Source organism: Streptomyces sp. NPDC001717, from assembly GCF_042892775.1.
Lineage (GTDB): Bacteria > Actinomycetota > Actinomycetes > Streptomycetales > Streptomycetaceae > Streptomyces.
This window is the reverse complement of record NZ_JBIAUK010000036.1, coordinates 1-55,030: the sequence shown is the minus strand read 5'-3', so window position 1 is coordinate 55,030 and position 55,030 is coordinate 1. Positions and strand designations below refer to the sequence as shown.

Genomic DNA, 55,030 nt, shown 5'->3' with positions numbered 1-55,030 from the left:
CGCCTCGTACTCGTTCTTCACGCTCTTCACCTCCCACTGCAGCGCACCCGGCGCGCACGTGATGAGCGGCGAGTCCGCCGGGACGGCCGCCGAGCCGCCCGAGCCGCCGGAACCACCCGAACCGCCGGAAGCGGAGGCTCCGCCCTTGCCGGCGCCCGGGTCGCCGTTCTTGCCCGAACCGCCGTCGGACCCGGAGGAGGCGCCGCCGCCCGAGGACTCCGCGCGGCCGCCCGGGGCGGTGCCGATCGCGGGTCCCGTGCCGGAGGGTCCGGGGGTGATGGCGGTGACGGTGTCGGGGCCCTTCTGGCCCTTGCCGTTCGTACTCGTCTTCCCCCCGCCGGAACTGACGGTCCATACGGCGAGGAGCGCGAGGAGCGCGACGACGGACGCCAGCACGGCCCTCCTTCGCCAGTAGATGGAGGAGGGGAGCGGCCCGACCGGATTGCGCAGAGATCCCACGAACGGAACCTTACGAGAGTTCACGGCCCGATCAGTGCCCCACATGCCGCGCAGCGGGCTCGATTTGCCGATGATCGGCCTGCGGGCGCAATCGCGGTGGGCCAAAACCGGCCAAGCGTCTGATGCCCCGTTGACCTCGTCCTCAGTACCGTCGGTCACCATGCACGGCTCGGATCTCTATCGCGACATCACCGACTTCGCCCACTCCACCCCCGCCTGGACGCAGTCGGCGTTCGTGGTCTGGACCGAGTACGGGCTCCTTCTCTTCGGCCTCCTCTTCACGACCGTCTGGTGGCGCTCGCGCGGAAGGGCGGGCGGCCCCCGCCCGGTGGCGCTCGCCGTCCTCGCGCCGCTCGCCACCGCGGTCGCGTACGTCGCGTCCGAGACCGTCAAGTCGGTCGTCGACGAGGAGCGACCCTGCCGGGCCGTCGCCGGGGCCGCGGCTGCGCTCGTCGCCTGCCCCGCGCCCGGAGACTGGTCCTTCCCGAGCAACCACGCCGCCATCGCGGGCGCCGCCGCCGTCGCGCTGGCCCTCGCCGTGCCCCGGCTGGCGCTCCTGACCGTGCCGCTCGCGCTGCTGATGGCCTTCTCCCGCGTCTACGTCGGCGTGCACTACCCGCACGACGTGGCGGCCGGCCTGCTGCTGGGCGGCTCCCTGGCCGCCGTCCTCGTCCTCGCGCTCACCGGCCCGGCCTGCGCGGTCGTCGCCGCCGTGCGGGCGAGCGGGCTGCGCCCCGCCGTCTGGTTCACCGGTCCGGGCCCGGCGTCAAAGACGGGCTAGCCCGAAACGTGCCAGGATGCCGTCTGCCATGACTGCTTCCGCTTCCGCATCCGCCGCCGCGTCCCCCGCCTCCTCGCACGCGCTGCACGACCCCGTCATCGCGTGGTTCGACGAGCACGCCCGCGACCTGCCCTGGCGCCGCCCCGAGGCCGGCCCCTGGGGGGTCATGGTCAGCGAGTTCATGCTCCAGCAGACCCCCGTCAGCCGGGTCCTGCCGGTCTACGAGCAGTGGATCGCCCGCTGGCCGCGCCCCGCCGACCTGGCCGCCGAGGCCCCCGGTGAGGCCGTACGGGCCTGGGGGCGGCTCGGCTACCCCCGCCGGGCCCTGCGCCTGCACGGCGCGGCCGTCGCGATAACGGAGCGGCACGGGGGCGACGTACCGAGCGAGCACGCGCAGCTCCTCGCGCTGCCCGGGATCGGCGAGTACACGGCGGCCGCCGTGGCCTCCTTCGCGTACGGGCAGCGGCACGCCGTGCTCGACACGAACGTGCGGCGGGTCTTCGCGCGCACCACCACCGGGATCGAGTACCCGCCGAACGCCACCACGGCCGCCGAGCGGCGCCTGGCCCGGGAGCTTCTCCCCGAGGACGAGGAGACCGCGGCCCGCTGGGCGGCGGCCTCGATGGAGCTCGGCGCGCTGGTGTGCACGGCCAAGAGCCCCGACTGCGCCCGCTGCCCGGTGGCCGGGCTGTGCGCCTGGCGGCTCGCCGGGAAGCCGGCGCACGACGGGCCGCCGCGGCGCGGGCAGACGTACGCGGGCACGGACCGGCAGGTGCGCGGCCGGCTGCTGGCCGTGCTCCGGGAGGCCGTGGGACCCGTACCGCAGTCCGTGCTCGACACGGTCTGGGACGAGCCGGTGCAGCGGGCCCGGGCGCTGGACGGGCTGGTCTCGGACGGGCTGGTGGAGCCGCTCGCGGGGTCCCTGTACCGGCTTCCCATGACGTGAGGCCGGTGCGTGGACCACTCCCGGACCGCTCCCGGACCGCTCCCGGATCCTCCGGGAGCAGTTCGGGATGGCCGGCCGATGACTGCCGGATGACTGTCGGATGACGTGGCGGCGACGGGATCCGAAGGGGCGTCAACACCCCTCGCCAACAAGGTGGTAGACGACTCAACCATTCCGCTTCCCTCGGGAAACCCCAGCTCACAGCCGCTGTTACACAACCTATGGGTGTCCGTGCGCCCACCGAGGTCTGGACCGCACAGTGCCGTGACAACCCATCCGTACCTTCGGATCCGTAAGACAGCGGGTCAACGGGTGGACGGCAGTGGAGGCGGTTGAGATGGCGCACGGCGATGTACTCGAATTCGAAGAGTACGTACGCACCCGGCAGGACGCCCTGCTGCGCAGTGCCCGGCGCCTCGTCCCGGACCCGACCGACGCGCAGGACCTCCTGCAGACCGCGCTGGTGCGCACCTACGGCCGCTGGGACGGCATCGCGGACAAGTCCCTGGCCGACGCCTACCTCCGCCGGGTCATGATCAACACCCGCACCGAGTGGTGGCGCGCCCGCAAGCTCGAAGAGGTCCCCACCGAGCAGCTGCCCGACGCCTCCGTCGAGGACGGCTCCGACCAGCGCGCCGACCGCGCGCTGCTGATGGACATCCTCAAGGTGCTCGCCCCCAAGCAGCGCAGCGTGGTCGTCCTGCGACACTGGGAGCAGATGAGCACCGAGGAGACCGCCGCCGCGCTCGGGATGTCTGCGGGTACGGTGAAGAGCACGCTGCATCGCGCGCTGGCCCGTCTCCGGCAGGAACTGGAGAGCCGAGACCTGGACATGCGCGCGCTGGAACGCGGTGACCACACCATCCGGTACGAGGGGCGTGAGCGGTGCGCGGCCTGAACGGCCAAAACAGGGGTTCGACGGGCTTGCCCGGCAGTTCTCTGGTCCTGATGTCGGCGGGGGCGATCGTCCTCGTCGGCACTGCCGTGTTCGCGGTCGGCTGCTCCACCGGGGGCACCGGTCTGCGTGACGGCGGCCCCGCCCGCAGCGAGGCCGTGGCCAAGGCCGGCACGGCGGCTCCCGCCGCGTCCACCTCGCCCAACGAGCCCGGGGCCTCCTCCGTCTCCCCCGACGTCCACGACCCCTCTTCGCCGTCCGTCGCCCCGTTCGGCCAGGCCCTGAAGAAGGTCGACCCCGTCAAGCTCCTGATGGCGGACCCCAAGGTCAGCGCCGCGGTCAAGCGGGACCTCAAGCCCTGCTCGGGCAACGAGTACCCGGTGGACGTGAGCTACGGGAAGGTCACCGGGGGCCCGGTCGCCGACCTCGTCGTCAACGTCCTGTCCTGCGCCGACGCGCTCGGCCGCGGCTCGTACGTGTACCGCCAGGACGGCGGGAAGTACGAGAATGTGTTCTCGGACGAGCAGCCACCCCTGTACGCGGAGATCGACCGGGGCGACCTGGTGGTCACCAAGCAGGTCTACGCGAAGAGCGACGCGCTCGCGTATCCGTCGGGGGAGGACGTGATCACGTACCACTGGAACGGGGAGAAGTTCACCGAGCAGGACCGGGTCCACTCGGAGTACAGCAACGTGGTCGACGGCGGGGCCCAGCCGGCCCCGGCCCTGACCCAGAAGAACTGAGGCGAGGCTTCCGCATGGCCGAGACCCATGTCCTGTTCGTCGAGGACGACGACGTCATCCGCGAGGCGACGACCCTGGCGCTGGAGCGCGACGGATTCGTGGTCACCGCCATGCCCGACGGGCTGTCCGGTCTGGAGTCCTTCCGGGCCGACCGGCCCGACATCGCCCTGCTCGACGTGATGGTCCCGGGCATGGACGGCGTGAGCCTGTGCCGCCGCATCCGGGACGAGTCCACCGTCCCCGTGATCATGCTCTCGGCGCGGGCCGACTCCATCGACGTGGTGCTGGGCCTGGAGGCGGGCGCCGACGACTACGTCACCAAGCCCTTCGACGGTTCCGTGCTCGTCGCCCGCATCCGCGCCGTGCTGCGCCGCTTCGGACACGCCGGCGGCCCGCAGAACGGCGGCTCGGGCTCCGACGGCGACGGCCCCGACGGGGAGCGCGGGGTCCTGTCCTTCGGTGACCTGGAGGTCGACACCGAAGGCATGGAGGTACGGAAGGCGGGCGCGCCGGTGGCCCTGACGCCGACCGAGATGCGACTGCTGCTGGAGTTCTCCTCCGCACCGGGCACCGTACTGTCGCGCGACCGCCTGCTGGAGCGGGTCTGGGACTACGACTGGGGCGGCGACACCCGCGTCGTCGACGTCCACGTGCAGCGGCTGCGCACCAAGATCGGGCAGGACCGGATCGAAACGGTCCGGGGCTTCGGATACAAGCTGAAGGCTTGAGTCGCCCCCTCCCGGCCTCCTCCCCGGCCCGGGCCGGGACTCCCCCCATGAGAAGACAGGCATGAGACGGTTCACCCTCCGGACGGGGATCCGCTGGAAGATCACCCTCGCCATCGCGGCCGTCGGCGCGCTCACCGCCGTCGCACTGAGCCTCGTGGTGCACAGCGCTGCCCGGGTCTCGATGCTGGAGAGCGCCCGTGAGGTGCAGCTGGACCGCGTGCAGTTCATCTCCCGCAACACCGACTCGGGCCGTCGGCCCATGATGGGCGCCAAGGTCAACGACCCGGAGCTGCCGGCGCAGTTGCGCGAGAAGGCCCGGTCGGGGCGGCGCGGCACCTTCGTGCAGGAGAACCCGCACGGGCTGCCGGAGGTGTGGGCCGCCGTACCGCTCGGGAACGGGCAGGTGCTGTCGCTGCACACGCAGTTCCGGGAGAGCGCCAACATGGTGCGCGACCTGGACCGGGCCCTGGTCATCGGCTCCCTCGCCGTGGTCATCGGCGGCTCGGCGCTCGGCGTGCTCATCGGCGGGCAGATCTCGCGCCGGCTGCGCAAGGCCGCGGCGGCCGCGCAGCGGGTGGCGCACGGGGACCCCGAAGTACGCGTACGGGACGCGGTCGGAGGCGTCGTACGCGACGAGACCGACGACCTCGCGCGGGCCGTCGACGCCATGGCCGACGCGCTCCAGCAGCGGCTGGAAGCGGAACGGCGGGTCACCGCGGACATCGCGCACGAGCTGCGCACCCCGGTGACGGGGCTGCTCACGGCAGCGGAACTGCTGCCCCCGGGGCGGCCGACCGAGCTGGTGCGGGACCGGGCGCAGGCGCTGCGCGCGCTCGTCGAGGACGTACTGGAAGTGGCCCGACTGGACAGCGCGTCCGAGCGGGCCGAGCTGCAGGACGTGGCGCTGGGCGAGTTCGTGAGCCGACGGGTGAAGGCACTGATGCCGGAGGCCTCGGTACGGGTGGTCGCGGACGAGATCGTCAGCACCGACCCGCGGCGGCTGGAGCGGATCCTGGGGAACCTGCTGGCGAACGCCGCGCGGTACGGGCAGCCGCCGATCCAGGTCGACGTGGAGGGGCGGGTGGTACGGGTCCGCGACCACGGGCCCGGCTTCCCCGAGGCCCTGCTGCGCGAGGGCCCGAGCCGCTTCCGTACGGGGTCCACGGACCGGGCGGGCGTCGGCCACGGTCTCGGGCTGACCATCGCGGAGGGCCAGGCGCGGGTCCTGGGCGCGAGGCTGACGTTCCGCAACGTGGCGGCGCCGGCGGCGTTGGCCGGCGGAGCCGGCGGGGCTGCGGGGGCGGTGGCGGTCCTGTGGCTCCCGGAACACGCCCCGACGGCCACGGGCAGCTTCCCGGTGATCCAGGTCCCGTAACCCCCACGGCGCTCCGCGCCGCGCCTCAAACGCCGGCGGGGCTGGATTTCGCCCCTGCCGTCCGCCGGCTGCGGCATTCCGCGGAGGCACCATCCAGCCTCGCCGGCCTTCGAGGCGGGTGACCTTTCCAGCCCCGCCGGCGTTTGAGGCGCGGGGTCTGGGGCGGAGCCCCAGGACGGGTCCGGGCAGAGCCCGGGGAACGGTGGAAGGGCGGGTAGGGGAGCAGCTCCGCGCAGCGGCATCCCTGCCGAGGGCGGGCCGCAGGGGGGCCGTCGGGGCCGGGCGCGCGCCGGGGGGGTGACGGAGGGCCCGGTGTCCCCGGGCCTACGTCCGTACGGGCCGGTGACTTAGCATCCCAGGCATGACCGACGGCACGAATCCTCCCAGCAATCCGCAGCCCGAGCCCACCCCGGGAAGCGGCGGCTTCGGACCCGCGCAGGGCGGCTACGGATTCCCGCCCGCCCAGCCCGGCGGTTACGGGTTCCCGCCCGCACAGCCCGGCCCGCCGATACCCGGCGGCTACGGCTACCCGAACCAGCAGCCGCCGCAGCCCGAACCGGCGGCCTTCGTCCCCGCCCCGCAGCCCGACTGGGAGGCGATGGCCGACCGCTCCGAGGCGCAGCGCTCCCGCCGCAGGATGCTGTTCGTCTCGCTCGGCGTCGTGGGCGCTCTGCTGGCGGGCGGCGCCGGTTGGTACTTCTTCGCGAGTCGGAAGGACTCCCCGGACAACGACAAGCCGCCGGTCGCCTCGGGCTCCCCCAGCCCCTCGCAGAGCGCCGCCGAGGAGAACTCGGCCACGGTGCCGAACGAGCCGACGCAGCTGCGTGACCGCGCGAACAACGGCACGCCGGTGCAACTGGCGATGAACCCGGGCGTCGAACTGGTCAAGATGGAGAACCGCAACGAGCTGCGCCTCAAGGGCGGTGCCGAATCGTTCGCCCAGGGCAACGAGCAGGCCGTGGACGTCACCAAGAGCTTCACCGTGACCACGCGCGTCTACAGCGTGACGGAGACGGGCACCCGCATGGCCATCAGCCAGGGGGACGGCGTCTCGTACTCCTTCGAGCTCGGCTTCGAAGTCGTGAGCGGCAAGAAGTCCTGGGTGTTCCGGGTGCAGACCGGTGAGAAGGGCGCGGCCTCCACCGCCCAGCAGGTGGTCGTGGAGGCGCCCGAGGCGCTGAAGAAGTGGACCCAGCTGACCGGCACGTACGACGCCGAGAAGAAGACGATCGCCCTGTACGTGAACGACAAGGCCGCGGGCCAGGCCCAGATCTCGGGGATCTGGGCGGGCCCGGGTCCGGTGCAGCTGGGCCGGACCCGGCACCACGGGATCTGGAGCGGTTCGTTCGTCGGCTCGATGGACCGCATCCGGATCTGGGACAAGGCCCTGGCCCCCGAGCAGGTGGCGGTGCTGGATTCCGGCAACCTGAACAAGCTCGGGAAGCCGAAGCACGCCTGGCTGATCTAGACGGTGACGCCGGCCTTGCGCAGGAAGGCGACCGGGTTGACGGCCGAGCCATAGTTCGGCGTGGTGCGGATCTCGAAGTGCAGGTGCGGGCCGCTGGAGTTGCCGGTGTTGCCGGACAGGGCTATCTGCTGGCCCTTGGCGACCTTCTGGCCGATCTTGACCTGGATCTTCGAGAGGTGCGCGTACTGCGAGTACGTGCTGTTGCCGTGCTTGATCACGATGGCGTTGCCGTAGGCCGGGCCGTCGCCGCCGCCGTTGGGGCCGGCCTTGACGACGGTGCCCGCCGCGGCGGCGTCGACCGGGGTGCCGGACGGGACGGCGAAGTCCTGGCCGGAGTGCTTGTGGGCCCACATGCCGCCGGCCTGGGCGAAGGTCGCGGACAGCGTGTACTTGGCGACGGGCTTCTCCCACGCGGCCTTGCCGGTCTGCGTCGTGTCGGCGAACGCGGCGGTCGTCCCGGCTCCCAGGGCCAGCACGGCGCCGAGAGCGGTGGCGGTGACGGCGGTACGGGTACGACGGGTGTTGACGCGCTTCGCGAACATGAACAGACCTCCGGGGCCGGGGACAAGGGCGGTGTCATGCCCGTCAGAGGCATGAAGTGACCCGGCACGATGAAGCGCATGCCGGGTTGGCCTCACCTTGGTAACCCGAGCTCCCGGACTTTCCCAAACACCCCTTTTACTACCTGATGTCGTAGGAGGGGTCGGGCTCTGCGGCCTGTTGACTCGGCTCCCACCTGGGACGAAGGGCTCCGGCCGACGTTCATTGGATCTACGAATACGACTAGTACGTCCGATTTGCCCTGTGCGGCTTGTCACCGGCGGGGGACCTTCGGCGGGCCGGTTCGGGACCATCGGCGGGCAACCGAAAGGGGCGGCCCCGGAACCGTTCGGTTCCGGGGCCGCCCCTGGTCACTGCTCTCGCGTTACGCGCCCTTCGACAGGTCCGGGCCGGAGCCCGTGGCCTCGATCGGGGGGAGGTCCGGCAGGGCCGACTTCTCCTCGCCGCGGAAGGTGAACTTGGCTTCCTCGCCGTCACCCTCCTTGCCGACGACCACGATGTGACCGGGGCGCAGCTCGCCGAAGAGGATCTTCTCCGACAGCACGTCCTCGATCTCGCGCTGGATCGTCCGGCGCAGCGGACGGGCACCCAGGATCGGGTCGTAGCCGCGCTTGGCGAGCAGGAGCTTGGCGTCGCCGCTCAGCTCGATGCCCATGTCGCGGTCCTTGAGGCGCTCGTCGACCTTGGCGATCATCAGGTCGACGATCTGGATGATGTCTTCCTCGGTGAGCTGGTGGAAGACGACCGTGTCGTCGACACGGTTCAGGAACTCGGGCCGGAAGTGCTGCTTGAGCTCTTCGTTGACCTTCGCCTTCATCCGCTCGTAGCCGGTCTTGGTGTCGCCCTGGGCCGCGAAGCCCAGGTTGAAGCCCTTCGAGATGTCCCGGGTACCCAGGTTGGTCGTCATGATGATGACCGTGTTCTTGAAGTCCACGACCCGGCCCTGGGAGTCGGTCAGGCGACCGTCCTCCAGGATCTGGAGAAGGGAATTGAAGATATCCGGGTGGGCCTTCTCGACCTCGTCGAAGAGGACGACGGAGAACGGCTTGCGGCGCACCTTCTCGGTGAGCTGGCCGCCCTCTTCGTAGCCCACGTAACCGGGGGGCGAACCGAAGAGACGGGAAACCGTGTGCTTCTCGCTGAACTCCGACATGTCGAGGGAGATCAGCGCGTCCTCGTCGCCGAAGAGGAATTCGGCGAGCGTCTTGGAGAGCTCGGTCTTACCGACACCGGACGGGCCGGCGAAGATGAACGAGCCACCCGGGCGCTTCGGGTCCTTCAGACCCGCACGGGTACGGCGGATGGCCTGGGAGAGCGCCTTGATGGCGTCCTTCTGGCCGATGACGCGGCGGTGGAGCTCGTCTTCCATGCGGAGCAGTCGCGAGGACTCCTCCTCGGTGAGCTTGAAGACGGGAATGCCGGTCGCGGTCGCGAGGACCTCGGCGATGAGCTCGCCGTCGACCTCGGCGACGACGTCCATGTCGCCGGCCTTCCATTCCTTCTCGCGCTTGGTCTTCGCCGCCAGCAGCTGCTTCTCCTTGTCACGGAGAGAAGCCGCCTTCTCGAAGTCCTGGGAGTCGATGGCCGACTCCTTGTCCCGGCGGACGGCCGCGATCTTCTCGTCGAACTCGCGGAGGTCCGGCGGCGCGGTCATCCGACGGATGCGCATCCGGGAGCCGGCCTCGTCGATCAGGTCGATCGCCTTGTCCGGGAGGAAGCGGTCCGAGATGTACCGGTCGGCCAGCGTCGCCGCCTGGACGAGGGCCTCGTCCGTGATGGAGACGCGGTGGTGGGCCTCGTAGCGGTCGCGCAGGCCCTTGAGGATCTCGATCGTGTGGGGGAGGGAAGGCTCCGCCACCTGGATCGGCTGGAAGCGGCGCTCGAGGGCCGCGTCCTTCTCGAGGTGCTTGCGGTACTCGTCGAGCGTCGTGGCACCGATGGTCTGGAGCTCACCACGGGCCAGCATGGGCTTGAGGATGCTGGCGGCGTCGATCGCGCCCTCGGCGGCACCCGCACCCACGAGGGTGTGGAGCTCGTCGATGAACAGGATGATGTCGCCGCGGGTGCGGATCTCCTTGAGCACCTTCTTCAGGCGCTCTTCGAAGTCACCGCGGTAGCGGGAACCGGCGACCAGGGCACCCAGGTCGAGCGTGTAGAGGTGCTTGTCCTTGAGCGTCTCGGGGACCTCGCCCTTGACGATCGCCTGGGCCAGGCCCTCGACGACGGCGGTCTTGCCGACGCCGGGCTCGCCGATGAGGACCGGGTTGTTCTTGGTCCGGCGGGACAGCACCTGCATGACCCGCTCGATCTCCTTCTCGCGCCCGATGACCGGGTCGAGCTTGGATTCGCGGGCAGCCTGGGTGAGGTTGCGGCCGAACTGGTCGAGGACCAGCGAGGTCGAGGGCGTGCCCTCGGCCGGGCCGCCGGCCGTGGCCGACTCCTTGCCGCCCCCGGTGTAACCGGAGAGCAGCTGGATGACCTGCTGCCGGACTCGGTTGAGATCGGCGCCCAGCTTCACGAGGACCTGGGCGGCGACGCCCTCGCCCTCGCGGATCAGGCCGAGCAGGATGTGCTCGGTGCCGATGTAGTTGTGGCCGAGCTGGAGGGCCTCGCGGAGCGACAGCTCCAGGACCTTCTTCGCCCGCGGGGTGAAGGGGATGTGGCCGGACGGGGCCTGCTGGCCCTGACCGATGATCTCCTCGACCTGCTGGCGAACAGCCTCGAGCGAAATCCCGAGGCTCTCCAGGGCCTTAGCGGCGACACCCTCACCCTCGTGGATCAGACCCAGAAGGATGTGCTCGGTGCCGATGTAGTTGTGGTTGAGCATCCGGGCTTCTTCCTGAGCCAGGACGACAACCCGCCGCGCGCGGTCGGTGAACCTCTCGAACATCGTTTATCGCTCCTCAGAGCGGTCGGGCAGTTCGGGGTCGGTCCCCGCCCTGTCCTTCCGCATGCTAGTCCCGCGGGGCGGGACAGCTCATTCCAACTGCCGACATCCGTCCACGGCTCACCCCCACGTCGGTGAGGAAAACCGGCTGTTAGAGCCGACTACTGCTCCAACTCGATGGTGCGAGACGATGTTCCCGCAGGCCAGGCAGATACCCGTCATGCGTGTACGCCGATGGCGAACGGAAGCCGTTCAAATCAGCGTGTCGCCCCGATCCACTAGGAATGTCTTACCCGTAAGGACTGACACTCCATGCCAGTGGCACCGGTTCCCTCAGCTAAGGGCGAACAAGCTTCCGTCCCGAATGCGGGACTCCGGCCGCGCGGATGTTTACGTTCCGCATCACGATGAGTGCGGTGCGTCACCACGACCGTAACCCAGGGCCGTTTCCGGAGTTGCTCCGGACATGGCCGCAACCTGCCCCGGACTCCGTCCGGCGGGAACCCTTCCGCACGACGTCGCGTCGACCCCGCGGCCCGTCGCCCGGGCCGTCCCCGGGCCTCGGACGCCGCCCGGGGAGGAGACGTGCGCGGACTGGTACGAGCGGGTGCTCGGGTGGACCGTCCTGGGCCCGGCGCCCGGTCGGCTCGCCACGGGGACCCGGTTCGACGTCCTGGAGCTGCCGTCCGACGCGGGAGCGGCGCTGCTGCGCAGGCCGGTCCCCACGGGTCCGGTCGCGCTGGTGGGGCGCCGGATGCACTTCCTGGTGGCCGTGGGCGGCGCGGAGGAGCTGGACGGGCTGCTCGACTGGCTGGAGTGGGGCGGGGTCGCCCTGGACCTCGTGGCCCTGGGCGCGGGTGGCCTGATCACCGCCCCGGCTCCCCCGGGGACGTCCCTCGGGAAAAGCCCTCGGGGGGCCGCCGTGTGGCTGCGACCCCCCGAGCAGGGGTGTGAGGCACTGCTGCCGGCCCTGCCCGGTCCTGGGCGGGCCACCGGGCCCGCTCCCGGGCCCGATCTCGTACGTCTGGTGGCGGCGGCGGCGACGGAATGCCACCGGGCGCGCCTTGGGCGGCGTACGACCCTACGGGAAACCGCGGGTCAGCGGTTCTCGTAGGCCTCCTTGATGTCGGCCGGGACGCGGCCGCGGTCGTTGACGTTCAGCCCCTGGGCCTTGGCCCAGGCGCGGATCTCGGCGGTGTCCGTGCCGGCCGTCGCGGCGGCGCGGGCCTTGGAACCACGGGCCGCGGTGGCCCGACCACCGGTACGGCGGCCGCCCTTGGTGTACGGGTCGAGCAGGCCGCGGAGCTTTTCAGCGTTGGCGGTGGTGAGGTCGATCTCGTAGGTCTTGCCATCCAGAGCGAACGTCACAGTCTCGTCCGCCTCGCCACCGTCGAGGTCGTCGACAAGAAGGACCTGAACCTTCTGTGCCACCGGGATTTCCTTTCATCGAAAAGCAGTACGCGGAAAGGAAACCGCTTTTGCCTGGAAAACACAAACCCCCGGGGAGAGGTTCAGGACCGCAACGAGGCGGGAAACGTGCGCGATTCGGACATAGGCCACAGGCGGGCGACGCACGGGAAAAACCACGGTGATCGATCAGAGGTGCAGAAGCATCCGACTGTTGCCCAAGGTGTTCGGCTTCACTCGTTCGAGACCCAGGAACTCGGCGACACCCTCGTCATAGGAACGAAGCAGCTCCATGTAGACATCCGTCTCGACCGGCGTCTCGCCGATCTCGACGAACCCGTGCTTGCGGAAGAAGTCCACTTCGAAGGTCAGGCAGAAAACCCGGCTCACGCCGACGTCGCGGGCCGTGCGCAACAACTGCTCCAGTACGCGATGGCCGACGCCGGCGCCCTTCAACTCGCGGTCGACGGCGAGAGTGCGCACTTCGGCGAGGTCTTCCCACATCACGTGGAGAGCGCCGCAGCCGACCACCTGAGCGTCCGAGACGCGTTCCGCGACCCAGAACTCCTGGATGTCCTCGTAAAGGACGACCGGCGCTTTGTCGAGCAGGATCCTCTGCTGCACGTACTGGTCGAGCAGGCGGCGCACCGCGCGGACATCACCGGTGCGGGCACGGCGGATCGTCACTGTTTCTGCGGGCGCGGCGGATGCGGCGGAAAACTCTCCCATGCGACGGGACGCTATCGTCCCGGCTCCTCCGGCCGCTCGCCGGAGTCCCCTTCGGCTTCGGGTGCGGCGGGGGCCGTCTCGTCGTCGTGCTGGACGATGCGCACGGCGTCACGGAGGGCTTCGCGCTGTTCCGCCGACATCATGCCGAAGAAGGCCACGAGCGCGGCGGCCGGGTTGTCGCTCGTCGACCACGCTTCGTTCATCAGTGCGGCCGAGTAGGCGGCGCGGGTGGAGACCGCCGTATATCGATAGGCGCGGCCTTCGGCTTCCCGGCGGACCCAGCCCTTCTGATGAAGATTGTCCATAACGGTCATGACCGTGGTGTAGGCGATGGACCGTTCCTGCTGGAGGTCTTCCAGTACTTCCCGAACGGTGACCGGGCGGTTCCACTGCCACACCCGCGTCATGACGGCGTCTTCGAGTTCTCCCAAGGGGCGAGGCACAACAGCACGATAGTGCGGGTTGTGTGGAATTGCCCGACCATTCGGGGAGCAACGCGCAAGAAAATCGGGCGTACGGCGGGTCGTGCCGCACGCCCGTCGCCCGGACAGGCCCTAGGGCCTGTCGTCAAACTCCCGTCTGCCCCGCGACGCCTGGCACGCGCTCTCGCCGCACCGGGCGAAAGCCAAGTACGTCCAGTACGCGGGCTTCCGCCCGGCGCACCGACAGCACGCACCAGACGCCGCGCGGCCGCCCTCCGGGCGACGACAGGAGTTTGACGACAGGCCCTAGTTCTGCTGCCGAGCGGCCTCGGCCCGGGAGATCACGGCGTCGACCGCCGCGTCCTCCTTGGCCTTGTTCGCGCCGCCCTGTGACTTCACGATCGTCCTGACGAGGGCGATGAAGAACGCGGCCATCACGACGGGGGGCACGAGCGCGGAGACGTAGTCCATGCCGACAGCGTAGCCAGTGCCGCCGGGCTAACCGACGGCGCGGTCTGCCGCCGGGGGCGGCGGGGTGGGCTTGCGGCGGGGCGGGAAGACCTCGCCGGGCGTCGGGATCGGCTTCTCGGGCCGCTGGGGCTCCTTCGGCCGGGGTTCGGGCGACGGCCGCCGGTCCTGGCCCCCGGCCAGCGCCAGCAGTCGCGTACGGGGCGCGGGGGCCGTCGAGAGCCTTCGCCGTACGGAACGCTCCGCGATGCCCTGGGCCCGGTCCAGCAGTGCGGCGGCGCGCGGGTTCGCGCGCAGGGCCCGCAGGGCGGCGAGGTCGTCGGGTACGGGCTCGTAGCCGCCCGCCAGGGCGTCCTGGAGCAGTTCCAGGTAGCCGGGGAGGCTGCCGGGCAGAGCGCCCCGGTAGCGGGCGAGGTCCTCCAGGAGGAACGCTCTGAGCCGGCACGCCTCCTGGACCGCGTCGTCCACCGACTGCGCCAGGCGCAGGCAGTCCTGGACCTCCGGGGCCGTGAGGGGGGCCGTGGAGGACTGGAGGGCGTGGGCGAGCGAGCGCCTGAGCACGAGCAGTTCGGCAGCGCTGAACGCCATGCCGCCGCGGGATCCGTAGGGCGTGGGCATGGGGCGAAGATACGCGCTAATCGGACAAAATCCCCTCAGGGCGAGGGGTGCGGCGCGGCGGTTCCCCTATCCGGATTCCTTGACCGCCCGCAGGAAATCGGCCCACGCGGCCTGCGTCGTGGCGAGCACGAGGTGGGCCGGATCTGCCCGGTCCGCGACGCGGACGAGGGAGCCGGGAGTGGCGGAGACGTAGACGCAGGCGTCTCCTTCGCCGCAGAACGAGGACTTCTGCCAGGCGCTTGGCGCGGGCTGGACGGTCATGGTGTCTCCTCCGGTCCCAGGAATTCCCATCGGAGGGACGGTAACCCCGTGGCCGGAGTTCGCCGGTCGTTTTCGCTGAATTCGGTGATTCGCGTGCCGGTTCCGGTACGGGGGGGAGCCAGGAGTGGGGGCCGGGGTGCCGCTGCGCGGAGCCGTCCCCGCCCCGCCCTTTCTCCGTTTCCCGGGGCTCCGCCTCCGGACCCCGCGCCTCGAACGCCGGAGGGGCTGGAAGGCCGCCCCCGGCCCCCCTACAGCCTCGCCGTGAAGTCCGCGACCGCGTCCGTCACGTCCGCCGCGGTCCAGGACAGGCCCTGGCCCGTGACCGTCACCTCGGTCACGGACACACCCGGCACGACCGTCGGAGACCACCGGCGGAACAGGGCCCGGCCCGTCTCCTCCGCCGTGCGCAGCCCCGTGTCCGTCAGGTGCGCCGCCTCGAAGGGCAGGCAGACCTGGAACTGGTGGGTGTGCGGGACCTCCGGGTGGACCCGGGACCAGGCGATGCCCGAGGCGGCGAGCGCCGCGCGCAGGGCGTCGGCGACCAGGCGGGCGTGGTCGACGTACGCCGGCAGCCGGGGCAGCTCGCGCTCCAGGCCCGCCAGGGCCGACAGGGCGGCGGGGAACTGGCGGAAGACGCGGCCGCCGTAGCGGTGGCGCCAGACCCTGGTCTCCTCGACGAAGTCGGCCGTGCCCGCCAGGCAGGCCCCGCTGATCCCGCCGAGGGACTTGTAGAAGGACACGTACACGGAGTCCGCCAGCGCGGCGATCTCGGGGAGCGGGCGGCCGAAGTGGACCGTGGTCTCCCAGAGCCGGGCCCCGTCGAAGTGGACCGCCGCCTCCCGCTCACGGGCGGCCTCCACCACCGCTTCCAGTTCCTCCCAGGTGGGCAGGAGGAAGCCCGCGTCGCGCAGGGGCAGCTCCAGCATGAGCGTGCCGAAGGGCTCGGGGAGGGAGGCGACCTCGGCGGCCGTGGGCGGGCGGGGCTCGGCCGTCGGGTGGACCACGCGCAGGCCGGAGACGACCGACAGCGCCTCCTCCTCCCACCGCTCCGGGTGGCTCATCGGGTGCAGGGCGACGGCCGGGTTCCCGGTGCGGCCCGCCCAGCAGCGCAGGGCGATCTGCTGGGCCATGGTGCCGGAGGGGAAGAACGCCGCGTCCTCGGTGCCGAGCAGCTCCGCGACCCGGCGTTCCAGGGAGGCGACCACCCCGTCGCCGTAGACGTCGGCCGGTTCGTCCGGGTCGTGGGGGGCCTCCGTCAGCCGCGCCAGCAGCTCGCCCAGGGTGGCCTCGCCCGGGCCGCGGGCCAGGGTGTGCTCCGCGGCGCGCCAGGCGGCCACCAGCCGGCGCTCGTACGCCGTTTCCTCGCTCTGATCGGTCATGGCCCCGATCATCGCCGACCGGGCGGCGGGTCCCCCGGGGGCCGGTGCCGGGCGGCGTGAGGCGGTGAAGCTTTCCGGTCAGGGCACTAGCATGGCGGCGTATCGTCCGGTACCCCCCGCGGACTGGAACGGAAGGCCCTCCCCGCGTGAATCCATCACAGCAGCCGCGCCCCGCACGGCTCGCCGTCGGCGTCGTCGGAGCCGGCCGGGTCGGCCCCGCGCTGGCCCGTGCGCTCCAGCAGGCCGGGCACCGGCCCGTCGCGGTGTCCGGAGTCTCCGACGCGTCCGTGCGCCGGGCCGCCCGGATGCTGCCCGACGTGCCGCTCGTAGCGCCCGCGCAGGTGCTGGAGTCGGCCGACCTGGTCCTGCTCACCGTGCCCGACGACGCGCTGCCGGGCCTCGTGCAGGGGCTGGCGGAGACCGGCGCGGTCCGGCCCGGGCAGCTCCTGGTGCACACCTCCGGCCGGTACGGGACCTCCGTGCTCGACCCGGCCCGCCGGGCGGGGGCGCTGCCCTTGGCCCTGCACCCCGCGATGACCTTCACCGGCACCGAGGTCGACGTGCAGCGCCTGGCCGGCTGCTCCTTCGGCGTCACCGCCCCCGAGGAGCTGCGGCTCGCGGCCGAGGCGCTGGTCATCGAGATGGGCGGGGAGCCCGAGTGGATCGCGGAGGAGAACCGTCCGCTCTACCACGCGGCCCTGGCCCTGGGGGCGAACCACCTGGTCACCCTGGTCGCCCAGTCGATGGAGCTGTTGGCCAAGGCCGGGGTCGAGCACCCCGACCGGATGCTCGGCCCGCTGCTCGGCGCGGCCCTGGACAACGCCCTGCGTTCCGGTGACGCCGCCCTGACCGGGCCGGTCGCCCGCGGTGACGCCGGTACGGTCGCCGCGCACGTCTCGGAGCTGCGCAGGCACGCCCCGGGCACGGTCGCCGGGTACCTGGCGATGGCCCGTACGACCGCGGACCGGGCCCTCGCGCACGGTCTGCTGAAGCCCGAACTCGCCGAGGACCTGCTCGGCGTGCTCGCCGACGCCGAGCCGGAAGGGGACAGCGCCTCATGAGCGAACTGCTGCTCGACACCGCCGAGGAGCTGCGGAAGCTCCCGCGGAACGGCCGCCGGGCCGTGGTGATGACCATGGGCGCCCTGCACGAGGGACACGCCACCCTGATCCGCTCGGCGCGCGAGCTGGCCGGGCCGCAGGGGCAGGTCGTCGTCACCGTCTTCGTCAATCCCCTGCAGTTCGGGGCGAACGAGGACCTGGACCGCTACCCCCGCACCCTCGACGCCGACCTCGCCATCGCCGAAGAGGCGGGCGCCGACGCGGTGTTCGCGCCGGCCGTCGACGAGGTGTACCCGGGTGGCGACCCGCAGGTGCGGATCAGCGCCGGTCCGATGGGCGGGCGCCTCGAAGGGAGCACCCGTCCGGGGCACTTCGACGGGATGCTGACCGTCGTCGCCAAGCTGCTCCACCTGACCGCCCCGGACCTGGCGCTCTTCGGCCAGAAGGACGCGCAGCAACTGGCGCTGATCCGGCGGATGGTGACGGACCTGAACTTCCCCGTGGAGGTGGTCGGCGTGCCGACCGTCCGCGAGGAGGACGGGCTCGCGCTGTCGTCCCGCAACCGCTACCTCTCCCCCGTCGAGCGGCACACCGCCCTGGCCCTGTCGCGCGCCCTGTTCGCGGGGCAGGACCGGCTCGCGGCGCAGGCGGCGCTGCGGGCCCGCGCCGAGGCCGCCCCGGCCAGCGACGAGCGGGCCACGGCCCTGGCCCGACTGGGCGAGATCCGCGCCTCCGCCGACGCGCACGCCGTCTCGGCGGCGGGCGGCGGGCTGCCGGACGCGGTACGGGCCGCCGCGCGGCACGTGCTGGAGGAGGCGGGCCGTCACGAGCCTCCCCTCGTACTGGACTACCTGGCCCTGGTGGATCCGCGGGACTTCACCGACGTCGGGCCCGAGTTCACCGGGCAGGCCGTGCTGGCCGTCGCGGCGAAGGTGGGCGCGACCAGGCTGATCGACAACATTCCATTGGAGTTCGGAGCACACACGTGAGCACCCCAGGCAGAGCCGTCCCGTCGGGCGGCGCAGGAGCGGGCGCGGAAGCGGGCACCGGCGCCGGCGCCGGCACCGGCATACGGCTGCACGCGCCGGCCCCCGGCTGGGCCGTCGACGCGGACGTCGTGGTCGTCGGTTCGGGCGTCGCGGGGCTGACGGCGGCGCTGCGCTGCGCCGCCGCGGGCCGCCGTACGGTCGTGGTCACCAAGGCCCGGCTCGACGACGGGTCCACCCGCTGGGCCCAGGGCGGCATCGCCGCGGCCCTCGGCGAGGGCGACACCCCTGAGCAGCACCTCGACGACACGCTGGTCGCGGGCGCGGGCCTGTGCGACGAGGACGCCGTACGGCTGCTCGTCACCGAGGGCCCCGGCGCGGTGCGCCGGCTGATCGAGACGGGCGCCGTCTTCGACACGTCGGCTCAGACCGGGGAGATAGAGCTGACCCGGGAGGGCGGCCACCACCGGCGCCGGATCGCGCACGCGGGCGGCGACGCCACCGGCGCGGAGATCTCCCGGGCGCTCGTCGAGGCCGTGCACGCCGCGGGCATAGAGACCGTGGAGAACGCGCTCGTACTGGACCTGCTCCAGGACGCGGAGGGCCGGACGGCCGGGGTGACCCTGCACGTCATGGGCGAGGGCCAGCACGACGGCGTCGGCGCCGTCCACGCGCCGGCCGTGATCCTCGCGACCGGCGGCATGGGCCAGGTGTTCTCCGCGACCACCAACCCGTCGGTGTCCACGGGTGACGGCGTGGCGCTCGCCCTGCGGGCCGGCGCCGAGGTCTCCGACCTGGAGTTCGTGCAGTTCCACCCGACGGTGCTGTTCCTCGGCCCCGACGTCGAGGGCCAACAGCCCCTCGTGTCGGAGGCGGTCCGTGGCGAGGGCGCGTACCTCGTCGACGCGGACGGTGTCCGCTTCATGGTGGGACAGCACGAGCTGGCCGAGCTGGCCCCCCGCGACATCGTCGCCAAGGGCATCACGCGCCGCATGCTGGAGCAGGGCGCCCTGCACATGTACCTGGACGCGCGGCACTTCGGCGCCGAGATGTGGGAGCAGCGCTTCCCCACCATCCTGGCCGCCTGCCGTTCGCACGGCATCGACCCGGTGACCGAGCCGATCCCGGTCGCGCCCGCCGCGCACTACGCGTCCGGCGGCGTCCGGACGGACCTGCACGGCCGGACCACGGTCCCCGGCCTGTACGCCTGCGGCGAGGTCGCCTGCACGGGCGTGCACGGGGCGAACCGGCTGGCCTCCAACTCCCTGCTGGAGGGGCTGGTCTTCGCCGAGCGCATCGCCGAGGACATCGTCCGCGGCGCGCCCTCGGGCAGCGGCCCGGGCGTCCCGGTCCCCGCGACCGGTCCGCTGCAGCCCGCCGGGGCCCGGTACGAGATCCAGCGGATCATGACGGAGGGCGCGGGCGTGCTGCGCTCCGCCGAGTCGCTGCGGGCGGCGGCCGAGTCCCTCGAAGCGCTGTACGCGACCGCCCTGGGCGAGCTCGAAGCGCACGGCAAGACCGCCGAGCCGGGTGTGGACACCTGGGAGGCGACGAACCTGCTGTGCGTGGCGCGGGTGCTGGTCGCCGCCGCCGAGCGGCGGGTGGAGACCCGCGGCTGCCACTGGCGCGAGGACCACCCGGACCGCGACGACGCCGACTGGCGCCGCCACCTCGTGGTGCGGCTGTCCCGGGCCGAACGGCGGGCCCTGGTCGTCACCCCCACGGACTCCGCGGACTTCCCGTCCGTGCGCGTCCCCCTGAACACCCTCAACACCGCGGACGTCGCCGATACCGCGAACGCCGCGAACCCCCCGAGCCTGGAGCAGTGACCGTGAGCACCCCCGAACTTCCCCTGATCGACCAGAACGACGGCGGCTGCGGCGACGACTGCGCCTGCGGCGACGGCGAGGAGACCGGCCTGGACCCGGCGCTGGCCCAGCTGCTCGTGGACGCGGGCCTGGACCCGATCGAGGTCGAGGACATCGCGCACATGGCGCTCTCCGAGGACCTCGACGGCGGGGTCGACGTGACCACCGTGGCCACCGTCCCCGAGGACGCCGAGGCCGTCGCCGACTTCGTCGCGCGCGAGAACGGCGTCGTGGCGGGCCTGCGCATCGCCGAGGCCGTGTTCTCCGTGGTCTGCACGGAGGCCTTCGAGGTGGAGCGGCACGCGGAGGACGGCGACTCCGTCGAGGCCGGGCAGCTGCTGCTGTCCGTGCGCTCCCGCACCCGCGACCTGCTGACGGCGGAGCGCAGCGCGCTCAACATCCTGTGCCGCCTGTCCGGCATCGCGACCGCCACCCGCCGCTGGGCGGACGTCCTCGACGGCACGTCGGCGAAGGTCCGCGACACCCGCAAGACCACGCCGGGGCTGCGCGCCCTGGAGAAGTACGCGGTGCGCTGCGGCGGCGGCGTCAACCACCGGATGTCGCTGTCGGACGCGGCGCTGGTGAAGGACAACCACGTGGTGGCGGCCGGCGGCGTCGCGCAGGCCTTCAAGGCCGTACGGGAGGCCTTCCCGGAGGTCCCGATCGAGGTCGAGGTCGACAACCTGGAGCAGATCGGCGAGGTCCTGGAGGCGGGCGCCGACCTGATCCTGCTGGACAACTTCACCGTCGAGCAGACCGAGCGGGCCGTGGCCCTGGTCGCGGGCCGCGCGGTGCTGGAGTCCTCGGGCCGCCTGACGCTGGACACGGCCCGGGCGTACGCCGAGACCGGCGTGGACTACCTGGCGGTCGGCGGGCTGACCCACTCCTCGCCGATCCTGGACATCGGCCTCGACCTGCGCGAGGCGGTGTAACCGATGCTCCTCACCATCGACGTAGGCAACACCCACACGGTCCTGGGCCTGTTCGACGGTGACGAGATCGTCGAGCACTGGCGCATCTCGACCGACCCGCGGCGCACGGCCGACGAGATGGCCGTGCTGATGCAGGGCCTGATGGGCATGCACCCGATGCTCGGCAGCGAGCTGGGCGACGGGATCCACGGCATCGCGATCTGCTCGACGGTGCCGGCGGTCCTGCACGAGCTCCGCGAGGTCACGCGCCGCTACTACGGCGACGTGCCCGCGGTGATCGTGGAGCCCGGCACGAAGACGGGCGTGCCGATCCTGATGGACAACCCGAAGGAGGTCGGCGCGGACCGCATCGTGAACGCGGTCGCGGTCGTCGAGCTGTACGGGGGCCCGGCGATCGTGGTGGACCTCGGTACGGCGACCACGTTCGACGCGGTGTCCGCGAAGGGCGAGTACGTGGGCGGGGTGATCTCCCCGGGCATCGAGATCTCGATGGAGGCGCTCGGCATCCGGGGCGCACAGCTGCGGAAGATCGAACTGGCCCGGCCGCGGAACGTGGTCGGCAAGTCCACGGTCGAGGCGATGCAGTCGGGCGTGGTCTACGGCTTCGCGGGGCAGGTCGACGGGATCGTGACCCGGATGGCCAGGGAACTGGCCGGGCCGTCGGGCAAGCCGGAGGACGTGCGGGTGATCGCGACGGGTGGTCTGGCGCCGATCGTCCTCGGCGAGTCCTCGGTGATCGACGACCACGAACCGTGGCTGACCCTGATCGGCCTCCGCCTGGTGTACGAACGGAACGCGCCGAACTTCGCCTAGGCCTGACGGCGCCTGAACAGTCTGGCCACCGCCGCCCGCCAGGGGTGCCCTGCCGGGCGGCCGTCCAGGACCGCCTGGAACTGCTCGTACGTGCGGGCGGCACGCAGGGTGGCGACGTCGTCGCGGCCGGGCGGGGGCGGCGGGGGGTCACCGTGCTGTGACGCCCGGTAGGTGTCGATGAGGTACTGCTCGATGGCGGTCATCCCTCCACCCTGCGCCTGTCCCTGCCGACCCGCACGACGATTGACGACGCCCGTCAATCGTCCCGCCCGGACCGCTGCGCGAGGCTCCGGCAGCGGCGCCGCACGCGAACCACCCGCCCGGACCCGCCGCGCTGCGGCAGCGGCATCACCCCTCCGGGGAGAATGGGTCGATGAGCGTCACCATCGACATCGCCGGGCTCCCCCAGGGACGGATCTCCTTCTCGCCCTCGCCCCTCGCAGAGCTCTGCATGGCGCTGCACGCGCTCTCCCAGCCCGCCCATCACCCCGCGCTCGCCTCCTGGACGACCGCCACCACCGCCGCGCTCGATCCGGGCCTCGCGGACCGGCTGCTGGAGGCGGACTTCATGTGGCGGAGTTCCTTCTCGGACATCTTCATGCCCTTCGCCGGCGTCCCCGGAGGGAGCGGGCTGCCCGCCGCGACCCTCGCCGAGGAGCTCGACGTACTCGACCGGCTCGACGACGAGCGGTTCGTGCGGGCGGCGCTGGAGCACTGCTGGCTCGCGCTCTACAACGAGGGCGTGCCCTCCCCGCTCACGGACCCCCTGGCCCGCGCCAAGGCCCTGGAGACGGCCGCCGCGCGCGGCCCCCGGCAGCTGGACTTCTCCCTGCGGCTGCTGGACGACCCGGCCGGGGTCCGGGTGTGGATGCGGCGGCTCCTGGAGGACTGCGAGGAGGCCTTCTTCGCCGAGACCTGGCGGCGGATCGAGCCCGGCCAGAGCGCGGACGCCCGGCACAAGACCGAGGTGCTGCGCCACAAGGGGCTGCCGGCCGCGCTGAAGGAGGTCTCCTCGGCGCTGAGCGTGGACGAGGGCCGCACCACCATCACCGCCGACAAGATGGTCAACGGCCAGACCACCGCCACCGATCCGCGAATAGGCACCGGGCTGGTGTTCGTACCGACCAACTTCGGCTGGCCGCATCTGCTCGTGCTGCACGCGCCGGGCTGGCGTCCGGTGGTCCACTATCCGCTCGGCACCCCCGAACCGGTCTCCGCGCCGGGCTCGGTGGAGCTGCTCCAGCGGCGGATGGAGGCCCTCGCCCATCCGATGCGGATGATGCTGTGCCGGAGCCTGGCGCGCGCCCCGTACACGACCAGCGAGTTGGCGGCCGTGTACGGGATCACCGCGCCGGAGGTGTCACGGCACCTTTCCGTCCTGAAGAAGGCCGGTCTGCTGCACACGCGCCGTCAGGGTCGTTACTCCCAGCACCAGTTGGACCTGGCGGCCGTGGCACGGATCGGTTCGGACTTCATCGAGGGGATCCTCCGCTAGCGTCCGCCCGCGAGAGCCCCGGGGGGAAACTGCCTCCGAGTTGCCGCCAAGTCGCCGATATACGGAATTCACAAACCGGAATCAGTGAAAAGTCTGGCCAGAGTGACCCGTTGCTGCTTAACGTGCGTCCACCGCTCCTCCCTGCTCGCACTTATGCCGTGGAAGGACCCTGCATGCCCTCACGCCGTATAGCCGCAGCAACCGCCGCCCTGGCGGCCGCGGCCCTCGTCTCCCCGCTGATGCTCGCCGGTCCGGCCGGTGCCACGAGCCCCGCGAGCGATGCCGCGAGGGGTGACGCACTGGCCAGGAAACTGGTGAAGGACTCGACGGGCAAGGGCGCCTACAACCACCTGAAGGTGCTCCAGTCGATCGCCGACTACAACAACGGGACCCGGGTCGCCGGTTCCAAGGGCCACGAGCAGTCCGCCAAGTACGTCGAGGCCGTGATGAAGGCGGCCGGCTACAAGGTCACTAAGAACGAGTTCGACTTCGTGTACGTCGAGGCCGTCGCCGAGAAGCTCACGGTCAACGGCCCGAACGCGCACGACGTCCCGATCCACCTGATGACGTACACCACGAGCACCCCCGCGGGCGGCATCACCGCCCAGGTCGCCGCCGCCCCGGTCGACGCGGACGGGACGAACGGCTGCGAGCCGGGCGACTTCGCCGCCGGGGCCTTCACCGGGAAGATCGCCCTGATCAAGCGCGGCGGCTGCACCTTCGCGGCGAAACAGGCCAACGCGGCGGCGGCGGGTGCGGTCGGCGCGGTCATATACAACAACACCGACGGCGCGCTGAACGGCACCCTCGGCGACCCGAACGTGGGCAAGGTCCCCACCGGCGGCATCACCAAGGAGGAGGGCGAGAAGCTCGCCGCCGCGGTCGCGGGCGGCCCGGTCGAGATCACGCTCGACATCCGGCAGCTGCGCGAGAACCGCAAGACGTACAACGTCATCGCGGAGACCCAGGGCGGCGACGCGGACAACACCGTGTTCCTCGGCGCGCACCTCGACTCGGTCGCGGCGGGTCCGGGCATCAACGACAACGGTTCCGGTTCGGCCGGCATCCTCCAGGTCGCGCAGCGGCTCGCGAGCAGCCAGAACAAGATCAAGAACAAGGTCAAGTTCGGTTGGTGGTCGGCGGAGGAGTTCGGTCTGCTCGGCTCGGAGGCGTACGTCGACGGGCTGACGGAGGCGCAGAAGAAGCAGATCAAGCTCTACCTGAACTTCGACATGATCGCCTCGCCGAACTCCGCGTACTTCGTCTACGACGGCGACGACTCGGACAAGACCGGCGCGGGCCCCGGCCCGGAGGGCTCCGCCCAGCTGGAGAAGGGGATCACCGACTTCCTCGACTCCAACAACATCCCGCACGAGGGCACGGACTTCTCCGGTCGCTCGGACTACGGCCCGTTCATCGCGGTGGGCATCCCGTCCGGCGGTACGTTCACGGGCGCCGAGGGCATCAAGACGGCCGACCAGGCGGCGAAGTTCGGCGGCACGGCGGGCGTCGCCTACGACGTGAACTACCACGCCAAGGGTGACACCCTCGCCAACATCGACCAGAAGGCGCTCGACATCAACGTCGACGTCATCGCGAACGCGGTCGGCCACTACGCCTTCGACCTGGCGCCCCTGTCGAAGCCGGTCGTCTCCGCGCCGAGCACCGGCACGGGCAGCGGCGGCGGTCTGCACGCGGGCCACGACGACGTCGTGGAGTAGTCGAGAGCGGTTTGGCAGGCGACCAACAGGCCTGTGGGGCCGGTATCCCGTTCGGGGTACCGGCCCCTTCCGCGTCAGTCGGCCGTGGTCTGCGGCCACGCCCCGATGCCCACCGGCAGGCACAGCCAGAGGAAGTCCCCCAGCCCGCCGCGGGCGGTCAGTTCCGCTGCCTCCCCCGCGGAGGCGAGGCGGCGGACGTAGCCGGCCGGGTCCGTGGAGGCCAGGGCCAGCGGCGGGCGGGCCCCCGAGACGCCGAGGGCGGTCAGCGCCTCGCGCTGGGTCAGCAGTACCGCCCCCGGGCCCGCGCAGGAGTCCAGGGCCACGTGGGCGGTGACGTCGCAGCCGCCGTCCGGGACGGGCCGCACCTCCCGGCCCGCGCGAAAGCCCGTCAGGGTGCCGTACGGCGGCCGCGCCTCCCGGGTGTGCGCGTAGTCCACCGCCACCGCCAGGCCCCGCTCAACGGTCGCCGCCGCGGCCGCCCAGGCCTCGTCGCGGGACCGTCCGATCTCCGCCCGGCCGGTCCGCTCCGCGCCGGGCCACCAGCGCTCCAGCCAGGCCCGGTCCTCGGCGTCGAGGGGGCCGCCCGGGGACTCCTCACCGTCGCTCGCGACCAGGACGTACCGGCCGTCCTCGACGATCTCCAACGGCACGTTGTCCAACCACTCGTTGGCGAAGAGCAGGCCCTTCGTCCGCTCGGGCGGCCGCGCCACCCACGCGATCCGCGGGTCGAGCCCGTCCGGCCGCTCCGCGCGCTCGACCGCGTACGGCCGCACCCGGGCGGCCACCGCTGCGGGCAGCGCGGCGAGCACCCCGGCCACCAGCTCGCCCCGGCCGGCCGCCATGTCGACCAGGTCCAGCTCCTGCGGGTGCCCCAGCCGCTCGTCCACCCACAGCAGGAGCCGGGCCACCGCCCCCGCGTACAGCCCCGAGGCGTGCACCGAGGTGCGGAAGTGCCCGGCGGGCCCCGGGCCGCCCGGGCGCACGTAGAAGCCGCCGGGTCCGTACAGTGCCGTCTCCATCGCGGTCCGCCACCGGACCGGACCCTCGACTTCTGGCTGAGTGCTCATCGAGCAAAGGTTAAGTTCACCGTCCACCTTGGGGAGTACGCCCCCTCCGCGAGGTTGGCACCTCTGGTTGACTCCAGCACCTGTCGCCGTTCCCTACTCTGGGTTACGTGCAGCGCCTCTACGACTTCCTCCGCAGACACCCGACGGGCGTCGACAGCTTCTGGGCTGTCCTCCTCTTCGGGGCCTCGATGCTGAACGTCGCGGTCGAGGGTTCCACGAGCACGCTCACGAAGGTCGCGACCGTCCCCGTCGTGCTCGCGATGAGCACCGCCGTGGCGCTGCGCCGCAAGTGGACGCAGGCGATGTTCTGGCTCACCCTCGGCGCGGGGGTCTACCAGCTGGTCCTGGGCATCACCGCGGAGGTCTGGGACCTCGCCCTGTTCGTCATCCTCTTCACGGTCGCCGCGAGCGAGGTCCCCCGGTGGGTCTCGCGCACCGCGCTGGGCTGGGGGGTGGCGGCGGCCCCGCTCTACTTCGTGCGGTTCGGGGTGGACAAGGGCGCGAACGACGTCGACAACGTCCTCTTCGCCGTCTTCATGATCGTCCCCTTCGTCCTCGCCTGGGTGCTGGGCGACTCGCTGCGCACCCGCCGGGCCTATTACGCCCAGCTCATCGAGCGCAACCAGCGGCTGGAGAAGGAACGCGAGGCCCAGTCGAAGGTGGCCGTGGCCGCCGAGCGCGCCCGGATCGCCCGCGAGCTGCACGACGTGGTCGCGCACAACGTCTCGGTGATGGTGGTCCAGGCCGACGGCGCCGCCTACGTCATGGACGTGGCCCCCGAGCAGGCCAAGGAGGCCCTCCAGACGATCTCCGGGACGGGCCGCCAGGCCCTGGCCGAGATGCGCCGGCTGCTGGGCGTCCTGCGCACGGGCGAGCCGCAGGAGTCCGAGGACTACGTGCCGCAGCCGGACGTCGAGCAGATCGAGGTCCTGGTCGAGCAGGTGCGGGCGGCCGGGCTCGCGGTGGACTTCGAGGTCGAGGGCGCCCCGCGGCGGCTGCCGAGCGGCGTGGAGCTGACGGCGTACCGGATCGTGCAGGAGGCGCTGACGAACACGCGCAAGCACGGCGGTCCGGACGCGAAGGCGAGCGTGCGGCTGGTCTACTTCGACGACGGGCTCGGCCTGCTCGTCGAGGACGACGGGCGGGGCGCGGCGCACGAGCTGTACGAGGACGGCGGCGCGGACGGCGCCGGGCACGGGCTGATCGGCATGCGCGAACGGATCGGTATGGTCGGCGGAACCCTGGACGCGGGGCCGCGGCCCGGCGGCGGGTTCCGGATCAGCGCACTGCTCCCGCTGAAGAAGCAATGACGATGACGAGGACGAGGTAACCGATGTCCATCCGCGTGATGCTCGTAGACGACCAGGTGCTGCTGCGCACCGGTTTCCGGATGGTGCTGGCCGCACAGCCGGACATGGAGGTCGTCGCCGAGGCGGGCGACGGCCTGGAGGCCCTGGAGGTGCTGCGGTCCACGAAGGTGGACGTGGTGCTGATGGACGTCCGCATGCCGAAGCTCGACGGGGTCGAGGCGACGCGGCGGATCTGCGAGCCCGAGGAGCACCCGAAGGTCATCATCCTGACCACCTTCGACCTGGACGAGTACGCCTTCTCGGGGCTGAAGGCGGGTGCGAGCGGCTTCATGCTGAAGGACGTGCCGCCGGCCGAGCTGCTCGCGGCGATCCGCTCGGTGCACAGCGGGGACGCGGTGGTCGCCCCGTCGACGACGCGGCGGCTGCTGGACCGGTTCGCGCCGATGCTGCCGACGACCACGCAGGAGCCGCAGAACAAGGAGGTCGAGCGGCTGACGGAGCGCGAGCGCGAGGTCATGCTGCTGGTGGCGCAGGGGCTGTCGAACGGTGAGATCGCGGGCCGCCTCGTCCTGTCGGAGGCCACGGTGAAGACGCACGTGGGCCGGATCCTGACGAAGCTGAACCTGCGCGACCGCGTGCAGGTGGTGGTCCTGGCGTACGAGACGGGCCTGGTCCGCGCGGGTGGCGGCGGCGTCGCGTAGCCCGCTGTCGTACGGTTCTCCCCGCCCGGGCCGTCGCGGCGCCGGGCGGGGAGGACGCGGGGTCAGCGCGTGATGAACTCACAGCCCCCGACGACGACGTCGAGCGCCGCGCTGTCCGCCACCAGCAGGTCGGAGCCGCTGCCGCATTCGATCCGGTCGTAGCCGCCGTTGCGGCTGACGATGGTGTCGTTGCCGCCCCTTCCGTTGAAGGTGGTGGCCGACGGCGCGGAGTTCCAGCCGTCGCGGTCGGTGAGCCGGTCGTTCCCGTCGCCGCCGATGATCGTGTCCTGGCCCTCCCCACCGTCGATGTCGCTCGGGATCGAGGTCTTGTTCTCGGCCCTGTCGTCCCGGTCGCCGAGGGACGCCTGGATCCGGGTCACGCCGGTGCCGCAGCGTACGGAGTGGCTCGTCACCTGCTGGCACCCGGAGCCGGCCGTGAGCGTGCTCGCCGAATCCGTGACCAGCAGGTAGCCGGGAGCGGTGTCGAACGTGACGTTGTTGACCTCCCCCGCGAGGGCGGAGAAGAGCACGGTGCCGCCGTTGCGGATCACGAACGACGGGGCCGCGGAGGCGGGGGCGGCGAGCGCCACCGACAGGGCGAACGCGGTGAGGGCGGGGGCGGCGATGCGGAGGTACGGGTTCATGGGTGTGCAGTCCCTTTGGGTTGCGGGGTCGCCGGATCGGGTCGAGGATCCGTCGCCCCGTTCGCTACCCGGAGTCACCGATGGGCCCATGTGATCATCGGAGAGTTACCTCCTGTGCCGCGCCCAACCCCTCGTCCGGCCCTGGAGGCGCTACGTCATCCAGCGGTCCGGGCGGGCCGAGGCCCGCGAGGTACGGGCGCGGGCGGCCTGGGCGGCCAGCAGGCCCCCGGCCTCGCCGGCCTCGCGCAGTCGGGCGGTGACCGTACCGTTCGCGCCGGTGTCCACGTGGACGTCGGCGAGGCCGCGGAAGCGTTCCCAGGGGCCCTGGGTCAGCCGGACGCTCTGCACCTTGGCGTGCGGGACGATCTCCGTACGCCGGCACAGGCGGCCGCGCCGGGCCGCGAACACGTCCGGGGAGACGGCCAGGCCGTACCCCTTCCACCACACCGGCACCACCCAGCGCGCGGCCTTCCGCGGCGAGCCGTCGAAGGTCAGCTCCGCCAGGTCGACGCCCGGCAGGATGCGCGCGATCACGGCGTGGGCGGCGGCCCTCGGGGCCACCGGTACCAGCAGCCCGTTCTTCGAGCCGGCCACGGCCAGCTCCACCCGGACCCAGCCGCGCCGGCGCCACAGCAGCGGCTCGACGATCCGTACGCTCTGGACGCGGCCGGGCGGCACCGTCTCGTGGGCCCGGTCCAGCAGTCCGTGGTCCAGGCGCAGCCCGTCGGGGGACTCGGCGACGGTCCAGTCGTACTCGGCGAGGAACCGGCCCGCGCTGCCCTGCCAGACCGCACCGGCCAGCGGGAGCAGCACGACCAGGGCCGCCCACGGGCTGGGGCTGAACGTGAACACGAGCACCAGCGCGGTGAGCCCGCCGACCAGCGTCGCCGAGAAGCCGAGGCTCAGGACGAGGGACAGCACGAGCTCGCGCGGCCCGACCCGCAGCAGCTCCCGCTCGGGGGCCTCGCCGAGGCGCACCGCCTCCTCGGGGGCGAAGCCCGCGGCCCGGGCGAGGAGCTCGGCGCGCAGGGCGACGGCGTCCTTCTCGCCGAGGAAGGCCAGCTCGTCCTTCTCCTCGGTGCCGATCACGTCGAGCCGCAGGGAGGCGACCCCGATCAGCCGGGCCAACAGGGGCCGGGTGACGTCGACGGCCTGGATCCGGTCGAGCCGGATGTGCGCGGTGCGGCGGAAGAGCAGCCCGCTGCGGATGCGCAGCTCGGTGTCGGTGATGGCGTAGTGGGTGAACCACCAGCTCAGCAGCCCGTACACGCCGAAGACCAGGACCAGGCCGAGCACGACCGTCACCCGGACCGGGGCGGACAGCTCCCCGATCCACTCCTGCGCGCGCTCGCCCTGCTGGGCTATCACGCCGACGGTCGCCGCGATCGGCACCCAGGCCCGCCGCAGGGGGGTGAAGGGGTGCAGCCGCCTGCCCGCGGCGGGCGCGGCGGCGGGGGCGGCGCTGTCGAAGGCGGCGGGGGCCGCATCGGGGGTGGCGGCCCCCGCGAACGCGGGGGCCGCGCCGGCGGCGGGGGGCTGCGGAGGTTCGTCCACCGGACTGGAGGTCACAGGCCCGCCGACCTTGCCTCGCCGAGCTCCGTCAGGCGGTCGCGCAGGCGTTCCGCCTCGGCCGGGGCCAGGCCCGGGATCTTGGCGTCGGTGGCCGCGGCCGCCGTGTGCAGCTGCACCGAGGCCAGCCCGAAGCGCCGCTCCAGCGGGCCCGAGGTGACCTCGACGAGCTGCATCCGCCCGTACGGGACCACGGTCTCCTCCCGCCACAGCACGCCCCGGGTGATCAGCAGGTCGTCGGCGCGCTCCGCGTACCGCCACGACCGCCAGTTCCGCCCCAGCAGCACCCAGCCCCAGACCGCCGCCGCCGGCCACACCAGCGCGAGGCCCGCCCACGCCGGCCCCGCCCACAGGGCCGTCAGGACGCCGGTCGCCGCGGCGAGGAGCACCGTCCACGTCGCCAGCAGCATCCGCCGCATCACGAGCAACCCACCCGGCAGCCCCACCCACTCGGGCGACGCCGTCTCACCCACTGTCCCCGTATCCATCCCCACACCCTAGGGCTGAGACAATGCCCGCATGACGGAGACCACGGTCGGTATCGGCGGCGCGGCGGAAAGCACCGACATGGTGCTCAACATCGGCCCCCAGCACCCTTCCACGCACGGTGTGCTGCGGCTGCGCCTCGTCCTGGACGGGGAGCGGATCGTCAGCGCCGACCCCGTGGTCGGTTACATGCACCGCGGCGCCGAGAAGCTCTTCGAGGCCCGCGACTACCGGCAGATCGTGATGCTCGCGAACCGCCACGACTGGCTGTCCGCGTTCTCCAACGAGCTCGGCGTGGTCATGGCCGTCGAGCGGATGCTGGGCATGGAGGTACCCGAGCGCGCGGTGTGGATGCGCACGCTGCTGGCCGAGCTGAACCGGGTGCTGAACCACCTGATGTTCCTCGGCTCCTACCCCCTCGAACTGGGCGGGATCACCCCGATCTTCCACGCGTTCCGCGAGCGCGAGGAGCTCCAGGCCGTGATGGAGGAGATCTCCGGCGGCCGCATGCACTACATGTTCAACCGCGTCGGAGGCCTCAAGGAGGACCTCCCGGCCGGCTGGCTCGGCCGCGCCCGCGAGGCCATCGCCGACGTCCGCACCCGCATGGACGTCTACGACAAGCTGGTCCACGGCAACGAGATCTTCCGCGGCCGCACCCGCGGCGTCGGCGTCCTGTCCCGGGAGGCCGTGCACGCGTACGGGGTCTCCGGCCCGATCGCCCGCGCCTCCGGCGTCGACTTCGACCTGCGCCGCGACGAGCCGTACCTGGCCTACGGCGAGCTCCAGGACGTCCTGAAGGTGGTCACCCGCACCGAGGGCGACTGCCTGGCCCGCTTCGAGGTGCTGCTCGACCAGACCCACAACGCCCTCGACCTGGCCGTGGCCTGCCTGGACCGGATGGACGAGCTGCCTCCCGGCCCGATCAACCAGCGCCTGCCCAAGGTGCTGAAGGCGCCCGAGGGCGAGACGTACGCCTGGACCGAGAACCCCCTCGGGATCAACGGCTACTACCTGGTGTCGAAGGGCGAGAAGACCCCGTACCGACTGAAGCTGCGCAGCGCCTCCTACAACAACATCCAGGCCCTGTCGGTGCTGCTGCCCGGGCAGCTCGTCGCGGACATGGTGTCGATCCTCGGCTCGCTGTTCTTCGTCGTCGGCGACATCGACAAGTGACGATCCTCGCCCCGTGACCGGGGCGATTCCGGCTACGACGTCACCCGCCACCTCGGCGGCGTGCTCTTCGACGCCATCGGCGGTGTCGCCATCGGCGATGTCTTCGGGCGCCGGCTCGACGACCTGACCCCGGCGGACCGGACGGCCCTGTGGGCGCGGGTGGACCGGGCACACGCCGTGTGGCTCGCCTCCCGGTCGTGACGGTGCTCGACCGTAAGGTGAGGAAATGACCACCACCACTGGCATATTCACGGGCTATCTGCGGCGACTCGGCATCACCGAACCCCACGTCCCGTCCGTGGAGGGGCTGTTCGCCCTCCAGCGCGCGCACCTCGAACGCGTCTCGTACGAGAACATCGACATCTACCTGGGCCGGCCGCCCGCCATCGACCCCGAGCTGTCGGCGGTCCGCTTCGGCGCCGGACGGGGCGGCTACTGCTTCCACCTCAACGGCGGTTTCGCCGCCCTCCTGGAATCGCTCGGGTACGACGTCACCCTGCACGTCGGCGGGGTGGACGAGGACCCCTCCGCCCGGACGGCCAACGGCAACCACCTCGCGCTGACCGTACGCGTCGACGGCGAGGCCTTCTTCGTCGACGCCGGTCTGGGCGACGGTCCGTTCGAGCCGCTCCCGCTCCGCGGGGGCGCCTACGAGCAGGGCGGGTTCGGCTACCGCATGGAGCCGCTCGACGGTCCCGAGCCGGGCTGGACCTACCACAACCCCGGTGGGCCCTTCCCCGTCATGAACTTCCTGTCCGCCCCGGCCACCATGGCCGACTTCGACGCCGAGCACCTGCGGCTCTCGACCGCCCCGGACTCCCCCTTCGTACGGACCTTCGCGGCGCTGCGCCGCGACGCCACGGGCATCGACCTGCTGAGGGGGCGGGTGCTGAGCCGGGTCGACCCGGAGAAGGGCCCCGTCGAGCGGGAACTGGGCGGCCCCGAGGAGCTGTTCGACGCGCTGTCCGGCGTCTTCGGGCTGGAGCTCGGCGAGTTGTCCGCGGCCGACCGGGAGGAGCTGTGGGCGCGGGTGCAGCGGGCCCACGAGGAGTGGCTGGCCTCCCGGGAGGGCTGACGACCGCAGGCGGGGCCGGTGCGGCGAGGCCGGTGCGGCGAGGCCGGTGCGGCGGGGTCGGTGCGGCGGGGTCGATGTCGGTGCGGCAGGGCAGACTTGGGTTCATGTCCCACTCTCCCCGCCGGGCCTGCCCCGCCTGCGGCCGCGACTGCGCCGTCACCGCCGGTCGGATCGCCCGCCACGACCCTCCGGCCGGGCGGATCCGCGGCGACATGGTGTCCTGCCCGGGATCCCGGGCCCGGGTGGTCCTGGGCGCCTCGGCCCCGGTGCTGGACGGCTTCGTGCTGCCCGAACACCCGGGGCAGCTCCCGCTGTTCTGAGTGCGCGTACGGGGGTTTGCCCCATCAACCGCCGTAGTGCCGACCGGATGTCGACGCGCGTCCGCCGTCCGTAGCGTTCCCGTCATGACGAACACACGGATACCGAAGCGGTGGCTGCGGCGCGGGGCCGCGGCCGTGGCCCTCGCGGCCGTACTCGCCGGGGTCGCCGCCCCCGCCGCCCTGGCCGTGCCCACGGCCGCGTCCCAGGGCGCCGCGCAGCGCGGCGCCCTGCTCTCCGTCACCCCGGTCGGCTCCCTGGACCGCGCGGGCGTCGTCGCGTACGTCTGCGACCACGGCATGGACGCGGGCACGGTCCGCCACGGGATCAGCGCCTACCGGCTGACCTACGCCACGGTCGACCCGCAGGGCCGCCCGACCACGGCCACCGGGCTGCTCGTCCTGCCGCAGGGCGGCCCGCGCCGCCTCGACCTGGTCTCCTACACCCACGGCACCACCGCCCACAAGGACGACGCACCGTCGGGCGGGGCCGGCTCCAACCGGCTCGCCCCGTACCTGCACGCCGCGGCCGGCCGGGCCGTCGCGGCCCCCGACTACCTGGGCCTCGGCGGCGGGCCGGGCCCGCACCCGTACGTGGACACCGCCTCCTCGGTCACCGCCTCCGTGGACATGCTGCGTGCCGCCCGCACCGCGGGCGACCGGCTGGGCCGTCCCGTGACCCGGGACGTCTACGCCACCGGCTTCTCGCAGGGCGGCCAGGTGGCGATGGCCCTGGGCCGCGAGCTGTCCCGGCCCGGCGGAGGATTCCGGCTGCGGGCGCTGGCTCCGATGGCCGGGCCCTACGACCTCAGCGGCTCCGAGGTCCCCGGCATCATCGACGGCCGGGTCGCGCCGCGCACCGCCGTCTTCTACCTCTCGTACTTCCTCACCGCGCAGAACCGGCTCCACCCGCTCTACAAGGACCCGGCCGAAGTCTTCCGCGCACCTTATGCACAGGCTGTGGAAAGTCTGTTCGACGGGAGCCACCACGAGGAGGAGATCGTCGGAGCACTGCCCGCGACACCGCAGGAGCTGCTCACCCCGGAGTGGTACGAGAACGTCCGCGCCCCGCGCGGCGAACTGCGTGCGGTCCTCGCGGCGAACGACGGCGCCTGCGCCTGGAAGCCGGCCGCGCCCGTGCGCCTCTACACGGGCAGCGCCGACACCGACGTGCCGATCGCGAACAGCCGTGCCTGCGCCGCCGACCTGGCCCGCCACGGGGTCCGGGCCCGCGTCGTCGACCAGGGACCGGACGCCGACCACTTCACGACGGCGATGCGCTCGGCCCCGCAGGTGAGCCGCTGGTTCGACTCGCTGTCCCGGTAGGGACTGCGAAGGAGGCGACCTAGGAGATGGCGGTACGGAGGCGGACCACGTCGATCGGCTCCGTCTCGTCGTGGGCCGTCAGGTCGATGACCTCGCCCGCCGCGGACTCGGTCCGGTCGGCCGCCTGCTCGGCGGGGGTCTCCGCGGAGGGCTGTGCGGCCTCCGCCTCGTGGACCGCGAGGGCCTCGGCGCCGACCACGTCCGCCAGGTCCTCGTTCTGGACGGCCTCGATGGCCGCGCGGGCCTGCGCCGCGTTCTTCGTACCGAAGAAGTCGAAGCCGCCCTCGGCCCGGGAGGCCGGGCGCTGCTGCCTGGAGGCGTACGGGGCCACCGGCGCCGCGGGGCGGCGGGCGGGCAGGGCGGCCGGGCGGGCGTGGGTCTCGGCCGCGGGCAGTTCCGGGCGTGCCTGCTTCTTCGGCTCGGGGTCGGGCTCCGGCTCCGGCCCGGAGGGCTTCTTGCGGGCGAGCGCGAGCATGGCCGCGTGGGCCCGGGCGTAGCCGACCGCGGTGGGCGCGCCCGCCGAGGTGCGCTCCTCGGTGACCGGCGGCAGTTCCTTCGGCGCGGACGCCGGGGCCGCTTCGGCGGCCTCGATCGCGAGCAGCCGGCGGCCCTCCAGGGCGCTGGCGCGCTCGGTCTCGGCGGTCGCGTAACGGCGCAGCAGCGCGGCGTGCTCACCGCGCAGCCCTGCCAGTTCGACCCGCTTGGCGCGCAGCTTGGCTTCGAGCCTGGCGCGCAGCACCCGGGCCTCTTCGAGGTCGGACTCGAGCTCGGCTATCCGCTCTTCCGTCTTCCACTCGTCCTTGACCCGCTCGCGGGCGAGTTCCGCGACGCGTCGGCCGGCCGCGCGGTCCCAGGCCCGCATGACGACGGCCCCGGCGACTCCGGCGCCCGCCGTGAGGGCCACGAGGAGTCTCAGCGCCAGCGGTTCCGCGAGCAGCCAGGCGACGCCGGCGCCGGCGACGGACACACCGGCGACGGACGTGGGCGTGAGCAGCCGGTGCAGGGGTTCGGGATTGCGGTGACGTCCACGGGGCATGGCCTGAAATTTACAGGGCGTGGCCCTCGATTGGAGTACCCGCCCGGGAAACTGTTCCCAGGCGGTTACCCGTCATTTCCACCGCAAACCGTGTGACTGTTGCTTCTTCCGCTACTTCACGAGGCCCTTGGACCGCAGATAGGCCTTGGCCACGTCCGCCGGCTTGGCGCGCTCCGCGTCGACCTTGCGGTTCAGGTCGACGAGGTCGGCCGTCGTGAGTGCCTTGGTCAACTTGTCGAGCGCGGCCGCGATCTCCGGGGCTCCGGCGTCCTTGGCGTTGACCACGGGCAGCACGTTGTCGGCGTTCTGGAGCTTCTTGTCGTCGTCGAGCAGGACCAGTCCGAAGCCGTCGAGCGTGGCGTCGGTGGTCGTGGTGAGCACCAGCTGGTCCGCGCCGTCCTTGACGGCCTGCTTGGCCTGCGGGGTGCCGACGCCCTTCGGGTCGATACCGGAAACCTGAATTCCGTATGTCTTGGTCAACCCGGGTGCGCAGAAGGGGCGGACGGCGCATTCGTCACCCGCCGCGATCTTCACCTTGAGGCCGGACTTCCCGAGATCGGAAAGGGTCTTGAGGTTGTTCTTCTCGGCGAATTCCTTGGTCACCGCGAAGGCGTTCTGGTCGACCGCCGAGCCCGCGGGCAGCGCCTTCAGCCCGAGGGGGCCGGCGAGCTTGTCCAGGCCCGCCACGGTCGCCGCCACGTCACTGGAGGCGACCGGCTTCTCCTCCGGCGCCTTCGGGCCGTTCACCTTGGCGTTGAGGAACTCCGCGAGCGTGGCCGCGTACTCCGGGACGACGTCGATCTCGCCCTTCTCCAGCGACGGCTCGTACAGCTCGCGGTTGTTGACCGTCTTTATCGAGGTGCTGTAGCCGGCGTCCTTGAGGACCTGCGCGTACAGCTCGGCCAGCACGTTGGACTCGGTGAACCCGGCGGCGCCGATCACCAGCGCCCCCTTGCCGCCACCGCCGTCGGCCGGGGCGGAGGCGGAGGCTGCGCCCTCCTTGCTCTTCTCCAGGCTGTCGCCGCCGCACGCGGCCAGCGACACCGCCAGCGCGAGGGCGCCCAGGGACGCGCCGGCGACGCGTGTGGTCTTGCTCATGGGGAACTCCGTTCGGGGCGTGGGAAAGAAACGTGGTTCCGTACGGCGCCCCGGTCGGGGTCCGTACGGGCTCGTACGGGGGTCAGCGGGGGCCCGTCCGCGGCAGCAGCCGCTCCGCGGCCACCAGGGCCCCCTCCACGAGCAGGGCGAGCGCAGCCACCAGGAGGGCGCCCGCGACGACCTGTGCGGTGTTGTAGGTGTTGAAGCCGGCCGTGATGATCCGGCCGAGGCCGCCCTGGCCGACCATCGCCGCGATTGTTGCCGTGGCGACGACCTGCACCGCCCCCGAGCGCAGCCCGGTCATCACGAGCCGCCGGGCGAGGGGCAGTTCCACCCGGAAGAAGAGCTGGACACCGGACATGCCCATGCCCCGGGCGGCCTCCACCACCGAGCGGTCCACCTCGCGCATGCCGACGTACGCGTTCGTCAGCAGCGGCGGCACGGCGAAGAGCACGAGCGCGGCGATCGTCGGGAGGTAGCCGGCGTTGCGCAGCGGCGAGACCATGAACAGGGCCAGCACCGCGAAGACGGGCACGGCCCGACCGGCGTTCGACAGGTTCACCGCGAGGGCGCCGCCCTTGCCGAGGTGGCCGAGCCACAGCCCGACGGGCAGGGCCAGCAGGCAGGCGATGCCGAGGGCGACGCCGCTGACGTAGACGTGCTCGGCGAGCCGGTTCCCGACGCCGTTCTCACCGGACCAGTTGGCACCGTCCGCCAGCCAGCTCCAGGCGTCCCCCGCCACACCCAACACCTCAGGCCTCCTTGCCGGCGGGTCGGCGTCCGGCCCGGGTCCACGGCGTGAGCAGCCGCTGTACGCCGAGCAGCAGCAGGTCGGCCACGAGGGCGAGCAGCACGCACAGCAGGGAGGCGGTGAGCACCTGGGCCTTGAAGGAGCTGTTGACCGCCGGGGCGATGAGGTTGCCGAGGCCGCCCTTGCCGACGATGGAGCCGACGGTGGTCAGCGCCACCGTGGACACCGTCGCGATCCGCAGCCCGGCGAACAAGGCGGGCAGCGCGAGCGGCAGTTCGACCTGCCACAGCAGCCGCCCCGGCCCGTACCCCATGCCGCGCGCGGCCTCGCGCACCTCCTCGGGCACGGCCTCCAGGCCGGCCAGCGCGCCCCGGACCAGGATGGTCAGCGAGTACAGCACCAGCCCGGTCACCACGAGCGCCGCCGACAGCCCGAAGAGCGGCAGCAGCAGGGAGAACATGGCGAGCGAGGGGACCGTGTACAGCAGGGTGGTCAGGCCGAGCACGGGCGCGGCCCAGCGGCGGCCGCGGCGGGCCAGCAGGGCGAGCGGGAGCGACACGGCGAGGCCGATGAGGACCGACACGCCCGTGATCCAGACGTGTTCGAGGGTGGCGTCGGTGAGCTCCTGGGACCGGGAGGAGACGTACTCCCAGCAGAACCAGTCGTTCGCCACCAGGCAGCCCCGGCCCGCCATTCCCCTCACCCCCGGTCGTCGAACGTACGTGGGACCGACCCTAACCCCCGAGGGTGTCGATGGCCGGAATCCTTCGCACATGGGCAACACGCCCTTCACAAACCGGCGGCCCCGGTAGGGAAGGATGATGATGTGATCCGATTCGAGCACGTCACCAAGCGCTATCCCGACGGGACGACAGCCGTCGAGGACCTGTCCTTCGAGGTGGCGGAGGGTGAGCTGGTCACGCTCGTCGGCCCGTCCGGCTGCGGCAAGACGACCACGATGAAGATGGTCAACCGGCTGATCGAGCCCACTTCGGGGCGGATCCTGCTCGACGGCGAGGACATCGCCGCCGCCGATCCCGTCGAGCTGCGCCGCCGCATCGGATACGTCATCCAGCAGGTCGGGCTGTTCCCCCACAAGACGGTGCTGGAGAACACGGCGACCGTGCCCAGGCTCCTGGGCACCCCGAAGGCCGCCGCCCGCGCGCGGGCCGCCGAACTCCTCGAACTGGTGGGGCTGGATCCGGCCGTGTACGGGGGCCGCTACCCGGAGCAGCTGTCGGGCGGGCAGCGCCAGCGCGTGGGGGTCGCCCGCGCGCTGGCCGCCGATCCGCCGGTGCTGCTGATGGACGAGCCGTTCGGGGCGGTGGACCCGGTGGTGCGCGAACGCCTGCAGAACGAGTTCCTGTCCCTCCAGCGCACGGTGCGCAAGACGATCCTGCTCGTCACGCACGACCTGGAGGAGGCGATCCGGCTCGGCGACCGCATCGCCGTCTACGGGCAGGGCACCATCGAGCAGTTCGCCCGCCCGGCGGCGGTGCTCGGGGCGCCGGCCACCGACTCCGTGGCCTCCTTCGTCGGCGCCGACCGGGGGCTGAAGCGGCTCTCGGTCACGGTGGTGGAGGAGGCCGACCTGACGCCCGCGCAGGACGGTTCCCCGCTCCCCGCGACGGTGGAGCTGGGCGCGTCGCTGCGCGAGGCCCTCGCCGCCCTGCTCCAGGAGGACTCGGGCCGGATCGGGGTCACCGACCCGGACTCCGGCGCGCTGGTCGGCGTACTGACCCCGGAGGGCGTCCACCGGGCGCTGCGGCGGACCGAACCGCAGCACGCGTAGGGCACCCGGGACGGGTGGTACGGCACACAAAAGAGTGACCGGCCCCTGGGGGCCGGTCACGGGTGCTTCGTTCGGCTGAATGTCGCCGACGACGATCAGGCCTGGATGCGGTCGCTCATCCACATCAGCATCGGCGGGATCTCGCGGCGCCACGTGTTGAAGTTGTGGCCGCCGCTGTCGAGGATGATCGAGGAGACCCGGTCCGGGCTCTGCACCTTCTTGATGAACTTCCTGGTGTCCCCGAGGTTCGGCTCGCCCTTCTCGCTGCTGGTGACCAGGAAGGACGTACCGCTCGGCTTCTTGTTCTCCATGGCGTGCAGGACGTCCGCGCGCTTCTTCAGCTTGGCGTCCCCGTGGAAGAGGTCACCGGTGGTCGGGTCGTCCGGGGCCTCGTAGTACGCGGAGAGCCCGGCGGCCGCGCCGAAGGTCTGCGGGTAGTGCGCGGCGATCTTCAGCGCGCAGTAGCCCCCGGTGGAGTTGCCGATGAAGCCCATGTTCTGCGGCTTCTTGCCGACCCGGAAGGTGTCCGTGATGGCCTGCGGCAGGTCCACGCCGAAGAAGGTCTCGGTCTGCGGCCCGTCGGGGATGTCCACGCACTCGGTGTCGCGCGGCGGCGCGACGGTCGGGCGCAGCATGACCAGGATCATCGGCTTCATCTTCCCGGCCTTGGACAGGCTGAACGCCTTCATCGGGTAGTCGAGCCCTTTGATCAGGTTCTCGGCGGTGCCCGGGTAGCCGGTCAGGATGACGGAGGCGGGGAAGTTGTCGTTCTTGTGCTGCGGCTGGAAGTACTCCGGCGGGAGCCAGACGTAGCCCGGGCTCGTTATCTTCGACTTCTGCCCGGTTATGGCAACCTTCAGGATCTGTCCGCCGACCTGGGGCTTGGCACCACCCGGCACGTCCAGCTTCTGCTTGTCGACGACCTTGATGTCCTTGCTGCTCATCGAGTGGTCGACGACCTTGCCCATGGACGTCTCCTGGCCGAACAGGTCGGCCCAGGAACCGTAGAAGAGGAACGACTTGTTGGCCGCGAGCCCCACAGCCGAGAACAGCGCGAGCTGGGCCGCCAGCAGGAGCCCGATACGGCCGGCGACCGGGCGCCAGCCGCGGCCCGCGAGCTTCGGCCAGAACCAGACCGTGGCCGCGAAGAGCAGCACCCCGGCGACGATGGCCAGCGCCAGAACCGTATTACTGGTGAGACCCATGAGCAGTCAGTCGACTTTCTGATGGCAGGACTGGAAATTTCCGACGGAAGAGTGAACCCGCTTCACGTCGCCGTCGTCCTAATGGACGCACCACACTCCGGAGGCTGTCGCGGCCCCCGGCCACATGATCTCTCGCGGAGCAACGGGAAGCGATGTCTAGCAGGATAGATGGCGATAAGTCCGGACAGGTTCCGGCCCTGGCGGGGCGAATCCTCCGGGGTCCCCGACCGGAGGCCGTTCCCGGCCTCGTAGGTACGGCCGTCACGCTCGTCGGCCTGCTCGACATCGCGGCGGGTGTCTTCCCACGCTTCCGGCACAGCCGGATCCACGCGGTCACCGAGCTGCTGCCCGGCACCTTCGGCCCGTTCGCGGCAGCCGCGTCCCTCAGCGTGGGCGTGCTGCTCCTGCTGCTCGCGCACGGCCTCAAGCGGCACAAGCGGCGCGCCTGGCGGGCCGCCGTCGTCCTGCTCCCGGTCGGCGCGGTGGCGCAGTTCATGTACCGGCACTCGGTGATCGGCGTGGTCATCGCGGCCGTGCTCCTCGCCCTGTTGGTACGCCACCAGGGTGAGTTCAAGGCGCTGCCCGACCCGCGCAGCCGCTGGAAGGCGCTCGCCAACTTCGTACTGATGAGCGCCGGGTCCATCGGCCTCGGCCTGCTCATCGTCAACGTCCACCCGAACCGGGTGGTCGGCAACCCGGGCCTGTACGAGCAGCTCAAGCACGTGGTCGTCGGGCTCTTCGGCTTCGAGGGCCCCGTCAGCTACTCCGGGAAGGTGTCCTGGACCGTCGGCTACTCCCTCGGCGCCCTCGGCATGCTGACCGCACTCACCACCATCTACCTGGCCTTCCGCCCCGAGCACCCGGCCGCCCGGCTCACCGCCGACGACGAGGTCAAGCTGCGCGAGCTCCTCGCCCGGCACGGCGGCCGCGACTCCCTCGGGCACTTCGCGCTCCGCCGCGACAAGGCCGTCGTCTTCTCCCCCAGCGGCAAGGCCGCCGTCACCTACCGCGTCGTCTCCGGCGTGATGCTCGCCTCCGGCGACCCGATCGGCGACGTCGAGGCCTGGCCCGGCGCCATAGAGCGGTTCATGGCCGAGGCCAAGGCCCACTCGTGGACCCCGGCCGTCGTGGGCTGCAGCGAGACCGGCGGCGAGGTCTGGACCCGCGAGACCGGGCTCGACGCCTTGGAGCTGGGTGACGAGGCGATCGTCGACGTCAAAGACTTCTCCCTCTCCGGCCGCCCCATGCGAAACGTCCGCCAGATGGTCAAGCGGATCGAGCGCAACGGCTACACCACCAAGGTCCGGCGGGTCGCCGAGCTGAGCGAAGAGGAGCTGGCGGCCGTCCGCGGCGCTGCCGAGGCCTGGCGCGGCACCGACACCGAGCGCGGGTTCTCCATGGCCCTGGGCCGCGTCGGCGACCCCGGCGACGGCGACTGCATCATCGCGACCGCGCACCGCGTGGAGGAGGGCGACACCAGCCCCTTCGGCGACCTCAAGGCCATCCAGCACTTCGTGCCGTGGGGCAAGGACGGCATGTCGCTGGAGATGATGCGCCGCGACCGCGCCGCCGACCCGGGCATGAACGAGCTGCTGATCGTCGCCTCCCTCCAGCAGGCCCCCGAGCTGGGCATCGAGAAGGTCTCCCTGAACTTCGCGATGTTCCGCGCGGCACTGGCCCGCGGCGAGAAGATCGGCGCCGGCCCGGTCCTGCGCGCCTGGCGCAGCCTGCTGGTCTTCCTCTCGCGCTGGTTCCAGATCGAGTCGCTGTACAAGTTCAACGAGAAGTTCCGGCCCCGCTGGGAGCCGCGCTTCATGGTCTACCGCACCAGCCGCGACCTGCCGCGCATCGGCTTCGCCGTGATGCAGGCGGAGGGCTTCGTGACGCTGGCCCTGCCGCGGCTGTTCGAGAGCCGCCGGCGTCCCAAGCCGGTGCGTACGTGCACGCACAACGAGATGACGACGGTGCCGAACCAGACGGACCGCGAGGTCCAGGCGGCCTAGCCCTCCGCCGGGCGCGCCACCGGTCCCGGGAGCACGCCCGGCCCCCGCACGCGGGTCCCCGCCCCGAACGCCGGGCGGGGACCGGCTCCGCGCAGCGGCACCCCCGGCCCTCGGCCCGTACCCCGCACCGCCCGGCGACGGCAGCGGCAACGGCCCTACCCTGGGAGCCATGAACACCAAGCGCGAAGCCGCCGGCCGGGGCCGGGTCGAAGGCCTGCCCGACCTGGACCGCTGCGCGGTCATGGGCGTCGTCAACGTCACCCCCGATTCCTTCTCCGACGGCGGCCGCTGGTTCGACACCACCGCCGCCGTCAAGCGCGGCCTCGACCTCGTCGCCCAGGGCGCCGACCTCATCGACGTCGGCGGCGAATCCACCCGCCCCGGCGCCACCCGCGTCGACGAGGAGGAAGAGCTGCGCCGGGTCGTCCCCGTCGTCCGCGGGCTCGCCTCCGAGGGCGTCGCCGTCTCCGTCGACACCATGCGCGCGGCCGTCGCCGCCCAGGCCGTCGCGGCGGGCGCCCGGCTCGTCAACGACGTCAGCGGCGGACTCGCCGACCCCGACATGATCCCGGCCGTCGCCGCCGCCGAAGTGCCCTTCGTCGTCATGCACTGGCGCGGCTTCAGCGCCGACATGAACAGCCTCGCCGTCTACGCGGACGTCCTCGGCGAGGTCACCGCGGAACTCCGCGCCCGCATCGACGCGGTCGTCGCCGGCGGCATCGCCCCGGAACGGCTCGTCGTCGACCCCGGACTCGGCTTCGCGAAGAACGCCGAACACGACCTCGCCCTGGTGGCCCACCTGCCCGAGCTGCGCGCGCTCGGCTTCCCGCTGCTGGTCGCCGCCTCGCGGAAGCGTTTCCTCGGCCGGGTCCTGGCCGGCGGCGACGGCGCCGCCCCGCCGCCCGCCCGCGAGCGGGACGCGGCCACGGCCGCCGTCTCCGCCATCGCCGCCCACCAGGGCGCCTGGGCCGTTCGGGTCCACGAGGTACGGGCGACCGCGGACGCGGTTCGGGTGGCCCGCGCCGTGGAAGGGGCTCTGTGAGCCGCACGCACTCAGAAGGAGCCCAGTGAGCAGAACCGACATCGAAGCGGTCGAAGAGGTCAACACGGCCTTCTACGAGGCCATGGAGCGGGGGGACTTCGACGCGCTGTCGGCGCTCTGGCTGGAGGACGAGATCTCCTGCGTGCACCCGGGCTGGCCCGTCCTGACGGGCCGCGGCGAGGTGCTGCGCTCGTACGCGCTGATCATGTCCCACACGGAGTACATCCAGTTCTTCCTCACGGACACCAAGGTGTCGGTCATAGCCGACACCGCCCTGGTGACGTGTACGGAGAACATCCTCAGCGGCGGGCCCGCCGAGGACGGCGGGGAGCTCGGCCCGCTCGTGGGCCAGCTGGTCGTCGCCACGAATGTGTTCCGACGCACACCGGAGGGCTGGCGGCTCTGGTCCCACCACGGTTCTCCCGTCCTGACCGAGTCAGACGAAGAGGACGAACAGGACACCGACTGACCCCCTCGGGCGGGATCCCCGGTATTTCGCAGGTAAATTCGAAGACGGACGACGCCGACCGCACTCGGCACAGGCCCATGGTTTCGGGGAGTCCCGGACCGGAAGTACCTACGAAAGCAGGAGTGATTCGCGTGGATCGTGTCGCACTGCGCGGCCTCAAGGCTCGCGGGCACCACGGCGTCTTCCCCAGGGAACGCGAGGAGGGCCAGACCTTCATCGTCGACCTCGTGCTGCACCTCGACACCCGCCCCGCGGCGGCCGGAGACGACCTGGCGAAGACCGTGCACTACGGGGTCGTCGCCGAGGAGGTCGTCGACGTGGTCCAGGGCGAGCCCGTGGACCTGATCGAGACCCTCGCCGAGCGGATCGCCCAGCAGTGCCTCAAGCACGAAGCGGTGGCACAGGTGGAGGTCGTCGTCCACAAGCCGGACGCGCCCATCACCGTCCCCTTCGACGACGTGACCATCACGATCACCCGGAGCCGCGCATGAACAACGGACTGAGCGCCCAGAGCGACCCCACCGTCCAGCCCGTACCCGCGTCCGTCACCGATGCCGTGGACGCGGCCGACGTCACCCTCTCCAACCCCAAATGGGCCGTGGTCGCGCTCGGCGCGAACCTCGGCAACCGGCTGGAGACCCTCCAGGGCGCCATCGACGCCCTCGGCGACACCCCCGGCCTGCGGGTCAAGGCCGTCTCCCCCGTCTACGAGACCGAGCCGTGGGGCGTCGAACCCGGCACGCAGCCCTCGTACCTCAACGCGGTCGTCCGGATCCGCACCACGCTGCCGCCCTCCTCCCTCCTGGAACGCGGCCACGCCATCGAAGAGGCCTTCGACCGCGTCCGCGAGGAGCGCTGGGGACCGCGCACCATCGACGTCGACATCGTGTCGTACGCCGAGGTGGTCTCCGACGACCCAGTTCTCACCCTCCCGCACCCGCGGGCCCACCAGCGCGCCTTCGTGCTGGCCCCCTGGCACGACATCGACCCGGAAGCCGTGATCCCGGGCCACGGCCCGGTGGCGGCCCTCCTGGCGACAATCGGCCTGAGCGGCGTCACGCCGCGCACCGACCTGGAACTCCGCCTCCCGGAGTAGTCGTTAGCCTGTTCACGGCTACTCGCTGAAAGTGGGGAACGGGCAAGTGAAGCAACTGAGGCCTGCGGTCCTGGCGGCCATCTTCCTGATCGCCGGGATCCTGTCCTGGGCGGGCGCCCGACTGTGGAACGCCTACGGCACCCTGCCGGGCGTCCCGCTGGCCGCCCCGATCGTGCTGGCCGTGATCGCGGTGATCCTCCTCGCCACGGCCCTGTCGATGCGCGCCCGCCTCAAGGCCCAGCGTGAGCGCCGCCCGGGCGCCAAGGGCGTGGAGCCGCTGATGGCGGCCCGCGCCGTGGTCTTCGGCCAGGCCAGCGCTCTCGTGGCGGCCCTGGTCGCGGGCATGTACGGCGGTGTGGGCGTCTTCCTCCTGACCGACTCCCTCGACGTCCCCGCCCGCCGCGACCAGGCCTGGTACGCCGGCTTCTCGGTCCTGGCGGGCGCGGCGGTCATCGCCGCCGCGCTCTTCCTGGAGCACGTCCTGAAGCTCCCGGAGGACGACGACCACTCCCCGGCCGGCGCCGCCCGCGCCTAGGCCTCCCAAGGCGCGCGAACCAGGTGCCCATTCACCAGGAATTCGGCGTGCGGGGTGGGCCCGAAGCCGTACAAGGTGGAGGGCTTGGCACTGGATGGCCGTGCCGTGACGGCGCGAACCTCGACCCACGCCGACTCGTCGAGTTCGAGAGGGTGCTCCTCCACCCGGAACGTCCCACGCGTCGGCCAGCTGTCGGCAACCACGAGCCGCGATGCCGGACCGTTCGCGCGGGGCGTGAACCTGGCACCGATGATCTCGGCGAGGTCCTCGAGAAACGGGACGTTCGAGCTGACGAGGGCCCTCGCTGGCCACCGCTTGATCCGGTATCCGTCGCCATCCTCATATCCGTCCAGGAACCCCCCGAAGGTCTCCTCGTCCCTGAGCACGACCCGGGGAAACCCCTGGCGCATGTGGTGGGCATCTCCGCCCACGTACTGGCGCATGAGGTCGGCAAGGTACGAGGAGACGACGCGGACCCGGAAGCCGGGTAGGTCCCGCCCCAGATATCCCGACGGCCTCGTGACGGGCTCCAGCCTTGCGTAAAGACCGGTGGCACCGGTCAAAGCTCGCGCGTACTTCGTCGCAAAAGCCTCGTCATTGACCACGAGGGACACCTGGTTCTTGCCCACTGTGCCGTCTGAGCACGTCGCTCCGATCAGGTAGCCGAGCTGGTACCCCGGCCGGATCGACAGCCGTTCTCTGCGCAGCTTGCGCGCGTGGGCCCATGCCACCACGGTGCCGACCGCATCGCGGGCGTGCGTCCATCCGTCCGGTGTCCACAGAAGCTGATCCGGAGCCACGGCGAAGGTCGAATGGTCCGTCGTCACATCGACGAGGGCGCGCGTCTTGGCCACGCGGACATCTGTGACCTCAGTCTGTTCGGTGCGCTCACCCTGCAGTGTCCATAACCGCCGGCCCGGCCTGACGTCGCATGCCCGAAGCCGTCCGCCTACGGCGTTGACCGTCTGCCTGCTCGGTAGACCCCAAAGCATCGGTCCCCCTCCGTGAAGTAACGGAGGGGGACCGTATCGGGCCGCACTGACAATGCTCCTAGCGGGCCATGATGAGGCTCATGGCCTCACTGCGCGTCGCAGGGTCGCGGAGCTGGCCGCGCACCGCGGATGTGGTGGTCTTGGCGCCCGGCTTACGGATGCCCCGGACCGACATGCACATGTGCTCGGCCTCGATCACGACGATCGCTCCGCGAGCCTCCAGGATCTCCATGAGGGAGTCCGCTATCTGAGTAGTGAGACGTTCCTGCACCTGCGGACGACGCGCGAACACGTCCACCAGGCGAGCCAGCTTGGACAGGCCCGTGATCTTGCCGGTCTCCGCCGGGATGTATCCGACGTGGGCGACGCCATGGAACGGCAGAAGGTGATGTTCGCACAGAGATACGATTTCGATGTCCTTCACCAGGACCATCTCGTCGTGACCAAGGTCGAACGTCGTCGTCAGGACGTCCTCCGGCCTCTGCCGCAGACCAGCCAAAATCTCTCGGTACGCCCGCGCGACCCGCGCCGGCGTCTCCAGGAGGCCCTCGCGGTCCGGGTCCTCGCCGACCGCGATCAGGAGTTCGCGGATCGCCGCCTCGGCGCGCTTCTCGTCGAACTCGCCGATCGTGCCCTCGTCACCGGTCAGGGTCACTGGGTCGGTCATGTCGTCTTCCTCGTTCCTGTCCACACAGCGCTCGCGGGCGCATAAAAGTGCCGCGCCCCCCAGGCTAGAACCTGGGGGGCGCGGCTTCCATTCCGGGTGGATCAGGCCTCGGGGCGGTCCTCCGGGGCCACCTCGATGCCCTTCTCCGTGGAGACCGGCGTGACGGCGGTCGCCGTCGAGCTGCCGTTCGCCGCGTTCGTCAGCTGGAGCTCCTTGGGAGAGAGCACCGGCGGACGGGTGGACGGGGTGCGCCGGGCGGAGCCGGTCCACGCCGGGCGGGCCGGGCGCTTCACGATCGTGGAGAAGATCTCGGCGATCTCCTCCTTGCCCAGCGTCTCCTTCTCGAGGAGGGCGAGGACGAGGTTGTCCAGGACGTCCCGGTTCTCGACCAGGATCTCCCAGGCCTCGTTGTGCGCGGTCTCGATGAGCTTCTTGACCTCTTCGTCGACCAGCGCCGCGACCTCTTCCGAGTAGTCCCGCGGGTGCGACATCTCGCGGCCCAGGAACGGCTCGGTGTTGTCGCCGCCGAACTTGATCGCGCCCAGACGCTCGGTCATGCCGTACTGGGTGACCATCGCGCGGGCCGTCGCCGTGGCCTTCTCGATGTCGTTCGCCGCGCCGGTGGTCGGGTCGTGGAAGACCAGCTCCTCCGCCGCGCGCCCACCCAGCATGTACGCCAGCTGGTCGAGCATCTCGTTGCGCGTGGTCGAGTACTTGTCCTCGTCGGGCAGGACCATGGTGTAACCCAGGGCCCGGCCGCGGGACAGGATCGTGATCTTGTGGACCGGGTCGGAGTTCGGCGAGGCCGCCGCGACCAGGGCGTGACCGCCCTCGTGGTACGCGGTGATCTTCTTCTCGCGGTCCGACATGATCCGGGTCCGCTTCTGCGGGCCCGCCACGACGCGGTCGATCGCCTCGTCCAGCATGTGGTTGTCGATCAGCTTCTTGTCCGAGCGGGCCGTGAGGAGCGCGGCCTCGTTCAGGACGTTGGAGAGATCGGCACCGGTGAAGCCGGGGGTGCGGCGGGCGACGGCCGAGAGGTCGACGTCCGGAGCGACCGGCTTGCCCTTCTGATGGACCTTGAGGATCTCCAGGCGGCCCTGCATGTCCGGACGGTCGACGGCGATCTGCCGGTCGAAGCGGCCGGGGCGCAGGAGCGCCGGGTCGAGGATGTCCGGACGGTTCGTGGCGGCGATCAGGATGACGCCGCCCTTCACGTCGAAGCCGTCCATCTCGACGAGCAGCTGGTTCAGGGTCTGCTCGCGCTCGTCGTGGCCGCCGCCGAGACCCGCACCGCGGTGCCGGCCGACGGCGTCGATCTCGTCGACGAAGACGATCGCCGGCGCGTTGGCCTTGGCCTGCTCGAACAGGTCACGGACGCGCGAGGCGCCGACACCGACGAACATCTCGACGAAGTCGGAACCGGAGATCGAGTAGAACGGGACGCCCGCCTCGCCCGCGACGGCGCGCGCGAGCAGGGTCTTGCCGGTTCCGGGCGGGCCGTAGAGCAGCACGCCCTTGGGGATCTTGGCGCCGACGGCCTGGAACTTCGCCGGCTCCTGGAGGAACTCCTTGATCTCGTGGAGTTCCTCGACGGCCTCGTCCGAGCCCGCGACGTCGGCGAACGTCGTCTTCGGGGTGTCCTTGGTGATGAGCTTGGCCTTGGACTTCCCGAAGTTCATGACCCGGGAGCCGCCGCCCTGCATCTGGTTCATCAGGAACAGGAAGACGACGACGATGAGGACGAAGGGCAGGAGCGAGAGCAGCACGCTCAGGAACGGGCTGGTCTTGTCCGGGGTCACCGAGTAACCCTTGGGGATCTGACCGGCGTCGTACTTGGTCTGGAGGTTCTGGGCGAGCTGGACGCCCTGATCCCCGATGTAGTTGGCCTGGAACTTGGTGCCGTCGTGCTTGCCGAGCTTCTGGCCTTCGCTCAGCTCGATCTTGATCATCTGGCTGTCGCCGGTGGTCAGCTTCGCCGACTCCACCTGGCCGGTGTTGATCGCCTTGATGACCTCGCTGGTGTCCACCGACTTGTAGCCGCCGCCGGAGCCGACGACATTCATCAACACGACCACGGCGAGGACGGCCAGCACGATCCACATGACCGGCCCACGGAAGTATCGCTTCACGTCCATCCATACGGGGCGCAAGGCACCCCGTCCCTCCTGCCCGTAGGTAAATGCTGCTTTGAGTAAAGACTGTTCTTCGGAATGTACCCCTGAATTGTCACCCGCGGCCTCGTGGGACGGCTGACAGACCCGCTTTCCCTGCTCCAACGGCGGGAACCGCCCCCAGGTTCCCGTCTTCCGGGCCCCGGGGGCGTCGTACTCCGGGTGCGGCGGTCAGCCGCCGTAGACGTGCGGGGCGAGCGTGCCGACGAACGGCAGGTTGCGGTACTTCTCCGCGTAGTCGAGGCCGTAGCCCACGACGAACTCGTTCGGGATGTCGAAGCCGACCCACTTCACGTCGATCGCGACCTTCGCGGCGTCGGGCTTGCGCAGCAGCGTGACGACCTCCAGGGAGGCCGGCTGGCGGGAGCCGAGGTTCGACAGCAGCCAGGACAGCGTCAGACCGGAGTCGATGATGTCCTCGACGATCAGGACGTGCTTGTCCTTGATGTCGGTGTCCAGGTCCTTGAGGATCCGGACGACGCCCGAGGACTGGGTCCCGGCGCCGTAGGAGGACACCGCCATCCAGTCCATGGTGAGCGGGGTGGACAAGGCGCGCGCCAGGTCCGCCATCACCATCACGGCGCCCTTGAGCACACCGACGATGAGCAGGTCCTTGCCCGCGTACTCCGCGTCGATCTTCGCGGCCAGCTCGGCCAGCTTCGCGTCGATCTCTTCCTTGGTGATGAGCACCGACTGGAGGTCGTTGCCCATGTCCTTCTCGTCCACCCGCATCACTTTCGTTGTCGGCCGGGGCCCCGGGGGTGTCCCCGGAGGACTCAGCCGTGCTTCAGCACCAATCAGCCCTGCCGGATGACAAGTCTGCCACCCTGGCGCTGGGCCTCGACCCGTCCGGGCAGGTTGATGGCGCCCTGACCGCGCCATCCGGTGATGAGGCGGTCCACTTCCTCGATGTGCCGGGCGAAGAGGGAGCCCGCGGGGGAACCGGCGGCGACGACGGCCCTGCGCAGCACCCGGCGGCGGACGGCCGGGGGCAGGGCGTACAGCTTGGCGCACTCCAGCCGGCCGTCCTCGTCCCGTACGCCGGTCTCGGCCTCGGCGGCCCAGGCGTCCAGCGCGTCGGCGTCGTCGCGGGAGAGCTGGGCGGTACGGGCCAGTGCCTCGACGACGCCCTTCCCGAGGGCCTTCTCCAGTGCGGGCAGTCCCTCGTGGCGCAGCCGGGAGCGGGTGTAGGCGGGGTCGATGTTGTGCGGGTCGTCCCACACGGCCAGGGACTGGACCATGCAGGCCTTGCGGGCGGTCTGCCGGTCGACCTGGAGGAAGGGGCGGCGGTAGCGGTGGCTGCGGCCCGGGCCCCCGGACACCTCCGCCATGCCGGAAAGGGAGCGGATGCCGGAGCCGCGGGCGAGGCCGAGGAGGACGGTTTCGGCTTGATCGTCCCGGGTGTGGCCGAGCAGCACCGCGGCGGCTCCCAGCCGGTCGGCGGCCTCGTCCAGGGCGGCGTAGCGGGCGTCGCGCGCGGCGGCCTCGGGTCCGCCCTCCCGGCCGACGCGCACGGCGACGGACTCCACCGGGTCGAGGCGGAGTGCGGTCATGCGGGTGACGACCTCGGCGGCGCGCAGGTCGGAGCCGGGTTGGAGTCCGTGGTCGACGGTGATGCCGCCGGCCCGGATGCCGAGCTTGGGGGCCTCGAAGGCGAGTGCCGAGGCGAGTGCCATCGAGTCGGCGCCGCCGGAGCAGGCGACGAGGACCAGTGGCGGGGTGGTGCGGGGGTCGGCGGAGCGGTGGGAGAGGTCGGTGAGGACGTCGTGGAGTACGCGGCGGACCGCCAGGCGTATCGCCGCGACCGCAGGATGGGGACCCATGTCCGGTGCCCTTCGATGGTGTTCGGATGCCTCGGAGGCTTGGGGTGTGTGGTGCTGGGGGGTGCTTGCCCGGCTGCCCCCGCGAGGCGAGGGATGTCACTCAGAGTGCGTCGATGGTGACAGAGCCGAGCCGTTCCCCGAGCATCGCACGCCCTTCCACGCCTCACGGTCCCTCGGACGGGTGATGCTGCTTCCCCCAGTGGGACATGTTTACGCCCCCGAGTCAGCCCCGAGTCAGCTTTCCGCGCCCCCTTCGCTCCCCCTGCGGTGCACGCGGGCGACCCAGTCTGCGGGCCGGGCGATCTCGGCCTTGGTCGGGAGCGTGTTCGGGGAGGTCCACACGCGGTTGAAGCCGTCCATGCCGACCTGGTCGACGACGGCGCGCACGAAGCGCTCGCCGTCGCGGTACTGGCGCAGCTTGGCGTCGAGGCCGAGCAGCTTGCGCAGGGCGGCGTCGAGCCGGCCCGCTCCGCTGGCGCGGCGCTGCTGGAACTTCTCGCGGATCTCGGCGACGGAGGGCACGACCTCGGGGCCGACGCCGTCCATGACGAAGTCGGCGTGGCCCTCCAGCAGCGACATGACGGCGGTGAGCCGGCCGAGGATCTCGCGCTGTTCGGGCGTCTGTACGAGCTCGACCAGGGAGCGGCCCTCGTCGCCGTGTTCGGCGTCGGGGCGGGCACCGGCGAAGGACTGGGCGGCCTCGCGGACGCGTTCGAGGACGGTCGCCGGGTCGACCTCGGTGGCGCCGAGGAAGGCCTGGATCTCGCCTTCGAGGTGGTCGCGCAGCCAGGGGACGGCCGTGAACTGCGTACGGTGCGTCTCCTCGTGCAGGCACACCCAGAGCCGGAAGTCGTGCGGGTGGACCTCCAGCTCGCGTTCGACGTGGACGATGTTCGGGGCGACGAGCAGCAGTCGACCGCCGCCCGCGGAGCCGGGCAGGTCGCGGGAGACAGGCGCGAAGGTCTCGTACTGGCCGAGGACCCGGGAGGCCAGGAAGCTGAGCAGCATGCCGAGCTCGACGCCGGTGACCTTGCCGCCGACGGCCCCGAGCACCGCCCCGCCGGGGGTTCCCGCGCGGCGGTCCTGCATCTTGCCGAGGAGCGGCTGGAGCAGCTCGCGGAAGCCGGCCACGTTGGCCTTGACCCAGCCGGCCCGGTCGACGACGAGGACGGGCGTGTCGGGGACGGTGGCACCGTCGGGGATCATGCGGGTGAATTCGCGTACGTGTCGTTCCGAGGTCCTGGCGTGCGCGCGCAGCTCCGCGACCACCGCTCGTGCCTCGTCCCGCCCGACCTCCGGGCCGGGCCTCACAAATCGGGTCGCGGTGGCCACCGCGAGGTTCCAGTCGACCATCTCGGCACCACTGATGCTCGTCATGCGTCAACGGTACGTGGACGAGCCCGCCGGCGGACCCCTACGGTGCGGCCGCGACTGCGGCGGCCAGCTTGTCGAGGGCCTTCTCGGCGCCCTCCGGGCCCGGGGTGTCCTTGGTGAGGAACGCGAAGGCGAGGAGCCGGCCGGAGTGGTCGACGACGGTCCCGGAGAGGGAGTTCACGCCGCTCAGGGTGCCGGTCTTGGCGCGGAGCAGGCCGGCGGCCGGGGAGCTGCCGGCGTTGCGGGCGCGCAGGGTCCCGGTGAATCCGGCGACGGGCAGTCCGGTGAGGACGGGCCGCAGCTCGGGGTGGTCGGTGCCCGCGGCCTTGGTGAGGATCCCGGTCAGCAGCCCGGCGTAGACCTTGTCCTCGCGGTTGAGGCCGCTGCCGTCGGCGAAACGGGTGCCGGTGACGTCCACGCCGAGGGAGGCGAGCCTGGCCGCGACGGCCTTCTCGGCGCCTTCGAAGCTCGCGGGCTGTCCGGAGGCGAGGGCGGTCTGGCGGGCGAGGGCCTCGGCGATGTCGTTGTCGCTGTTGGTCAGCATCCGCTCGACGAGACCGGAGAGCGGGGTGGAGAGGGTGACGGCCAGCGGCTGCGCGCCCGCCGCGGGCTTGGCCTTGGCGGGGGCGCCGGTGACCTTGATGCCGTGTTCGACCAGCAGGGCGGAGAAGGCGCGGGCCGCCTCCTTCGCCGGGTCGTCGACCCGGTCCACGGGCCCGGAGACGGAATCGTCGGTGCGGCCCTCGTCGGCGGCCAGTGAGGTCACGAGGGCGATGTTGGGGTTGTCGCCGATCGGGTGGCGGGCGGGGCCGGTGTAGAGGCTGTCGTCGTAGCCCAGGGTCACGCTGTAGGTGCCGGCGGCCTTGAGGGCCGCCGCGGCGTCGCCGGCGAGCTTGGGAAGGCTGCCGCCGGATCCGGCGGGGCTCTTCTTCTTGGCGGTGAGGGAGGGGTCGCCGCCGCCGACCAGGACGATCTGGCCCGGGTCGGCGCCGGGGGCGACCGTGGTCCGGATCTGATGCTCGGGCCCGAGGGCGGCCAGGGCCGCGGCGGCGGTGGCGATCTTGACGGTGGAGGCGGGGGTCATCGCGTCGCGCGCCCCGGACTCGTAGAGCACCTCGCCGGTCGCGGTGTCGACGACGGAGGCGGTGCGGACGGTGCCGAGGGCGCGGTCGGCGAGGAGCGGCCTCAGCGCGGCGGCGAGCCCGTCGGGGGCGGCGGCCTGCGAGCGCGCCCGGCCGACGCCCTGGAGCACCCCCGGAGCGCTGGGAGCGGCCTGTGGCAGGCCCCCCGGGCCCGAGCCGGAGCCGTGATCTGCGCCACCCGTACGGCTCCAGGAGGCAGCCTTGTCCCGCTCGGCCTTACGCTGGCCGGAGTCCCAGGGACCGGCGGAGGCCACGACGGCCGCCGAAAGGGCGAGGCCGGCGACGGCGGACCCCGCGATGAGCTGCCACGTCTTGACCAATGGCACCTCGGACCAGCCCCTTTCGCGATCACACATATGCGTGAGGGACACTTAACCACTGCGTCTTGCCGCGAGCATGGCACCCCACCCGCCAACCGGCAGGGCAGGGCCGGACGCGCACGTAGTTCAATCAAATGCCGTCTCGAAGCAAAGCAGTCTTCTGAGGCTGATCATGGAGGAGCAGGACGTGGAGTTCGACGTCACCATCGAGATCCCCAAGGGTTCGCGGAACAAGTACGAGGTGGACCACGAGACCGGCCGGATCCGTCTGGACCGTCGCCTCTTCACCTCGACCAGCTACCCGGCCGACTACGGCTTCGTCGAGAACACCCTCGGCGAGGACGGCGACCCGCTGGACGCGCTGGTCATCCTCGACGAGCCGACCTTCCCGGGCTGCCTGATCAAGTGCCGCGCCATCGGCATGTTCCGCATGACGGACGAGGCGGGCGGCGACGACAAGCTGCTGTGCGTGCCGGCCTCCGACCCGCGCGTCGAGCACCTGCGCGACATCCACCACGTGTCGGAGTTCGACCGCCTGGAGATCCAGCACTTCTTCGAGGTCTACAAGGACCTGGAGCCGGGCAAGTCGGTCGAGGGTGCGAACTGGGTCGGCCGCGCCGAGGCCGAGGCCGAGATCGAGGCCTCGTACAAGCGTCTCGAGGCCTCCGGCGGCCACCACTGACGCTGCGCTGAGCGCTGACTGACGGCGGGGGGCCCCCCCCCGGGGGGGGCGCCCCCCCCCGCCGCGGGGGGGGCCCCCCCCCCCCCCCCCGGGGGGGCGGGGGGCCCCCCCCCCGCCGGGGGGGGGGGGGGGCCCGGGCGGAAAAAATGCGGCCA

The 55,030-nt window shown here is 71.8% G+C and carries 57 protein-coding genes (1 of these 57 cut by a window edge); 30 read left to right on the top strand and 27 right to left on the bottom strand.

Annotated features, from left to right (window positions below; translation table 11 throughout):
- Positions 1-459, bottom strand: the 5' portion of a protein-coding gene (locus tag ACFYZL_RS35290; RefSeq protein WP_388684694.1) for a hypothetical protein. The gene continues 342 nt to the left of window position 1, outside the view; 459 of the gene's 801 nt are visible here — the first part of the coding sequence; its start codon is at positions 457-459; its stop codon lies off the left edge, out of view.
- A gap of 160 nt (positions 460-619) precedes the next feature.
- Here ACFYZL_RS35290 and ACFYZL_RS35285 point away from each other — a divergent pair, with 160 nt between their 5' ends.
- The 7 genes from ACFYZL_RS35285 to ACFYZL_RS35255 all read left to right on the top strand — a co-directional run bounded on the left by ACFYZL_RS35285 (position 620) and on the right by ACFYZL_RS35255 (position 7,395).
- Positions 620-1,240, top strand: coding sequence for a phosphatase PAP2 family protein (locus tag ACFYZL_RS35285; protein ID WP_388684692.1), 621 nt, complete (start codon positions 620-622; stop codon positions 1,238-1,240).
- A gap of 28 nt (positions 1,241-1,268) precedes the next feature.
- Positions 1,269-2,186: an A/G-specific adenine glycosylase gene (locus ACFYZL_RS35280; RefSeq protein WP_384756089.1), complete on the top strand. Its 918-nt coding sequence runs from the start codon at positions 1,269-1,271 to the stop codon at positions 2,184-2,186.
- A 337-nt stretch (positions 2,187-2,523) separates the two neighbouring features.
- The gene (locus tag ACFYZL_RS35275) at positions 2,524-3,084 is read left to right on the top strand and encodes a SigE family RNA polymerase sigma factor (protein WP_376660303.1); all 561 of its coding nucleotides are present in this window, start codon (positions 2,524-2,526) and stop codon (positions 3,082-3,084) included.
- A complete protein-coding gene (locus ACFYZL_RS35270) occupies positions 3,072-3,824 on the top strand; it encodes a hypothetical protein (protein ID WP_384756085.1) in 753 nt (250 codons plus the stop codon). Before ACFYZL_RS35275 ends, ACFYZL_RS35270 begins: the two co-directional genes overlap by 13 nt.
- 14 nt (positions 3,825-3,838) lie before the next feature.
- Positions 3,839-4,552: a two-component system response regulator CseB gene (cseB, locus tag ACFYZL_RS35265; RefSeq protein ID WP_384582197.1), complete on the top strand. Its 714-nt coding sequence runs from the start codon at positions 3,839-3,841 to the stop codon at positions 4,550-4,552.
- A 61-nt stretch (positions 4,553-4,613) separates the two neighbouring features.
- The gene (gene cseC, locus ACFYZL_RS35260) at positions 4,614-5,927 is read left to right on the top strand and encodes a two-component system sensor histidine kinase CseC (protein ID WP_384756082.1); all 1,314 of its coding nucleotides are present in this window, start codon (positions 4,614-4,616) and stop codon (positions 5,925-5,927) included.
- A gap of 361 nt (positions 5,928-6,288) precedes the next feature.
- A complete protein-coding gene (locus tag ACFYZL_RS35255; RefSeq protein ID WP_384759289.1) occupies positions 6,289-7,395 on the top strand; it encodes a LamG-like jellyroll fold domain-containing protein in 1,107 nt (368 codons plus the stop codon).
- Here ACFYZL_RS35255 and ACFYZL_RS35250 read toward each other — a convergent pair.
- Together ACFYZL_RS35250 and ACFYZL_RS35245 are read right to left on the bottom strand one after the other, a co-directional pair.
- Positions 7,392-7,937, bottom strand: a complete 546-nt coding sequence (locus tag ACFYZL_RS35250) for a M23 family metallopeptidase (protein WP_384759286.1) — start codon at positions 7,935-7,937, stop codon at positions 7,392-7,394. The two genes, ACFYZL_RS35255 and ACFYZL_RS35250, sit on opposite strands and share 4 nt — an antisense overlap.
- A gap of 383 nt (positions 7,938-8,320) precedes the next feature.
- Complete coding sequence (locus ACFYZL_RS35245; RefSeq protein ID WP_384751098.1) at positions 8,321-10,846, bottom strand: ATP-dependent Clp protease ATP-binding subunit; 2,526 nt, start codon at positions 10,844-10,846, stop codon at positions 8,321-8,323.
- A 463-nt stretch (positions 10,847-11,309) separates the two neighbouring features.
- On the opposite strand from ACFYZL_RS35245, the gene ACFYZL_RS35240 reads away from it, so the two are divergent.
- Positions 11,310-11,957 carry an SCO3374 family protein gene (locus tag ACFYZL_RS35240; protein ID WP_384751094.1) on the top strand — a complete coding sequence of 216 codons (648 nt, stop codon included), beginning with the start codon at positions 11,310-11,312 and terminating at the stop codon, positions 11,955-11,957.
- Here ACFYZL_RS35240 and ACFYZL_RS35235 read toward each other — a convergent pair.
- The 7 genes from ACFYZL_RS35235 to ACFYZL_RS35205 form a co-directional block, all read right to left on the bottom strand.
- Positions 11,942-12,274 carry an Lsr2 family protein gene (locus ACFYZL_RS35235; protein WP_384582209.1) on the bottom strand — a complete coding sequence of 111 codons (333 nt, stop codon included), beginning with the start codon at positions 12,272-12,274 and terminating at the stop codon, positions 11,942-11,944. The two genes, ACFYZL_RS35240 and ACFYZL_RS35235, sit on opposite strands and share 16 nt — an antisense overlap.
- Positions 12,275-12,439: 165 nt before the next feature.
- The gene (locus ACFYZL_RS35230) at positions 12,440-12,979 is read right to left on the bottom strand and encodes an amino-acid N-acetyltransferase (RefSeq protein ID WP_384751091.1); all 540 of its coding nucleotides are present in this window, start codon (positions 12,977-12,979) and stop codon (positions 12,440-12,442) included.
- Between the two features lie 11 nt (positions 12,980-12,990).
- Positions 12,991-13,422, bottom strand: coding sequence for a BlaI/MecI/CopY family transcriptional regulator (locus ACFYZL_RS35225; protein WP_384582212.1), 432 nt, complete (start codon positions 13,420-13,422; stop codon positions 12,991-12,993).
- Positions 13,423-13,707: 285 nt separating this feature from the next.
- Positions 13,708-13,872, bottom strand: coding sequence for a hypothetical protein (locus ACFYZL_RS35220; protein WP_384751087.1), 165 nt, complete (start codon positions 13,870-13,872; stop codon positions 13,708-13,710).
- Positions 13,873-13,899: 27 nt separating this feature from the next.
- Positions 13,900-14,487: a hypothetical protein gene (locus ACFYZL_RS35215; protein WP_388684685.1), complete on the bottom strand. Its 588-nt coding sequence runs from the start codon at positions 14,485-14,487 to the stop codon at positions 13,900-13,902.
- 66 nt (positions 14,488-14,553) lie between these two features.
- A complete protein-coding gene (locus ACFYZL_RS35210; RefSeq protein WP_384751082.1) occupies positions 14,554-14,748 on the bottom strand; it encodes a DUF397 domain-containing protein in 195 nt (64 codons plus the stop codon).
- Positions 14,749-14,996: 248 nt separating this feature from the next.
- Positions 14,997-16,127, bottom strand: a complete 1,131-nt coding sequence (locus ACFYZL_RS35205) for a threonine aldolase family protein (protein ID WP_388684683.1) — start codon at positions 16,125-16,127, stop codon at positions 14,997-14,999.
- A 146-nt stretch (positions 16,128-16,273) separates the two neighbouring features.
- On the opposite strand from ACFYZL_RS35205, the gene ACFYZL_RS35200 reads away from it, so the two are divergent.
- The 5 genes from ACFYZL_RS35200 (at position 16,274) to ACFYZL_RS35180 (ending at position 21,787) form a co-directional block, all read left to right on the top strand.
- On the top strand, positions 16,274-17,188 hold the full coding sequence (locus ACFYZL_RS35200; protein WP_384751076.1) for a Rossmann-like and DUF2520 domain-containing protein: 915 nt from the start codon (positions 16,274-16,276) through the stop codon (positions 17,186-17,188).
- Positions 17,185-18,177 (top strand): pantoate--beta-alanine ligase, encoded by a 993-nt coding sequence (panC, locus tag ACFYZL_RS35195; protein ID WP_384751073.1) that lies wholly within the window; start codon positions 17,185-17,187, stop codon positions 18,175-18,177. The genes ACFYZL_RS35200 and panC overlap by 4 nt, the downstream gene beginning before the upstream one ends.
- 80 nt (positions 18,178-18,257) lie before the next feature.
- Positions 18,258-20,003 (top strand): L-aspartate oxidase, encoded by a 1,746-nt coding sequence (locus ACFYZL_RS35190; RefSeq protein ID WP_388684718.1) that lies wholly within the window; start codon positions 18,258-18,260, stop codon positions 20,001-20,003.
- Positions 20,004-20,005: 2 nt separating this feature from the next.
- Positions 20,006-20,974, top strand: coding sequence for a carboxylating nicotinate-nucleotide diphosphorylase (gene nadC / locus ACFYZL_RS35185; protein WP_384751071.1), 969 nt, complete (start codon positions 20,006-20,008; stop codon positions 20,972-20,974).
- 3 nt (positions 20,975-20,977) lie between these two features.
- Positions 20,978-21,787: a type III pantothenate kinase gene (locus ACFYZL_RS35180; RefSeq protein WP_384751068.1), complete on the top strand. Its 810-nt coding sequence runs from the start codon at positions 20,978-20,980 to the stop codon at positions 21,785-21,787.
- On the opposite strand, the gene ACFYZL_RS35175 is transcribed toward ACFYZL_RS35180, so the two are convergent.
- Positions 21,784-21,990 carry a hypothetical protein gene (locus tag ACFYZL_RS35175; protein WP_384751065.1) on the bottom strand — a complete coding sequence of 69 codons (207 nt, stop codon included), beginning with the start codon at positions 21,988-21,990 and terminating at the stop codon, positions 21,784-21,786. The genes ACFYZL_RS35180 and ACFYZL_RS35175 overlap by 4 nt on opposite strands.
- Before the next feature lie 170 nt (positions 21,991-22,160).
- Here ACFYZL_RS35175 and ACFYZL_RS35170 point away from each other — a divergent pair, with 170 nt between their 5' ends.
- Positions 22,161-23,282, top strand: coding sequence for a DUF5937 family protein (locus tag ACFYZL_RS35170; protein ID WP_384751063.1), 1,122 nt, complete (start codon positions 22,161-22,163; stop codon positions 23,280-23,282).
- Between the two features lie 173 nt (positions 23,283-23,455).
- Positions 23,456-25,003: a M28 family metallopeptidase gene (locus ACFYZL_RS35165; protein WP_384751060.1), complete on the top strand. Its 1,548-nt coding sequence runs from the start codon at positions 23,456-23,458 to the stop codon at positions 25,001-25,003.
- A gap of 74 nt (positions 25,004-25,077) precedes the next feature.
- Here the strand turns inward: ACFYZL_RS35165 and ACFYZL_RS35160 are convergent, their stop codons facing one another.
- A complete protein-coding gene (locus tag ACFYZL_RS35160; RefSeq protein WP_388684677.1) occupies positions 25,078-26,070 on the bottom strand; it encodes an SAM-dependent methyltransferase in 993 nt (330 codons plus the stop codon).
- 107 nt (positions 26,071-26,177) lie between these two features.
- Between ACFYZL_RS35160 and ACFYZL_RS35155 the strand changes: the two genes are divergently transcribed.
- Both ACFYZL_RS35155 and ACFYZL_RS35150 read left to right on the top strand, forming a co-directional pair.
- A complete protein-coding gene (locus ACFYZL_RS35155; RefSeq protein WP_384751054.1) occupies positions 26,178-27,380 on the top strand; it encodes a sensor histidine kinase in 1,203 nt (400 codons plus the stop codon).
- A gap of 23 nt (positions 27,381-27,403) precedes the next feature.
- Complete coding sequence (locus tag ACFYZL_RS35150) at positions 27,404-28,081, top strand: response regulator (RefSeq protein ID WP_384751051.1); 678 nt, start codon at positions 27,404-27,406, stop codon at positions 28,079-28,081.
- Between the two features lie 62 nt (positions 28,082-28,143).
- On the opposite strand, the gene ACFYZL_RS35145 is transcribed toward ACFYZL_RS35150, so the two are convergent.
- The 3 genes from ACFYZL_RS35145 to ACFYZL_RS35135 form a co-directional block, all read right to left on the bottom strand.
- The gene (locus ACFYZL_RS35145) at positions 28,144-28,725 is read right to left on the bottom strand and encodes a hypothetical protein (protein WP_384751048.1); all 582 of its coding nucleotides are present in this window, start codon (positions 28,723-28,725) and stop codon (positions 28,144-28,146) included.
- 150 nt (positions 28,726-28,875) lie between these two features.
- A complete protein-coding gene (locus tag ACFYZL_RS35140; protein ID WP_388684673.1) occupies positions 28,876-30,294 on the bottom strand; it encodes a PH domain-containing protein in 1,419 nt (472 codons plus the stop codon).
- Complete coding sequence (locus ACFYZL_RS35135; RefSeq protein WP_384751042.1) at positions 30,291-30,782, bottom strand: PH domain-containing protein; 492 nt, start codon at positions 30,780-30,782, stop codon at positions 30,291-30,293. The genes ACFYZL_RS35140 and ACFYZL_RS35135 overlap by 4 nt, the downstream gene beginning before the upstream one ends.
- Before the next feature lie 31 nt (positions 30,783-30,813).
- Between ACFYZL_RS35135 and ACFYZL_RS35130 the strand changes: the two genes are divergently transcribed.
- The 5 genes from ACFYZL_RS35130 (at position 30,814) to ACFYZL_RS35110 (ending at position 34,674) form a co-directional block, all read left to right on the top strand.
- Positions 30,814-31,956 carry an NADH-quinone oxidoreductase subunit D gene (locus ACFYZL_RS35130; RefSeq protein WP_384751040.1) on the top strand — a complete coding sequence of 381 codons (1,143 nt, stop codon included), beginning with the start codon at positions 30,814-30,816 and terminating at the stop codon, positions 31,954-31,956.
- Positions 31,957-32,016: 60 nt separating this feature from the next.
- Entirely contained in the window at positions 32,017-32,157 is a 141-nt protein-coding gene (locus ACFYZL_RS35125) for a hypothetical protein (protein ID WP_388684670.1), read from the top strand.
- 25 nt (positions 32,158-32,182) lie between these two features.
- Positions 32,183-33,031 (top strand): arylamine N-acetyltransferase, encoded by an 849-nt coding sequence (locus ACFYZL_RS35120; protein WP_388684667.1) that lies wholly within the window; start codon positions 32,183-32,185, stop codon positions 33,029-33,031.
- A gap of 104 nt (positions 33,032-33,135) precedes the next feature.
- On the top strand, positions 33,136-33,351 hold the full coding sequence (locus ACFYZL_RS35115) for a hypothetical protein (RefSeq protein WP_384751033.1): 216 nt from the start codon (positions 33,136-33,138) through the stop codon (positions 33,349-33,351).
- Positions 33,352-33,435: 84 nt separating this feature from the next.
- The gene (locus ACFYZL_RS35110) at positions 33,436-34,674 is read left to right on the top strand and encodes an alpha/beta hydrolase (RefSeq protein ID WP_384751030.1); all 1,239 of its coding nucleotides are present in this window, start codon (positions 33,436-33,438) and stop codon (positions 34,672-34,674) included.
- 19 nt (positions 34,675-34,693) lie between these two features.
- Here the strand turns inward: ACFYZL_RS35110 and ACFYZL_RS35105 are convergent, their stop codons facing one another.
- The 4 genes from ACFYZL_RS35105 to ACFYZL_RS35090 form a co-directional block, all read right to left on the bottom strand.
- Positions 34,694-35,710, bottom strand: a complete 1,017-nt coding sequence (locus ACFYZL_RS35105) for a hypothetical protein (RefSeq protein WP_388684663.1) — start codon at positions 35,708-35,710, stop codon at positions 34,694-34,696.
- 111 nt (positions 35,711-35,821) lie between these two features.
- A complete protein-coding gene (locus tag ACFYZL_RS35100; RefSeq protein ID WP_384757880.1) occupies positions 35,822-36,808 on the bottom strand; it encodes an ABC transporter substrate-binding protein in 987 nt (328 codons plus the stop codon).
- Positions 36,809-36,890: 82 nt separating this feature from the next.
- Complete coding sequence (locus ACFYZL_RS35095; protein ID WP_388684715.1) at positions 36,891-37,556, bottom strand: ABC transporter permease; 666 nt, start codon at positions 37,554-37,556, stop codon at positions 36,891-36,893.
- A gap of 4 nt (positions 37,557-37,560) precedes the next feature.
- Positions 37,561-38,253: an ABC transporter permease gene (locus tag ACFYZL_RS35090; protein WP_384582257.1), complete on the bottom strand. Its 693-nt coding sequence runs from the start codon at positions 38,251-38,253 to the stop codon at positions 37,561-37,563.
- Between the two features lie 132 nt (positions 38,254-38,385).
- On the opposite strand from ACFYZL_RS35090, the gene ACFYZL_RS35085 reads away from it, so the two are divergent.
- A complete protein-coding gene (locus ACFYZL_RS35085) occupies positions 38,386-39,351 on the top strand; it encodes an ABC transporter ATP-binding protein (RefSeq protein WP_384757884.1) in 966 nt (321 codons plus the stop codon).
- 95 nt (positions 39,352-39,446) lie between these two features.
- Here ACFYZL_RS35085 and ACFYZL_RS35080 read toward each other — a convergent pair whose 3' ends face one another.
- On the bottom strand, positions 39,447-40,556 hold the full coding sequence (locus tag ACFYZL_RS35080) for an alpha/beta hydrolase (protein WP_384757887.1): 1,110 nt from the start codon (positions 40,554-40,556) through the stop codon (positions 39,447-39,449).
- A 152-nt stretch (positions 40,557-40,708) separates the two neighbouring features.
- On the opposite strand from ACFYZL_RS35080, the gene ACFYZL_RS35075 reads away from it, so the two are divergent.
- The 6 genes from ACFYZL_RS35075 (at position 40,709) to ACFYZL_RS35050 (ending at position 45,701) form a co-directional block, all read left to right on the top strand.
- A complete protein-coding gene (locus ACFYZL_RS35075) occupies positions 40,709-42,559 on the top strand; it encodes a phosphatidylglycerol lysyltransferase domain-containing protein (RefSeq protein WP_384757890.1) in 1,851 nt (616 codons plus the stop codon).
- A 241-nt stretch (positions 42,560-42,800) separates the two neighbouring features.
- Entirely contained in the window at positions 42,801-43,601 is an 801-nt protein-coding gene (gene folP, locus ACFYZL_RS35070) for a dihydropteroate synthase (protein WP_384596425.1), read from the top strand.
- A 25-nt stretch (positions 43,602-43,626) separates the two neighbouring features.
- Positions 43,627-44,070, top strand: coding sequence for a nuclear transport factor 2 family protein (locus ACFYZL_RS35065; protein WP_376656361.1), 444 nt, complete (start codon positions 43,627-43,629; stop codon positions 44,068-44,070).
- A gap of 131 nt (positions 44,071-44,201) precedes the next feature.
- Positions 44,202-44,561: a dihydroneopterin aldolase gene (gene folB / locus ACFYZL_RS35060; RefSeq protein WP_030010912.1), complete on the top strand. Its 360-nt coding sequence runs from the start codon at positions 44,202-44,204 to the stop codon at positions 44,559-44,561.
- Positions 44,558-45,166: a 2-amino-4-hydroxy-6-hydroxymethyldihydropteridine diphosphokinase gene (gene folK / locus ACFYZL_RS35055; protein WP_384756634.1), complete on the top strand. Its 609-nt coding sequence runs from the start codon at positions 44,558-44,560 to the stop codon at positions 45,164-45,166. Before folB ends, folK begins: the two co-directional genes overlap by 4 nt.
- Before the next feature lie 46 nt (positions 45,167-45,212).
- Entirely contained in the window at positions 45,213-45,701 is a 489-nt protein-coding gene (locus ACFYZL_RS35050) for a DUF3180 domain-containing protein (protein WP_384756630.1), read from the top strand.
- Here ACFYZL_RS35050 and ACFYZL_RS35045 read toward each other — a convergent pair.
- The 7 genes from ACFYZL_RS35045 to dacB form a co-directional block, all read right to left on the bottom strand.
- Positions 45,698-46,555 carry a hypothetical protein gene (locus ACFYZL_RS35045; RefSeq protein ID WP_384756627.1) on the bottom strand — a complete coding sequence of 286 codons (858 nt, stop codon included), beginning with the start codon at positions 46,553-46,555 and terminating at the stop codon, positions 45,698-45,700. The genes ACFYZL_RS35050 and ACFYZL_RS35045 overlap by 4 nt on opposite strands.
- Positions 46,556-46,751: 196 nt before the next feature.
- Positions 46,752-47,360, bottom strand: coding sequence for a GTP cyclohydrolase I FolE (folE, locus tag ACFYZL_RS35040; RefSeq protein ID WP_384756624.1), 609 nt, complete (start codon positions 47,358-47,360; stop codon positions 46,752-46,754).
- A 101-nt stretch (positions 47,361-47,461) separates the two neighbouring features.
- A complete protein-coding gene (gene ftsH, locus ACFYZL_RS35035) occupies positions 47,462-49,498 on the bottom strand; it encodes an ATP-dependent zinc metalloprotease FtsH (RefSeq protein WP_384756621.1) in 2,037 nt (678 codons plus the stop codon).
- A gap of 207 nt (positions 49,499-49,705) precedes the next feature.
- Positions 49,706-50,266 carry a hypoxanthine phosphoribosyltransferase gene (gene hpt, locus ACFYZL_RS35030; protein ID WP_243339812.1) on the bottom strand — a complete coding sequence of 187 codons (561 nt, stop codon included), beginning with the start codon at positions 50,264-50,266 and terminating at the stop codon, positions 49,706-49,708.
- A gap of 65 nt (positions 50,267-50,331) precedes the next feature.
- The gene (tilS, locus tag ACFYZL_RS35025; RefSeq protein ID WP_376656356.1) at positions 50,332-51,357 is read right to left on the bottom strand and encodes a tRNA lysidine(34) synthetase TilS; all 1,026 of its coding nucleotides are present in this window, start codon (positions 51,355-51,357) and stop codon (positions 50,332-50,334) included.
- A 234-nt stretch (positions 51,358-51,591) separates the two neighbouring features.
- Entirely contained in the window at positions 51,592-52,734 is a 1,143-nt protein-coding gene (locus ACFYZL_RS35020) for a zinc-dependent metalloprotease (protein WP_388684655.1), read from the bottom strand.
- A 37-nt stretch (positions 52,735-52,771) separates the two neighbouring features.
- The gene (gene dacB / locus ACFYZL_RS35015; RefSeq protein ID WP_388684652.1) at positions 52,772-54,199 is read right to left on the bottom strand and encodes a D-alanyl-D-alanine carboxypeptidase/D-alanyl-D-alanine-endopeptidase; all 1,428 of its coding nucleotides are present in this window, start codon (positions 54,197-54,199) and stop codon (positions 52,772-52,774) included.
- Positions 54,200-54,380: 181 nt separating this feature from the next.
- Between dacB and ACFYZL_RS35010 the strand changes: the two genes are divergently transcribed.
- Complete coding sequence (locus tag ACFYZL_RS35010; protein WP_243629059.1) at positions 54,381-54,875, top strand: inorganic diphosphatase; 495 nt, start codon at positions 54,381-54,383, stop codon at positions 54,873-54,875.
- The last annotated feature ends 155 nt before the right edge of the window (positions 54,876-55,030 follow it).

Coding starts and splice junctions, on each gene's coding strand:
- ACFYZL_RS35285 (WP_388684692.1), top strand. CDS start 620: ATGCACGGCTCGGATCTCTATCGCGACATCACCGACTTCGCCCACTCC.
- ACFYZL_RS35255 (WP_384759289.1), top strand. CDS start 6,289: ATGACCGACGGCACGAATCCTCCCAGCAATCCGCAGCCCGAGCCCACC.
- folP (WP_384596425.1), top strand. CDS start 42,801: ATGGGCGTCGTCAACGTCACCCCCGATTCCTTCTCCGACGGCGGCCGC.
- ACFYZL_RS35110 (WP_384751030.1), top strand. CDS start 33,436: ATGACGAACACACGGATACCGAAGCGGTGGCTGCGGCGCGGGGCCGCG.
- ACFYZL_RS35250 (WP_384759286.1), bottom strand. CDS start 7,937: ATGTTCGCGAAGCGCGTCAACACCCGTCGTACCCGTACCGCCGTCACC.
- ACFYZL_RS35135 (WP_384751042.1), bottom strand. CDS start 30,782: ATGGATACGGGGACAGTGGGTGAGACGGCGTCGCCCGAGTGGGTGGGG.
- folK (WP_384756634.1), top strand. CDS start 44,558: ATGAACAACGGACTGAGCGCCCAGAGCGACCCCACCGTCCAGCCCGTA.
- ACFYZL_RS35205 (WP_388684683.1), bottom strand. CDS start 16,127: ATGACCGATCAGAGCGAGGAAACGGCGTACGAGCGCCGGCTGGTGGCC.
- ftsH (WP_384756621.1), bottom strand. CDS start 49,498: ATGGACGTGAAGCGATACTTCCGTGGGCCGGTCATGTGGATCGTGCTG.
- ACFYZL_RS35245 (WP_384751098.1), bottom strand. CDS start 10,846: ATGTTCGAGAGGTTCACCGACCGCGCGCGGCGGGTTGTCGTCCTGGCT.
- folE (WP_384756624.1), bottom strand. CDS start 47,360: ATGACCGACCCAGTGACCCTGACCGGTGACGAGGGCACGATCGGCGAG.
- ACFYZL_RS35020 (WP_388684655.1), bottom strand. CDS start 52,734: ATGACGAGCATCAGTGGTGCCGAGATGGTCGACTGGAACCTCGCGGTG.
- ACFYZL_RS35215 (WP_388684685.1), bottom strand. CDS start 14,487: ATGCCCACGCCCTACGGATCCCGCGGCGGCATGGCGTTCAGCGCTGCC.
- ACFYZL_RS35275 (WP_376660303.1), top strand. CDS start 2,524: ATGGCGCACGGCGATGTACTCGAATTCGAAGAGTACGTACGCACCCGG.
- ACFYZL_RS35280 (WP_384756089.1), top strand. CDS start 1,269: ATGACTGCTTCCGCTTCCGCATCCGCCGCCGCGTCCCCCGCCTCCTCG.
- ACFYZL_RS35170 (WP_384751063.1), top strand. CDS start 22,161: ATGAGCGTCACCATCGACATCGCCGGGCTCCCCCAGGGACGGATCTCC.
- ACFYZL_RS35115 (WP_384751033.1), top strand. CDS start 33,136: ATGTCCCACTCTCCCCGCCGGGCCTGCCCCGCCTGCGGCCGCGACTGC.
- cseC (WP_384756082.1), top strand. CDS start 4,614: ATGAGACGGTTCACCCTCCGGACGGGGATCCGCTGGAAGATCACCCTC.
- ACFYZL_RS35105 (WP_388684663.1), bottom strand. CDS start 35,710: ATGCCCCGTGGACGTCACCGCAATCCCGAACCCCTGCACCGGCTGCTC.
- ACFYZL_RS35150 (WP_384751051.1), top strand. CDS start 27,404: ATGTCCATCCGCGTGATGCTCGTAGACGACCAGGTGCTGCTGCGCACC.
- ACFYZL_RS35240 (WP_384751094.1), top strand. CDS start 11,310: ATGGCCGCAACCTGCCCCGGACTCCGTCCGGCGGGAACCCTTCCGCAC.
- ACFYZL_RS35090 (WP_384582257.1), bottom strand. CDS start 38,253: ATGGCGGGCCGGGGCTGCCTGGTGGCGAACGACTGGTTCTGCTGGGAG.
- hpt (WP_243339812.1), bottom strand. CDS start 50,266: ATGCGGGTGGACGAGAAGGACATGGGCAACGACCTCCAGTCGGTGCTC.
- ACFYZL_RS35220 (WP_384751087.1), bottom strand. CDS start 13,872: ATGGACTACGTCTCCGCGCTCGTGCCCCCCGTCGTGATGGCCGCGTTC.
- ACFYZL_RS35120 (WP_388684667.1), top strand. CDS start 32,183: ATGACCACCACCACTGGCATATTCACGGGCTATCTGCGGCGACTCGGC.
- ACFYZL_RS35130 (WP_384751040.1), top strand. CDS start 30,814: ATGACGGAGACCACGGTCGGTATCGGCGGCGCGGCGGAAAGCACCGAC.
- ACFYZL_RS35160 (WP_388684677.1), bottom strand. CDS start 26,070: ATGAGCACTCAGCCAGAAGTCGAGGGTCCGGTCCGGTGGCGGACCGCG.
- ACFYZL_RS35210 (WP_384751082.1), bottom strand. CDS start 14,748: ATGACCGTCCAGCCCGCGCCAAGCGCCTGGCAGAAGTCCTCGTTCTGC.
- ACFYZL_RS35080 (WP_384757887.1), bottom strand. CDS start 40,556: ATGGGTCTCACCAGTAATACGGTTCTGGCGCTGGCCATCGTCGCCGGG.
- panC (WP_384751073.1), top strand. CDS start 17,185: ATGAGCGAACTGCTGCTCGACACCGCCGAGGAGCTGCGGAAGCTCCCG.
- ACFYZL_RS35175 (WP_384751065.1), bottom strand. CDS start 21,990: ATGACCGCCATCGAGCAGTACCTCATCGACACCTACCGGGCGTCACAG.
- cseB (WP_384582197.1), top strand. CDS start 3,839: ATGGCCGAGACCCATGTCCTGTTCGTCGAGGACGACGACGTCATCCGC.
- tilS (WP_376656356.1), bottom strand. CDS start 51,357: ATGGGTCCCCATCCTGCGGTCGCGGCGATACGCCTGGCGGTCCGCCGC.
- ACFYZL_RS35180 (WP_384751068.1), top strand. CDS start 20,978: ATGCTCCTCACCATCGACGTAGGCAACACCCACACGGTCCTGGGCCTG.
- ACFYZL_RS35100 (WP_384757880.1), bottom strand. CDS start 36,808: ATGAGCAAGACCACACGCGTCGCCGGCGCGTCCCTGGGCGCCCTCGCG.
- ACFYZL_RS35230 (WP_384751091.1), bottom strand. CDS start 12,979: ATGGGAGAGTTTTCCGCCGCATCCGCCGCGCCCGCAGAAACAGTGACG.
- ACFYZL_RS35075 (WP_384757890.1), top strand. CDS start 40,709: ATGTCTAGCAGGATAGATGGCGATAAGTCCGGACAGGTTCCGGCCCTG.
- ACFYZL_RS35145 (WP_384751048.1), bottom strand. CDS start 28,725: ATGAACCCGTACCTCCGCATCGCCGCCCCCGCCCTCACCGCGTTCGCC.
- ACFYZL_RS35165 (WP_384751060.1), top strand. CDS start 23,456: ATGCCCTCACGCCGTATAGCCGCAGCAACCGCCGCCCTGGCGGCCGCG.